This window comes from Paenibacillus sp. FSL R7-0210 (genome assembly GCF_038009085.1).
GTDB lineage: Bacteria > Bacillota > Bacilli > Paenibacillales > Paenibacillaceae > Paenibacillus_AQ > Paenibacillus_AQ silagei.
Genome location: NZ_JBBPAR010000001.1, coordinates 7,609,932 through 7,660,666 on the forward strand (window position 1 = coordinate 7,609,932; position 50,735 = coordinate 7,660,666).

Consider the following 50,735-nt stretch of genomic DNA (forward strand, 5'->3'; position numbering starts at 1 on the left):
CATAATCTTAATCCGTAAGGCGCTCTCCAGCAGCTTATCCTGTTCCGGCGTAACGTTTAAAATCCGGTTGCTTGACTGCAGATCCGGTTGACCTGAAACGGCTGCTGTGATGGAGTCTTGCGTGTTGCCGGTTGGCTTGGTCATTAATAAACCTCCTATGTAGGGTCCGTTTTAACATGTATACAGTCTGTATCCAATTCCAATCTGCTAAATAGTTCAATCTGGAATACAGATCGATTAACTGAATTATAGTTGATCATTATAGTATGGTCAAGACTTAACTCCGCACAGTGGCGCCGGAGAGACGAATGGTTTAACCCTCAGTTGACAGAATTCTCCCATCTTCTTTAAGTGGGGGATGAATGGAAACGGTCTAATCTACATGGATTCTAACCGCCTAAGATGCTATAATTAAAGTATTCAGTCGTATCTTGGAAAGGTCAGTGAAGTTAATGAAATTAGACTCGAATAACCATTCAGTGTTCTCCCTTCACTTTCACCTTATTCTAGTCATCAAGTATCGTAGGAAAGTCATTACAGATCCCATATCCGAACGTCTGAAAGAGATATTTGCATCCATTCAGCCTACTTACAATGTGACTTTGCAGGAATGGAATCATGACAGGGATCACGTTCATATCCTAATGAAAGCTCATCCTAATACCGACATTTCTAAATTTCTCAACGCTTATAAAAGTGCATCATCTAGGCTGATCAAGAAGGAGTTTCCTACCCTCCGAACATCACTTTGGAAAGAGGCCTTTTGGTCACGCTCTTATTGCTTGCTTACCACGGGTGAAGCGCCAATAGACGTCATTCAAAAATACATCGAAACCCAAGGGGGGAAAGGGTGATCGCCATTGCTGAAAGCCTACAAATACCGTATCTATCCAAGCCATGGGCAACAACACTACTTCGCTAAAGTGTTCGGATGCGTTCGCTTCATCTACAACAGAATGCTTGCAGATAAAATTGAACATTACAAGCAAACGGAAACGATGCTGAGGAATACACCCGCACAATACAAAAAGGAATTCGACTGGCTGAAAGAAGTCGATAGCCTTGCCTTAGCGAATGCACAACTGAATTTAGACAAGGCTTATAAGAATTTTTTTCGGGATAAGAAAACGGGATTTCCTAAATTCAAGAGCAAGAAGACGAATAATCATAGCTTCACAACGAATAACCAAAATGGAACAGTGGCTATAAAGGATGGATATCTCAAGATTCCAAAGCTAAAAACTAGCATCAAAATCAAGCTGCACCGCCCATTCGTGGGGCTGATCAAATCATGCACGATTTCAAAAACACCAACGGGAAAGTATTATGCTTCCGTATTGGTTGAAACGGATATCGTCCAGTTGCCCAAAATGCATACGAAGATTGGCGTTGATCTTGGGCTGAAAGACTTTGCTATGACTTCAAATGGCGAAATCATATCCAATCCTAAATACTTGCGTACGTCTGAAAAGCGATTAGCGAAGCTGCAAAAGGATGTATCGCGGAAGAAGAAGGGAAGCCATAACCGTCATAAGGCTAGGCTGAAAGCTGCCAAGCTACATGAAAAAATAGCGAATCAGCGTAAAGACTTCTTGCATAAAACGTCTGCCAAAATGATAAACGAAAACCAAGTTATCGTGATGGAAGACTTACGTGTAAAGAATATGATGCAGAATCACAAACTTGCAAAAGCGATTAGCGAGGTATCTTGGAGTATGTTCCGTTCGATGCTTGAATATAAGGCACAATGGTATGGCAGAGAACTTATTATTGCCCCTAAGCACTATGCAAGCAGTCAGCTTTGCTCCTGTTGCGGTTATAAGAACGCAGAGGTGAAGAATCTCGCCTTGCGAGAGTGGACTTGTCCAGAATGTAACGTGCATCATGATCGCGATGTAAACGCTGCTCAAAACCTACTGAAACTAGCCATGTGATATGGCAATGATTGGGCTAGGGACTAGCCTTTGAGCTTGGGTAAACTTGGAGCAGTAGCTTCATTGACCAAGAAGCCGCCACCTCTTAGGTGGATGGTAGTTCACGATGAGTCCAACAGCAAGCAGAGGATACAGAAGAGAAGCAACTGCGTAACGAAAGGAGCTCGGTATGTTCCGGAGGGATTATATTGTACGGATGATTGAGGATATGACAGCTATGGTCGCCAAAGTAATGACCCTGAAGCAGGATAAAAAAACAACGGAAGCCCTGTGGGAAGTGGATGAGCTGCTGATGCGGCATTTTCGCCTGAATTCGCGTCTGCTTAATTCGTTGTCCGTAGAGGATATTATTGATATGTTTCGTCTTGGAGGGGTGCTTGAGGCCGACAAGCTGCAAGGAGTAGCCCGGCTGCTGAAGGAGGAAGGCGGGATTTACGCGGCCAAAGGAGACCGGGATGCGGCCCTGTTCAGGGCGATGCGTTCCCTGCATTTATTCATCTATGCCGATCTTCATGGCGCGGACCGGGAACTGCTGAACATGACGGAAGAGATAAATGAGCTGCTGGAAGAAGTGGAGCCGTACCGCCTTCCCGCCAAGACTGAACGCCTCTTGATGGCGTACCACGAATCTCAGGGGCACTACGCCAAGGCGGAGAACAGTCTCTACCGGCTCTGGGAGCAGGGGGAGAATGTAGCCGAGGAAGGCAGGGAGTTGTACGGACGGCTGCTGCTCTTGAGTCCGGAGCAGTTAGCCCAGGGCAGTCTTCCTCTGGAGGAAGTGCAGCAGGGCAGGGAAGAATGGAGCAAGCTCACGGTTAATGCTATAATATAACGATATTCAGGAGACAACGTGCTCTATTTTATATACCCGAAAGTGAGATGTACCCATTTGGAAGCGTTGAAGGAATTGATCGAGCAAGTGATAACCGGCCGCACTCTGATTACGGCTACACTAAGCCAGCTGCGCAGCAAGGGCGATGCCGCCTACAATAAAGTACAGGTTAAGCCTGTTGAGCTAAAAGGGAAGCTGCATTATCAGTTTGCCTATTATATCGGCCCTAAGGTGGAGCACCGTAACATTCCGGCAGAGGATGCCGCTGAAGAGATGCTCTCTTTGCTGAGGGACACCTTCCGCCAAGGTCTGCTGTGTACGGCCGGTGCCGACTATCAGGTGCTGATCAGCAAGAAATACAAGGTATCGATTCTGACCAAATCAGCCAGCAAGCAGGAAGCGCCGGATCTGGCCCATAACCGCCGGAAGCAGTATGTGCTGGATGAGGGGGAGCCGGTGCCGTTCCTGGTCGAGCTTGGCATTATGAACAGCGAAGGCAAGGTGCTGGCCAAGAAATATGATAAGTTCCGCCAGATCAACCGGTTCCTGGAGATGGTTCAGGATGTGCTGGGCGATCTGCCGGCAGGCCGGCCGCTGACGATTGTGGATTTTGGCTGCGGCAAGTCTTATTTGACCTTCGCGCTGTATCATTACCTCGCCGTCCGCGAGCAGCGGGAGCTGAATATTGTCGGTCTTGACCTTAAGGCGGATGTCATTGCGCATTGCGGTGCGCTGGCTGCCAGGCTGGGTTATGACCGGCTGAAGTTCCTGGTGGGCGATATCGCGGACTATAATGAGCTGGATCAGGTGGACATGGTGGTCACGCTGCATGCTTGTGACACCGCCACCGATGCTGCACTGGAGAAGGCTGTACGCTGGGGCGCATCGGTGATCCTCTCGGTGCCCTGCTGCCAGCATGAGCTGTTCGCGCAGGTCGAGAGCGAGGTGCTGAATCCGCTGCTGTCACACGGCATCCTGAAGGAGCGGTTCTCGGCGCTCGCCACCGATGCAATCCGGGCGAAGCTGCTGGACCTGATGGGCTACCGCAGCCAACTGCTGGAATTCATCGATATGGAGCACACCCCGAAGAACATCCTGATCCGCGCCGTCCGCAGCGACAGCGGTGACCGGGCTGCCAAATGGCGTGAATACACCGCATTCCGCGATTTCCTCGGTGCCAAGCCTTACCTGGAACGCGTCTGCTCCGACCTGCTGCCCACCGGCAGTACGGAAGTTTAATTCATGTGTTGAATAGTTTAGGGTATGACAGACCGGCCGCTTCCTGATGGGGGCGGCTGTTTTTTTGCGGGTTCGGGGCTGTATGTGAAAAACCGAACACAATTTGTGCTGACGCGAAGGTGAGTAGGCAGGATGATGGCTATAGAGAGCTTTTGAGAGACAATAGTGTTCCTGAATTGGCGGAGGGCCACTTTGGGTGGAATGAGGTGCACAAGTGCTCTTCAATTGAGCGTGTAAGCTGCGTTTGAGTGTGATCAGGTGCATAAGTGCTCTTTATTTGAGCGTGTGAGCAGCGTTTAGTGAAATCAGGTGCATAAGTGCCAATGTCATTAAGTTAAGATATAGAGCCAAAACAAGAAAAAGGCAGGTTATCGAAAAGATAGCCTGCTCTTTTTTTGCACAAAAAAAATCTTGACAATCCGTAGAAAACGTGTGGCGAAGCCCCTTGAAAAAACGAGGAGGTTACGCCAATGAATGCTTATGCAAATTCGCTGAAAGACAGACTGACTTCTCTTATCCGAGAGATGGCGGCTGCCCCCGCGCCTTACGTCAGAAACCCGGGAAAGGATTTTACCCGAACGAAAAAACTACCCTTTGAAACGGTTATGCAAACCCTGATCTTTATGGGCGGCAATAGCCTCTATAAGGAACTGTTGGAATCGCAGGGCTATGACGTTAACACCGCAACTTCTTCTGCTTTTGTTCAGCAAAGAAATAAAATTTTGCCGTCTGCGGTCGAATCTTTGTTTCACACCTTTACCGCGTCCCATACGGAATTCAAGGATTATCGAGGCTATCGATTATTGGCCATTGACGGTTCCGATCTGCATATTGCAACAGATCCTGCGGACCCGTTGACCTATTCTCAAAGTCAGCCCCACTCGAAAGGCTTTAACCTTCTGCACTTGAACGCTGCTTATGACCTCTGTAACCGGCTTTATGTGGATGCCATTGTTCAACCTCGAAAGTTCCGCAACGAAGGAAGGGCACTGGCCACAATGGTGGATCGCTCCCCCATTCAGGGTAACGTCCTTGTGACGGGGGATCGAGGATTTGAAAGCTATAATACGTTCGCACATCTGGAACGGAAAGGATGGAATTACGTCATACGCGTCAAGGATTTGCATTCGAATGGTATTCTTTCGGGTTTGCACTTGACCTTGGACGGAGCGTTTGATCAGGAGATTCACCTGACGCTGACTAAAAAACAAACAAAAGAGTTCAGGAATCGCCCCGAAATCTATAAAGTTCTTCCGGCTACCTCTAGCTTTGATTTTCTGGACATGCAAGAGAACTTGTTTTACCCCATTTCCTTTCGGGTGGTTCGTTTCCTCCTGCCCAGTGGCGATTATGAAACCGTCATTACCAATCTGTCTACTGCTGAATTCTCACCGGATGAACTCCGGGATCTGTATCATCTGCGATGGGGCATTGAGACCTCTTTCCGGGCTTTGAAATACACCATTGGTTTGACCCATTTTCACGCAAAAAAGCAAGAGTCCATTACCCAAGAGATATTCGCAAGAATGATCCTCTACAACTTCGCTGAAATGATTACCTCGCACGTAGTCATTTCCCAAAAGGATAAACGGCACCTCTACCAAGTCAACTTCACGGTAGCCGTTCACGTCTGTAGACATTTCCTGCGCTCCAAGGGCGATGGACCCCCGCCTGATGTGGAAGCTTTGATTCGCAAAAATATTTTGCCGATTCGTCTCACCCGTCCTGGGCAAAGGAATACACGCAGAATACGTAGCAAATCCGCCATTAGCTTCGTCTACAGAGTAGCATAATTCGGTTCGCATGAACATTTTTTTAAGTGGATCTTCCATCCGCTTTGTTTGCTATGCGCTTTTTTCCTTCCTTACACCAAAAACAAACGGCATAGGACGTTTCCCCATACCGTTTTGGATTCTCTTTATTAATTCCAAACTTATCTTTGAACTTATCTTAATGACATTGGCATAAGTGCTCCTCATTTGAGCGTGTGAGATGCGTTTGGTGAGATCAGGTGCATAAGTGCTCTTCATTTGCGTGTTCGAGCTTACTTAGAGGGGAGCGGTGGCCTCTTCTGTTTTCCGGTAAATATGGGCAGACTGTTAAGCATCATGAGCAATAGGAGATTTAGGATGCTGGTGAACAGGTATGGACGGCAAAGTGATTGGTTGGTTACTTTGGTTTGCGGACTGGCGTTAATAGCAGCGGGGTTGGCGGCCTGTGTGCTGAGAGGGTTCTTTTTCACCGGGGAGATGTATGGGTTCCTGACGGTGTGGTTTGGCATGTGCGGAGTGTTGCTGGGATCGGCACTTATCTATATGGCTACTGGTAGAGGGGCCAGGCTTAAGCTGCGTTGGGAAGATCGGAAGTGGTCTGGCAGTTCCTTGATTAGGGCGGAAGTAGAGGAGCAGTCTGAACACAGAGAGAATACACGGGAGTTGGCGGGCAGTAGGAGGAGAGGGAACGAGAGCGGGAGCAGGCTGGTTGTATGGGGGTTGCTTAGCAGTTGTGTGCTCCTCTGTTTCTTGTATGCTATCCATGCACTGGGCAGTCCCGTATCCGCGCAAGGAACGCTGAATGAAATGCTGCGCTCAGGCTTCTACACTAGCTTTGTGACATTCGCTTTGCTGGCGGCGCGAACCCGCCGGGGAGTAACTCTTCTTGCAGCAGTGTGGCATCTGCTTGGAATCACTATTAGTTTGTCGGCCCTTTTGGCGGTCTGCGGAGGTCTGCCGATTCCTTATGCGGTGGCGTATACCCAATCGCCGGGAGTCAGTGCCACTGGTGCCAGGCTGGCCGGGCTGCTTCAGTATCCGAATGCCTTTGGTGCGGTGATGGCGGTGTATCTGCTGGAACGGCTGTTTGCTGCCGCTTATAGCTTCGGGTCTGGAGATTCTGGGAAAGCAGCGGATGGGGAGAAGAACGGTGCGTTTGGAGGCGCGGCTGTAGCCGGAGTAGATAAGGGAGATGCAGGTAGTAGTGCGGTGCGTTCGGCTATCAGGGGAGCGTGTGAGGTAGGTACAGAAGGCGCGGGTGCGGGAAATAATGCGGTGCGTATGGGTGACAGTGGAGCGTGTGAGGTAGGTACAGGAGATGCAGGCATCAATTGGGAGCGGACCGGAACCTGGTCCGCTTTGCACTGGCTAAGAGCGGCGCGCCTGCTGCCGCTCTTCCCGTACGCCGCCGCGCTGCTGCTCAGCGAGTCGCGCGGCGCATGGCTGGCTGCGGCTGCCGCCGGTGTCGCAGCCCTTCTCCTGAAGCGGCAACTGTTCGTGCCGCTTCTAATCACCGGCGCCGCCCCCGTTGCCGCGGCGGCGCTGCTCTACCGCCAGCTGGCCCGCTCCGGGCTGGCGGCAGAGCCCCTGCCCGGCCTGCTGCTGCTGGCCGGGCTTTGGGCCGGCGCGTGGCTAGCCGGCCTATGGCTGCACCGCCGCAGCTGCCGTGCGGCGGGCGGGCACCGCGCCGCCCTGCTGGCGCTGGCGGCGGCGGGCTGGACGGCGGCGGCCAGCGCCGTCCTGCTGCTGGTACGCGCGCGGATCACCGGGCCGTCACCGACGGCCGCCGCGCGCGGACTGTTCTACCGCGACGCCTGGCGGCTCGCGATAGAGGCGCCCTGGCTGGGGCGCGGGGGCGAGACCTGGCGGCATACGTACCTGGCCGCCCAGTCCCGCCCTTACGTGGGCAGCCAGGTGCACAGCGGTTACCTCGACATCCTGCTGAACCTCGGGATGGCGGGTCTGGCTGCGGTCATCCTGCTGCTTCTGGCCGCAGGATGGCTGGTATTCAAGGCGTCACCAAGGCTGCTTCCGCCTCTGCTGGTGATTATTCTGCATAGCGCAGCCGATTTCGACTGGAGCTATGGACTGGTCTGGTTGCTGCTGCTCCTGCTGCCCGCCTGGGCAATTGCCGAAGCAAACAGCCGGACCGCTAGGACGGCTGTCCCTACAGTTCTGCATGACTCCCGTTGGCGGCGCAGCAAGCCGGCTGACCAGCGAAAGAACCGGCTTCGCCGATTATGGAGATACGCAGGCATAACCGTTCTCTGCGGGCTGACCCTTCTATGCAGCAGTCTTTCCTTCCAGGCCATGAAGGGGGCCGCCCTATTCAAGCAGGCGGTCAGGGAGAGTGATCCTGCCGTAAGAATTACGCTGCTGCAGCAATCACTGAGCTGGAACCCGAGAGAGCCGCAGACTGCGGTTGCATTATCGCGGCTGGTTCCACAGAAGCAGGGGGTTGATCTGCTCCTGCGAAGCCTGTCATTCTCTCCGGGGGACGTTGCCCTGCACGGGGAGCTTGCGGCAAGTTCTCTGCGGGGCAGTGATCCTGGAGAAGCGCTATACTGGGTCCGCCGCAGTCAACAGAAGGATCACTTTAATGCTGCCAGAAGGCTTGCTGCTTTAAAAGGAATGCTTGAGATGGGGGAACGCAGCTTGGCAGAGGGAGACAGACGTATAGCGGCGGACAGCGCGGCGGCGGGACTAGAGCTGCTGCGGCAGTACAGCCTGCTGACCGCCAAGGAGCAGGACAGAGGACCGCAGCACAATGACCGCAACTTCATCCTGCTTCCGCAGAGCGAAGGGATCTACTTTCAGTTAACACATTTACAGTCCCAGGCGCTGCTTAGCTCCAACGACAGATAAGACGCACCTCAGAGTGGAATTCGGGGCTTGGTAGCCGCTGGGGTGAACATATCAGCATAATGACCGCAGCTTTACCCTAAGACTGTCCATCACTGGAATCTCTTTTATTAGCCTGCCTCCCGACTAATCTCAGGCTTTAACACTCCGTGAGATCAGCCATGAGTACACAATAGGGAGAATAATCATGATTACCAGAGCAGTGATGATCATGCTGATCGACAGCGTAACGGGCATGAAGGCCGCAAGCGCAATTAGCAGACCGCCGCTCACCCACATCCTCCCGGAGAAGCGGTGGGTTCTCCGCCATACGGCAGGGTCATGCAGCGTCCAGGGCGTGCGGATTCCCGTGAAATAATTATCCCTGATCTGCGGCAGAAAATTCCCGATTACAGCCAGCAGCAGTCCCACACTTACAGTAGCCCACTTCGCGGCGGCGAAATGCTCATCCAGCCCGTAGCTCACCGACAGCACAAGGGCGGCATCACATATGACGGCAATGGTGAGACGGCCCATTTTGTAAGCCCCCTGGAACTTAATATAATTCTCTCCCTTGGGATCAATATTACGTATAAACTGTATCGCCAAAGGAAAAATCAATCCCATAAAAGAGAACAAAGCAATAACCGAACCCTTGCTCCAGTAAGTGTTGACCTTGCCGGTAAGACTGAATTGGGCGGGAAGCAGATCCGGCAGCCTGCCGTAATTCACCAGCGCATAGCCCAGTGAGAGGAACCCGAGAATGACAATAAGCGTATCCTGCCACTTCCATGTGAAATTCTTCATCAATGTTCATCCTCCGTATGTTTAATAGCGTGCGGGTTACTTTTTCCTTTTGGGTCCTGAACCCTTTGAGCCAACATCCGCATGTTCTTCGGGTTGGCTGTCCGTACTGCCCTTGCCTGTACCCGTCAATTCGAGAAACCAGCCAAGCACCTCTTCAAGTACCGTGGAGTCCAGCGAATAGACGATAAATTGCCCGTTACGTTCGTCCTGCACCAGCCCCGCGTGCTTCAGCGCATTGAGGTGGTGAGAGATGCTGGGCTTCGTCATATTAAAAAAATCGGCGATTTCCCCGGCCGTCCGGTCCTTTTCACGCAGCAGCCGGAGAATTTGCCTTCGGGTCGGGTCTGCGAGCGCTTTGAACGATTCGTTCCGTTTCCAGCCTTTGTCAATTGCAGATTTCACTCTTGAATCATAGGAATCCTTCCGCTTCATTTCCCTCAACTAGAAGTCGTAAGCCTGCATATGCTAGAATAGGCTAGGAGAAGCTGGATACATAGAGCGGTTAAGCAGATGGGTTCTGCCAGCAGAATACCAGGCTATTACGCCATACGGGAGGAGACCTGCAGTGCACTTTATATCTGATGTCATTTCACATTTGTTTGAATGGATTCAGTCTCTGGGCTACTTTGGAATTATGATCGGGCTCATGATTGAAGTCATTCCAAGTGAGATTGTCCTGGCTTTTGGCGGCTATTTGGTCTCACAAGGCGATATTAACTTTTTTGGCGCCGTGCTGTTCGGTACCGTCGGGGGAGTGATCGCCCAGATCTTTGTTTATTGGATTGGCCGTTATGGCGGCAGGCCTGTGCTGGAGAAGTACGGCAAGTACATTTTCATCTCCAAAAAGCATATTGACCACTCTGAAGAATGGTTTCAAAAGTATGGAACCGGTGTGATTTTCACCGCCCGCTTTATCCCGGTTGTCCGCCATGCCATATCGGTCCCGGCCGGTATTTCCCGCATGCCGCTGGGCAAATTCACTTTGCTGACAACCCTTGCAGTCATTCCATGGAGCGCGTTGTTTGTCTATCTGGGGTATACGCTTGGAGACAAGTGGGAGACCATTGATGAGGTCGCAGCCAAGTACACTCATGAGATTCTTCTTGGCGCTATTGCGGTAATTATTCTGTATTTCCTGTTCAAGTGGTACAAATCCAAAAAGAAGGGTAGTGCAGTATGAAGCAGAATGTTGCATCCAAATTTGGCCAAGGCCTGACTCCGCGCCAGTTCGTGGAAGCCATGACGAAGAACCAGCAGGCTTTTGAATCCTGGTACGAGAAGTTCACCTGGGAAGACGAGAGTGACCGCGAATATTTTGAGAGCCTGAATCACCGTGATGATCTGCGTGTGCTGATTCTGGCTGCGGACTGGTGCGGAGATGTGGTCCGCAATGTCCCGGTGGTCTTCCGAATTCTGGAGACTGCGGGTATCAAGACGGAAGTGCTGATTCTCGAAGAGAACCAGGACCTGATGGACAACTTCCTGACCATGGGCGGCCGTTCCGTTCCCATCGTGATTTTTGCGGACACCGGAGGTTATGTACTGGGGCAGTGGGGACCGCGTCCGGAGCATGTCCAGACCCTGATGAGAGAATTCAAACGGGAGAACCCGGACCGCGAAGCAGCGGACTATGACAGCAAAATTACCGAAGTGCGCAAAGCAATGGGGCAAGCCTACGGAGAAGGAACGGAATCACACGCAGTTATCGCCAAAGAGCTGCGCAGTCTGATCTCCGGATTCTAATGCCGATGCTTAATATTCGTTCTTATAATCTGGGGGCACTCCAGACCAATGCCTACCTTCTGACGGGGGCAGACCCTAAGCGCGGTGTCATCATTGATCCGGGTGCTAATCCTGCGGGTCTGCTCCGCGGCGCTGAGGGAATGGAGATTGAAGCGATTCTGCTGACGCATGCCCATTTCGACCATATTGCCGGGCTGGACGAGGTCCGCAAAGCGAAGAAGTGCCCGGTCTATATCCATCCGCTGGAGAGTGAGTGGCTGGGCAGCCCGAAGCTGAACGGCTCCTTGATGTGGCCTGATACCACACCTCCCGTCAGCACAGATCCGGCAGAATACGATCTGGCGGGAGGCCAGATTCTGAAGCTGCTAGGCCTTTCTTTCCGGGTGCTGCATACGCCGGGACATTCACCGGGAAGCGTCAGCTTCCTGTGCGGGAATGATTTGTTCGCCGGTGATGTCTTGTTCAAAATGGGAGTGGGACGTACCGATCTTCCGGGCGGCAGAGAACGGGATCTGATTGACTCGATCCGCGGCAAGCTCTACCGGCTGGATGAGGAAGTGAGAGTGTTTCCCGGACATGGTCCGCGAACCTCAATCGGCTATGAAAAGCTTCACAACCCTTATGTCCCGATGTAAGAGGACGCCAAAGCCGTTTCCGTTTGCCGTGTAACGACATCTTTTGGCCGGATTTGACACAAACCGGGAAATTAGAGGTAGACAAGCCGGGGCCAGATTGTTACAATATGGTTAATTAAATGTAACATTTACCTCGCGAAGCACGCAGACTGTGGAATAATCCCGGTTTGCGTTCTTTTTTTTGCCTATAGAGATGAATTTTATTGGGGGAAGCAGAATGAAGGATAATATGCATTGCCAGTTGGATTACGGGGAATTAGAAGCGAAAGATTCATTGATAGCGGAGCGGAATGAAGTGAATGATCTGGCCGGGAAGAGTGATACTAAGTATACGCTGTTCTGGAGCTTTCCCGGAGGCAAGGGGGCTATTCAGCCATGGAGACGCAGACTGTGGGAGCTGCAGAATAATTCTGACTCGGAATGAACGATAACTATTACATAGACGTATTACAGGTGTGACAGAAGAGATAAGGGGAGGGGCTATGGGCGACAGGACGCTGGAGATCATCAGTCAGGCACAGCAGGGTGACGCTGCTGCACTGGCCGTGCTGCTGCGGGAGCATTATCCCTTCCTGTACAAGTATCTGATCAAAGCGACACTTGACCCTTTGCTTGCGGAAGAGATTGCTCAGGACACAATGGTCAGATGCATGGAGAAGATCGGGACTTATAATGGGACCTCGGCATTCTCTTCTTGGCTGATTACCATTGGCAGCCGGTTGTACATTGACCGTAAGCGGCGCTGGAGCCGGGAGGCACAGTGGCGGGAAGGGCAGATGCAAGAGCAGGGGAACCGCAGTTTACGCTGGAGCTTTGAGAGCCGGAATATGGAGTGGAGTGAAGTGCTCGACGCCTTGTCGCGTCTATCCTCTGCGCACAGAATGGCTGTGCTGCTGAAGCATTATTACGGATACAGCTACGATGAGATCGGGGAGATGCTGGAGATCCCTTCCGGAACGGTCAAATCACGGGTAGCTGCCGGACTGGTTCAACTGCGAAAGGAGCTGAATGAGGATGAGGTTTAAGAGTGACGAGGAGCTGCTGGGTAAGCTGTCCGCAGAGCTGGATCACCTGGATATGCTGTATGCCGATGTTACTCCACCCTCCTTGCCGGAGCTGGAGCATCTAATTGCCGGGGAAGCTGTCCGACGGAGGAAGCGGCGCCGTAAGGAACTGCTGCTATTCATTCTAGTGGCTCTTGTGCTGGTTACCATAGTGATTTCTATTCTAAGTACGGCGCCGGTGCTGTATTGGAGTCTGCAGGCAGTGTTCATCCTGAGCGCACTTGGCAGCTTGGGAGCAGTGCGGATCAGACACGGGCGGGAGGAATCATAAGCGTGAAGGAACTGCAGGAGATACCTATTTGGCTTTGGATGCTTATTGCAGCCGTACTGCTGCTGCAGGGAACCTGGCTGTTCCGCGATGCCAGGGACAGAGGTCAGGGGAGGAAGGCCTGGTTCTGGGGGATCTGGGGGCTTACCTGGGTGCCGACACCGGCAGTGTGTTACCTGCTGTTTGTAGTTCTTCCAGATAGGCGCAAACGGAAGGCCGGAAGGAACCGCTGAGACAATAGTCCATTGTTTGGGAGATAAGGGGGATACCTTTATGAAGGATTTGAATTGGGGATTGATTGGGCCGCTGCTTGCACTGCAGGTAGTGCTGGCAATAATCGGTCTGATTTCATTGAGCAAGACAGAGCAAGTACGCGGACCGAAATGGATGTGGGTTCTGTTCTTGATTTTTGGCAACCTGCTGGGCAGCGTGGCTTACTTCACTCTGGGAAGGAAAGAATTCTGATGCCGCTGCTTGAGGTCAAGGATCTTCACAAGAGCTTTAAGGGGCATCCCTCGGTGAACGGCATCAGCTTTGGAATTGAAGCAGGACGCTGTGTCGCGCTGCTCGGACCCAATGGAGCCGGGAAGACTACAACGCTGCGTATGCTTGCCGGTCTTCTGACGCAGTCTGCCGGATCGATCACTTTTGGCGGGAGCTCTCCGGGGACGGATTACCGTCAGTATTTGGGTTATCTCCCCCAAGCCCCGGCTTTTTACAACTGGATGAGCGGTCACGAATACATCTTATTTGCCGCCAGGATGAGCGGCATGAATGCACGGGAGGCTGCGGCGGCATCGGGCGCTGTGCTGGAGCGTGTGGGACTAGGCTCTGCGGCACGGCGACGGATTGGCGGTTATTCCGGGGGAATGAAGCAGCGCCTCGGGCTGGGCCAGGCCCTGGTACACCGACCGCGCCTGCTTTTGCTGGATGAGCCTGTCTCCGCGCTTGATCCTATCGGACGCCGGGAAGTCATGGAGCTGCTCAGGGACATCCGGGAGGAGACAACTGTTATTTTCTCCACGCATGTGCTGCATGATGCGGAAGAGATATGCGATGATGTCGTATTGATGAACAAGGGGACTATAGCCGTTCAAGGAACCTTGTCCAGTCTCCGCGCAGAGTACAGTCTGCCGGTAATCCGGCTCACTACAGGGAAAGAAGATTCGGCTATCCGCTGGCTTGAAGCGCTTAGACACAAGGATTTTATTGAAGAAGCGCTAATTTCGGATGGCAAGGCCGTGTTCAACGTCACAGATGTAGCACTCGCCCGCCGGACGCTCTTGCAGGAAGCTGTGGAGCTGAATATTTCGCTGCTGCAATTTGAAGCAGGCTCATCGACACTGGAGGACCTGTTCATGAAGGTGGTGGGAACATGAGGAGACTTTGGGCTCTATATTTGAAGGAGATGCTGGAGAGTGTGCGCAGCTATAAGCTGATTTGGATTCCGGTGGTGTTTATTGTTCTGGGAATTATGCAGCCGCTGGTCAGCTTTTATATGGCGGATATCCTGGCGTTCTCTTCCAATGTCCCGGCTGGATTGATGGAGAATATGGAGAGACCGGCCGCGTCTTCTGTAATGGCTCAGGCCCTGGGCCAGTATGGAACAATTGGGATGCTGATTCTGGTGCTGGGAACGATGAACAGCCTGGCAGGTGAGCGCAGCAGCGGTACCTCTGAACTGTTAATGGCGAAGCCGGTCTCCTCTATATCCGTTGTTGCAGCCAAATGGACCGCGAACTTCACAGTGCTGGTTATTGCCATTGGGCTGGGGGCAGCGGGAGCGGCTTATTATACAGTACAGCTTATGGGGGCTTTATCCTGGCGGGATGTGATTGCAGCGTCCGGACTGTATGCGCTGTGGCTGCTCTGTGCGGTGTCGCTTACGCTGCTCTTCAGTGCATGGCTGCGCGGGCCTGCTGCTGCCGGTCTATCTCTCCTGCTGGCAGCGGTCATGAGCCTCGTCCATGGCCTGTTGCCGGTTAAGCTGAACTGGATGCCTGCTTCTCTGCCGGGAATGTCTGCCGGTGTGCTTGCAGATGGAGGCACCGGAGTGAGCTTGGCACCGATTGTCTCCGCAGTGCTCCTGATTATTATTTGTATTGCCGGTGCCTCACTGATGGCTGGAAGAAATAAATTGCCAGTTTAGCAAGCTTTGCAATAAGTAAGCGATCTTTCATGAATTTTCAGAGTGTTTTCTGCGGAAATTCATCCTACCATCATCCTGCTGCTGGACAGCTCTATCTTTTTTTAGTAGACTGTTGAAACAAGCAGATCCATGATAGATTTTGGTCAGGAGGTAGGATGATGCTGCGTTTAGGAGAGAAGATTGTCATTGTCGCAGACGCTTTTGAGCAGAGTCTTCCTATCGGAGACTATGGCTACCTGATTGCTTACGACCGCAATCCTGATAATGCGTTTGATTATGTCATTCGTGTTCCCGAAGCTAACCGGAATTTCTATGTTACGGCAGAGGATATTGAGGCCGAGGAGCAATTGCTGGTAGCAGAAGCCGAGCGAGCCACGCACGAAGCGCTGATAGATTATGCATTGTCAACGTACAATGAGAAGCTGTTCCATCACCTGATGAACGGCGAAGAAGTTGAAGTGGAAGAGATAGAGACAACATCCCAAGAAAGTTTGTCCCAGGCGGATTTCATCAAGCAGGTGAATCTTCGCGCTTGGATTTAAGTAAGGGCCGGCGAATGCCGGCTTTTTTTTGTCTTGTGATAAGATAGGCACGCCGCCTATAATCCACACCCTTGAAACAAAATGACTATTAATTCAAACGATTATTACTATTTTGGTCCAGGGACCGGATGATAAGATCAGCACAGAGCAGGGCAGAATTGCTAGAAGCCGGGGGTGATAACAGAGGCTAGTGACGGTAGCTGCCACCTCTGATGTATACGCTTCCAATTCGGGTGCGATCAGAAACGGCCCGGAGTGCGTCCTTGTAAAGTGTTTTCTTTGCGGTAGACTCTGGGCAATGTGCCGGTGACCCTTTTGAAGGCTTTGGTAAAGTAATTATAATCGGGAATGCCGACTTGCTCCGCAATTTCGTAAATCGGACTGTCGGTGTCACCCAGCAGCCTTTTGGCCATTTGGATACGGAGGCTACGGATATATTCTGCAATGCCCATGCCAAAGTTCTGCTCCGAGAGCTTATAGAGATGGGATTTGCTGATGCTGAATGCTTTGCACAGAACGGGAACGGAGAGCGGTTCCTGGATATGCTCTGTAATATAACCGTCGATCTTTTGTGCCAGCGTATCCTCCTTCATAACCAGCATTCGGGATAGATACAGGTAGCTGGCGCTCATCTCCATGGTTTTGGCGTAAGCATCAATGACTTCCTTGGAGATGTGTTTTTTGCGCTGGAAGGCGCTGTACAGTTTATTCATATCCACATTATAGGGACTCATATTCTCACAGACCTTTTCCCATAACTCATCACGGGACCCGGTCTGCAGCAATTGGCCGAACATAATATATCCGATGACCTGATTGTCCGTTTGAATAGGAACCACCGTTTCGGTAAGTCCGGCATGACATTGATAGGTGTAGAGGGTTTTCTCCTTTTTCACTTGGGTGCAGGCTGCCTGGTCACAGAGGATGCACTGGGCCTCCGCGCGCGGATCACTGCGAATGATATGGCAATATGTCGAATGGCGGGTGGGATAGGCAGCCAGCTCAGTAAAGGAATTGTCGAAAATCACGGTGCGGATACCGGTCAATGTATAGAAATTGCGCAGCAATTCCTTGACTTCGGGCAGGTTGAACAACAAGCTCATGGTTCGGCCTCCTCTTCTTCCGGGCTAATCTGCGTTGCTGGCAACATTGTACTGTATTTGATATGGGACACACAAACCAAGAGACGGAGGTGCTTATTAATGCCGTTAGTCGATATGCCGTTAGAACAATTATTGACTTATGAGGGACGTAATCCCCGTCCGGCCAACTTCGAGGCTTATTGGGAACAAGCACTGCAAGAGATGAGAAATACGGATGCCCGTGTTGAACTGGTGAGAAGCGAATTTCAGGTTCCGTTCGCCGAATGCTTCCATTTGTATTTCACGGGGACAGGCGGGGCGCGTATCCATGCGAAGTTGGTCAAGCCGAAGCATGCTGCAGGTCCGCACCCGGCGGTAGTGCAGTTCCATGGGTACGCCCACCATTCGGATGACTGGGCCGACAAGCTAATCTATGCATCCTTGGGCTTTACTATAGCCACATTGGATTGCAGAGGCCAGGGAGGACTGTCCGAAGATGTTGGCGGGGTCAAAGGAACCACACATAAAGGGCACTTAATTCGCGGACTGGATGATGCGCCCGAACGGCTGCTGTTCCGGCAGATCTATCTTGATACGGCACAGCTCGCTGGAATTGTAATGGACATGCCGGAAGTGGATGCGGCCCGCGTCGGTGCAATCGGCGGATCGCAGGGAGGGGGGCTGGCGCTGGCCTGTGCGGCGCTTGAGCCGCGGATCAACCGGGCTGCACCCAGTGTTCCGTTCCTGTGTGATTATAAACGGGTATGGGAAATGGACCTGGCCCGAGATGCTTACGAGGAACTGCGGACGTTTTTCCGTCACCGCGATCCCCAGCACCTGCGGGAGGATGAGATTTTTGAACGGCTCGGCTATATTGATGTTCAACACCTGGCGGACCGGATCAGCGGCAAGGTGATGATGGGTGTGGGATTGCTGGATACGGTGTGTCCGCCTTCAACGCAATTCGCCGCCTACAACCGAATCCGCTGCGAGAAGAAACTGGAGATCTATCCCGATTTCATCCATGAACGACTGCCGGGCTTCGAGGACAAAACCATACAATTTCTGCTTGAAATGTGAGAGGCTAACCGCCTCTCTTTATTATTGTTTAAGGGCCTGCTGCAGAGGTATGATGGGACTACAGGGGAGGCTTGTGGAAGGAGAGAGATGCTGTTGATCAGGTTTATGAGAACGCTTTCAATTTATCCCAAACTTGTTATGGCTTTCTTGCTTGTCATTATTCCGCTCTACCTGTGGGGTCTGGTCATGAATCAATCCGGACAGGAGGTTGTCCAGAAGCAAATCTCGGAATCCATGGCCAGCCGTGTCCACTTCTATCTGACTTCGCTGGAGACAGAGCTGACCCGGCTTACGCGGCTGAAGCTGGAGTATGTCAATGACGATGATTTGCTCTTGCTGGCGACGGTTCCGAACCAGTTGAACGACTATGAACGCACCCGCGCCTTATTATCCGCCAAGAGTAAATTGTATTTGCTCAAAAGCTCCAGCCCGTTCGTGGAGAACGTTAAGCTGTATATTCCTTCCCTGGACCGAAGCATCAATGCCAACAATTTCGACAGTGAGATGCCGCTTGAAGAACTGGAGGGCATTCTGAACCCGGCTCACATGAAATCGCCGATCTTCGGCATGGGCGAGAAGCTGCTGATGAGCGGCGTGTACCCCGATGCGGTGTACGCCGGCCGGCCGCCTGTGCTGGCCATCGAAATTATGCTGTCACGCCCGGAGATTCTCCGCTCGCTCTCCAGCATGGCGGAGGGCGAGGGCGACGGAGCTGTATGGATGGACACCGGCGGCCAGTGGCAGATTGCCTCCGGCGTGGAGGACTCGCTGCTGGCTGCGTTCGGGGAAACACTGCGGGGAGAACTGCTCGACGACAGCGGCGAGTCCGGCCAATACCGGCTGGAGTCAGCAGGCATTGACTATTTTGGAGCCAGTGAATATTCATCACTGCTGGGGACGACTTTGGCCGTGTTTGTTCCTGCGGAGACGGTGCTCGAGCCGCTGAACAAGCATCGCAACTGGATTTGGGGAGAGTCGCTGGTCGCTTTGCTGCTCGCCGTAGTTTTCTCTTACTGGATATACAGGTTTATTCATAAGCCGATGAGGCGGCTGATTACTTCCTTCCGGAGAGTGGAGATGGGTGATCTGAGTGTCAGGCTCTATCACGGCAATCAGGATGAATTCAATTATGTATATAACCACTTCAACCATATGCTGGAGCGGATTCAGGAGTTGATTCATGAGGTGTATGAGCAGAGAATCAGATCCCAGCAATCCGAGCTTAAGCAATTGCAATCGCAGATTAACCCCCATTTTTTCTACAACACCTTCTTCATTCTGCAGGGTCTTGTCCGAATGAGGGAACATGAAGTAGCCGAGCGGATGCTTCACCATCTCAGCGGATATTTTCAGTTTATTACACGTAGTGGAGCAGAGCAGGTCAGTCTGCTTGCAGAGATGAAGCACGCATGGTCTTATGTCGAGATTCAGAATATACGTTTCGCCGGTACGGTCACAGCCGAACTGGAGTCCATACCGCAGGGGTGGGAGGCTTCCATGGTGCCTCGGCTCATTGTCCAGCCATTAATTGAGAATGCTTATGCCCACGGGCTGGAGAACAAGCTGGCAGAAGGGATGCTGCGGGTAACCTTCCGGGAGGAAGGGGCGGACCGGCTGGTCATCGGGGTAGAAGACAACGGCGAATCGCTGGATGATGAACAGCTGCATGCGCTGCGCAGAACGCTGGCTCTTGCTGAAGAAGCTATGGAGACGACAGGAATCCTCAATGTGCACCGCCGGCTTCAGTTGAACTATGGTCCGGCGTTCGGAATTGAGGTGTCACGCAGCGGGCTGGGCGGATTGAAGGTGCTGCTGATGATAAGACGGGAAGAAGGGAGACAGCCATGATCAGACTGCTGATTGTCGATAATGAACGGTGGATTGTACGGAACCTGCTTGATCTGTTCGGGCATTGGGACAAGCTCGAGCTGGAGGTATACGGTGCGTATTCCGCTACGGAGGCACTGGAGCAACTGGGGAAGATGAAGTTCGATATTGTATTGTCCGATATCCGTATGCCGGGAATGGACGGGCTTGAGCTGCAGCAGGAAATCAGACGTCACTGGCCGTGGTGCAAAATTATTTTTTTGAGCGGATATAACGAATTTGATTATATACAGCAAGTCATGCGTGGCGGCGGGGTGGACTATCTGTTAAAGACAGAAGGCGAGGACGCGATTCTTCGCGCTGTGGAGCAGGCTGCTGCACAGCTGGATGCGGCGGTGGAAGCAGAAGAGCTGATCGAGCGCGCACACCGGCAGCTACAGCTTGTCCGCCCGATGCTGCTGGGCGATTATTTGTTGGAGCTGATGCAGGGGGATAGCCCGGGCGTAAGCCAGCTTGCACATAAATTCCAGGAGCTGGAATGCCCGCTGAATGCTGCCCGGGGCGTACTGCTCACCATCGGGCGTGTGGACGATTGGCGGGACGAGCTTAGTGTAGCAGACAGGGAGCTGATGCTGTACGCTATCCGGAATATTGCCGAAGAATATTGGCTCCCCTCCGTGCGCTGCCTCAGTCTGCGTTATGAGAAGAGCAAGCTGCTATGGCTGCTGCAGCCTATGGCAGACGCTCCGGAGGACAGGGAGCGGGCGCTCCGGTTCATCCATGGGACGCTTGAGACGATCGCCATGAGCTGCAAGCGGCTGCTGAAGCTGCGGCTGTCGTTCTCGGCCGGTGCAGCATTTCGCCCCTGGGAGGAGGCGCCCCGGCAGTTCAGCACCCTGAAGGCGCTGCTGGGACGGGGACTTGGCATGGGCAAGGAGCTTGTCCTGATCGAACGGGGCAAGGAGGCCGGAGAGGAGGCGCAGCAGGCAGAGCTGCACAATCATGAAATTAGCAGCCAATTGGGGAAGCTGGGAGCCATGGCGGCTTATTTGGACAACGGACAGCAGGAGCATTTTTTTCTCGAATTCGGCAAGCTGGCAGCGTTGGCCTCCCCTGCGCGTGGCACTGACAACCGGCTGAAGCTGGAGATCTACTATTCGCTCATGTGTTTGTTGCTGTCTTATATGAACCGCTGGGAACTGCATGAGGTCATCGGAGAGTCCATTGATTTGGACAAGCTTACAAGCTATGAGGCCCACCCTTCTTGGGAGAGCGCGGAAGATTATTTGTCGGCGCTGGCCATGCAGCTGTTTGAACAAAAGCAAGATGACCAGGTCTACCGCGAGCATGATTTGATTACCCGCGTCCGGTTGTACGTGGAGCACCATTTGGCCGGCGATCTCTCACTGACCCGGATCGGTGATGTCGTCGGCTACAATCCGTATTACTTGACCCGGTTGTATAAGCGTTTAACGGGCCAGTCGTTGCCGGATTACGTGGCTTCCTCCCGGTTAACTGAAGCCCAGAAGCTGCTGGAGGGCGGCAGTCTGATTGTGCAGGACATTTCGAAAGCGGTCGGCTTTATGACGGAGCAATCCTTCTACCGCTTTTTCAAGAAGGAGACCGGCATTACTCCCCAGGAATACAGAGAGCGGCATACCTTATCCAAATCGGATAATCAAAAGTGAAAATCGGCGAGTAGAGGGGCCAGGGGAAGCGAGCCTATAATAATGCTAAATAAGGCGAACTTTCACGAAGCTCCTCCAAGATTGAAGGGGGATAAGAAGTGAAGGGAAAGAGAGTGGCAGTCTTGACGTCTTACGGAATCGTTCTGTCGCTGCTGCTGAGCGCGAGCAGTCCCGGAACAGGCAGAATTTTGAACTCTGCGGAACATGAAGTCTACCCGTTTGGAAAATACGATCCGCCGATTCAGCTTCATATCGCGCGTCCGGTCGATCAGACCTGGACGTATCCCGGCGGTGACAGCATTGAAGATAATATCTGGTACCGGGAGTACCGCAGCCTGCTGGGCATCGAAATTGAACACGATTGGACCGCCTTGCCGGGCGAGTACAACCGCAAGCTGAATGTCCTGATTGCATTGGGCAGTCTGCCGGAGATGTTCTCCGTTTCCGCAGGCCAGCTCAAACAGCTGGCGGATGCGGATCAACTGGAAGATCTGACGGCGGTATACGAGCGCTTCGCTTCCGGCCGCACCAAAAAACTGCAGCTGGGAGACGGCGGTGCGGCCTTGGCTTCCGCTACGTTCAACGGCAAACTGCTGGCGATTCCCATCGTCAATGCTCCGATCTACGAAGCCAATCTGCTGTGGGTGCGAACGGACTGGCTGGACAAATTGGGTCTGCCTGAGCCCAAAACGCTGGAGGAGGTGTTTGCGATTGCCGATGCATTTACGGGGCAAGATCCCGACGGCAACAACCGGCAGGATACCTTTGGCCTGGCCATCAATAATTACCTGTATGGCGGCATTGCCTCGGTTACCGGATTCTTCAATGCGTATCACGCTTATCCGCAGACCTGGATCAAGGACGGGAACGGTCAAGTCATGTACGGTTCCATTCAGCCGGAGATGAAGCGTGCGCTGGGCAAGCTTCAGGAGATGTACAGGAGCGGGCAGCTGGACCGGGAATTCGGTGTCAAGGACAGCGACCAGGTGGTGGAGGATATCTCCGCGAACAAGCTCGGAATGACGTTCGGCGCCAACTGGAATCCCTATGTATTCCTGGATGCTGTACGGCAAAACCCCGGAATGGAGTGGAAGCCGTATCCGGTGCCTTCGGTGGATGGCGTGCCGGCCAAGGCCAGCGTAGGCTTCTCGGCCAGCGGATATGTCGTAGTACGCAAAGGCTATCAGCACCCGGAGGCAGTGGTGAAAATGCTGAACCTGCATGAAGAGGTGGTTCATGGCGCAAGACGCGGCGAAGGCGAATTCATTACCGTGGAAGAAGCCGGCGGACGGATCAACACCTCCAGGCTGTCCATCGTCCAGTCCGGCGTATCGAACAAAGATGTGGCTGAGTCCTTGTCGTTACTGCGCGGGGCCATTAAGAACAGAGATGAGAGCCTGTTGAAGGATGCGCTCACCGAGACCGACAAATACGGGCCGACCGTGGATTACTTGGAGACCGGTAATATGGAGAATTGGGCCGTTGCCCATCAATACTTCGGGTTCGAGACGACCATGGACCACTATAGCGGCGACCGGCTGCTGATGACTGCCTTCGGCGGACAGACCCCTACGATGACAGAGAAGTGGGCCATGCTGGACAGACTCGAGAAAGAAACCTTCACCAAAATTATTATGGGTGCGGTTTCCATTGATGAATTCGATAGATTCGTAACGGATTGGAACCGGCTTGGCGGTAAGGCGATCCTGGAAGAAATTAATGAACCGTATGGAGGAGAGTGAACGAGCAGCATGAGCAAATTATTCTACAAGCCTGAAGACGGCTGGCTGGCCGACGTTATCCCGTTCTATGAAGACGGCGAGTTCAAGCTGCTGTATCTGAAAGATTGGCGCGACAGGGAAGGACACGGTGAAGGTACGCCCTGGTTTCTGCTGGGGACCCGGGATTTCATTCACTACAAGGAATACGGAGAGGTTCTGCCGAGGGGCGGGGTATCCGAGCAGGACCTGTATATCTATACGGGATGCGTGCTGAAGAAAGACGGACTTTATCATATTTTCTATACCGGCAATAATTTTCATTATCCGGCGGAGGGCAAGGCGCAGCAGGCAGTGATGCATGCGGTCAGCAGCGATTTTGTACATTGGGAGAAACGGCCGGAGGATGCCTTCTACGCACCAACGGAGGGCTACGAGGAGCATGACTGGCGCGATCCGTTTGTGTTCTGGAACGAGGAGGCGGGGGAATATTGGATGCTGCTTGCCGCCCGGTTGAAGGAAGGTCCCGCGGGTCGCCGCGGCTGCGTAGCCCTATGCGCCTCCAAGGACTTGACCGGCTGGGAGGTACGCGATCCGTTCTGGGCTCCCTACTTGTATACGACTCACGAATGCCCGGATCTGTTCCGGATGGGGGACTGGTGGTACCTTCTGTACTCGACATTCTCGGACCGTACGGTCACGCATTACCGGATGAGCCGCTCACTGCAGGGGCCTTGGCTGGCGCCCGAGAACGATGCACTTGATACGCGGGCATTCTATGCCGCCAAGACCTGGACTGACGGTGAGCGGCGTTATGCATTCGGATGGAACCCGACACGGGAAGGCGAGCATGACGGGGGTACCTGGCAATGGGGCGGGCATCTGGTTGTGCATGAGATAGTCCAGGGCGCGGACGGTGCACTGCTTGTAAAAGTGCCGGATACCCTGAATGCTGCGTTCAATAAAGAAAGCGCTTTATCCTTCACCGAAGTGCTCGGACGCTGGAAGTTCAGCGGCAGCACGGCTGCGGTTACGGCAACCGATTCCTTCGCCGGTGCCTATGCGGGGTTATTACCGGACGGCGCCTGCAAGCTGGAGGCGACGATAACGTTCGCTGCCGGCACCCGGGGCTGCGGCATTATTCTGCGGACCGATCAGGAGTTCGGGCAGGGGTATATGATCCGGCTGGAGCCCGGGCGTAACCGAATTGTCGTAGACCAGTGGCCGAGAAAGGGAGATGTCCCTTACGCTATCGGCATGGAGCGCCCGCTGCCATTGCTGCCTGGAACCCCGTGCTCGTTAAGCGTCTATCTGGAAGATCAGGTTTGCGTAGTCTATGTGAATGGGGAGATTGCGTTAAGCACGCGGCTGTATGATTTTAAGCAGGGAGGGAAGGGATTGTTCGTTAGTGAGGGGAGTGCGGAATTCAGGTTCAGCCAGTTTGAAATGCAGATTCATTCCAATCCGGATCAAGAGAGGGGATAGGTAATGATCAATATTGTCAGAAGAACAGTGATGGTGTGTGTGGCGTGTATGCTGTTGTATAGCCTTCTGCCGGGCTTCAGTGCTGCAGATCCAGTCAATGGGAAGGTAACGATTGATTCCGGCACAGCCGCCATCAACTTCACTTACGGCACGGTACAGCTGGCCCGCGGCGGCAACGACGGTAAGCTGACCGGCATCCGCCATCTGGCGCAGAACAATCTGTGGAATGATGCGGCATCCTCTACGGTTTCAGCGAAGCGGGGGCATGTCACCTTCGAACACAAATGGGGTTCAGGCTCTTCACTGGCTGAACTGGAGACGACGGTTGCCCGTAAATATGATGGTACATTGACCGTCAGCCAGTATGCAGAGACAGCGCAGCCCGGCATATCCGGTGTGCAGTGGGGATTCATTGTCCCGGATACGTATGATCTGATTATTCCCGCACTGGGCGGCATCCGGCTCACTGCCGAATCACCGGACGCCGCCTATGGCTTCTCCCAGTTCTCCTATCCCGATGTGTGGGAGGCGCAGATGCTGCTTGTGCAAGGGGCGAATGGCGGACTGCTGGTTCATGCGGATGACAACGCCGGGTTCTTCAAAACCTTGCATGTGAAGCATGAGAATGGCAGCTTCTATGTAGGAATAGAGACGCAAGCGCCGGCGCCATTCCAGCAGACGACCAAGGCGGTATCCACCGATTGGCGGCTCAAAGCCTACGCCGGTGACTGGGCAAAAGGATCGGCAATGTACCGGGAGTGGGCAGATGGCGCCTTCGGGTTAGCTGAATCTTCCGCGAAGGCACCGGATTGGGCCAAGGATATCGGATTCACGGTACTGACGGATCTGGAAGACCAGCCGATGCTTGAGGAGCTTGCACAGCGGGTAGATGCGGAGCGGACGCTGCTGGTTGTTCCCGGCTGGAGAGCGGACCCCTATGATGTGAATTTTCCAAATTATGAGCCTAAGCCGGATATCGCAGCCAGGATCGACGCTGCTCAGGCGCTGGGATTCCGAGTGATGCTGTATGTCAATATATTTGGAACATCATTTAACAACGAGAATTACACACAGATGCAGCCCTATCAGGTGAAAGATCCGTTCACGCTGGAGCGGAAGCGCTGGGAGTATACAGCAGGATCGGAACAGATTTCATTTGCCGTTATTAATCCGGCGGCGGAGGCATGGCGGGAACTCTTCGTTAACAAGATGACTGCCCTGGTGAATGAGGTCGGACCGGACGCGCTGCATCTGGACCAGTCGCTGCTCATGTATAACGATGCCAACGGCCTGATTGACGGCAACAACATGATGCAAGGCAATATCGCCCTGCACCGCGAGCTTAGAGAAGCGCTGCCGGATATCGCCTTGGGCGGGGAGAGCCTGAACGAAATCACGACACGGTATGAGTCCTTTGCGCAGCGCCATGCCTATGGCATCTTCTCCGCGAGCGGAACGTGGGATGACAGCAAAATCAATCAGGTGGTTCCGGCCAGCTCAGCGATTTTTGCCCCGTATACGACTATTTACGGTCATCCAGATCATGCGAACCCGATCACGGAGGATTATTTCATGGCCTGGCATAAGGTCGTTCAGAACCGGCTCGGGGCCATTCCGATGCTGACAAGACCTAATCTGGGCCAGATCGCCAATCCTACCCCGCTGATGGAACAATTGCTGGATGAAGCGGGCTGGTACCAGAGCGCACAGCCTACAGCTGATTTCAGCAATATGTCAGATCCCACTCTGTTTGCTTTCAGGACAGCAAACGGCGGCAGTGCCAAATATGTGCGCGATTCCTATGGTGAGAAGCTGACCGCCTACGACGGGAACCCTTCCGGCGGGGGCACCGACATCATGCGTTATTTGTACGGGGCAGAGACCTATCCGTTGCCGGGAAGCATTCCGGGGTGGCTGCTCTATGACGAACAGAAGCTGTTCGGGCTGGACCCGGACAAAACGTATCTGTATTTGAACCAGGTCCGCGACCCCGAGGGATTCCATGTCTATGAGTGGCCGGAGGATGTGGCGTTAAAACGGCTGTCCAGCCGGTCCACCCACACCACCATCGTTATGGACGACAAGCTTCAGTCCGGGGATATAGATCTGCTGAATTACGAAGGATCGGTCAGAGCAGGAGAGGTCCTGGGAGACGGCACCGTCCATACAACCGCAGCCCCGTTCCCTACCACGGGCGGATTCTCCTACTCCTTCCCCGGAGGAGGAACTGTGCAGCACTGGGGCGACCGGATCCTGGCCCATCCGCCTTACGCAGGACAGTGGCAGGGCGGGCATACCTGGCTGGAATTTGATATCAGTCTTCCCGCAGCAGCGGCAGCGAGCTTTCAAACGGGTGTACAGCTGGGCTCCGAGCAGAACGTTGCGAGCAGTGACGGTGTCACCTTCAAGGTATCCGCTTGGGATAAGGCAGAAGCGCCTGAAGACCGTACGGTGCTGAGTGAAGAGCAGTTCAGCAGAAGTGCCTCACCCACAGCCATGGAGCTGGATTTGTCGGAATTAGCAGGCAAAGAAGTGACCCTCCGGCTGGAGACGCATCCCGGTGTGACGGTGGACAATGATTCTGCCGTATGGGTGGCACCTACGGTAGCCGTCGCAACTTACGGCGGCAATCGCAGCGTAAACTTCAAGGTGAACAGCCCGCTGCCCTTAACTGTGGTGCAATCCAGCTATGGAGCAGCCTCGTCTGTAAGTCTAGGTAACAATCACTACGAAATTACAGCACCTGCCTCGGGTACGGTGTATCTGATTCACAACGTGTCTGCTCCTGTGCAGCTGCCGTTATCGTTACCCGGAGCTCCATATCATTCGAGCCTGGTGTTCGAGGACGGAAGCGAAGGGCAAGCCCAGTCTCCGTTCGGCGGATTCCCGGGAAGCGGCTCTGTACTCGGCGTTGAGAAGCAGGGGCTGGATGCCCACCCGCCGCAGCACGGGCAGACGCATATTGAATATGCCTTGAATTTGCCCGCAGACACGCAGGCTGTACTGCAGGGATTCGCCGGCATTAAGGACGGATCGGATGACTCCCAGGGCGCCGGCTTCCGCATAGCGGTGAACGGAACGGTAAAGTGGTCGCAGGATATCATGCCGGGCGGGGCCTGGACGCCGTTCAGTATCCCGCTGGCCGAATATGCCGGAACTTCGGTCATCATCACCCTGATCACTGATTCTTTGGGCGACTACGGATATGACAGGGCCTTCTGGGGCCAGCCGGCTCTGATTGTGCAATAAAGAGATCATGCAGAAACCGAATATGAGGGGGAAGCAAAATCATGAGAAAAATTGCCGCTTTATCTATTAGTACCGTTCTTTTGGCCCTGACAGCCTGCAGCTCACCATCCAATACCAATACCAAAGACACTGCCAGCTCCAGTGCCGATCCCAAGCAACCCATTGACCTGCGGGTAGGCCGTTATTCCCTGCCCACCTGGGGGTATCCCGCAGGGGATGATTTTGCGAACAACATCTGGTACCGGCATTATGCTGACAAGTTCAATCTGAACGTCATACACGAATGGACAGCTCTGCAGAATGAATACAATGAGAAGCTGAACATCGTCATTGCCTCGGGATCGATTCCGGATATCGTCATCGAAGCCTCCACCAACCAGCTGGAGACCATGGTGAAGGCCGGTATGACAGCGGATCTGACCGATGTTTTCGAAGAGCATGCGTCTGATTTGACGAAGGAGATTCTCACCGGTGACGGCGGCCTTGCGATGGATTCGGCAACCTTTGACGGCAAGCTCATGGCTTTGCCCTACACGACCTCGGTCATCTATGAACCCAGTCTGCTATGGGTGAGGCAGGACTGGCTGGATAAGCTGAACTTACCAGTGCCGAAGACCATTGACGATGTGATTGCGGTGGCCAAGGCCTTCAAGGAACAGGACCCGGACGGCAACGGCATCGACGACACCGGCGGGCTGGCGTTCAGCAACTGGCTATTCGACGGGATTACCTCCACCACCGGATTCTTCAACGGATATCATGCCTATCCGCAGAGCTGGCTCAAAGGAGATGACGGCAAAATCACCTACGGTAGCGTGCAGCCTGAAATGAAGAATGCCCTGGCTAAGCTCAGAGAAATGTATCAGGCCGGCCTGATTGATCCTGAGTTTGGCATGAAGGATACGACCAAGGTAACGGAGGAGGTAAGCGGCGGCAAATACGGCATCAGCTATGGACGCTGCTGGAACGTATACATGTACGGTACGGGCCTGGAGGGCCAGCCGGATATGGTCTGGACTCCACTGGCGGCCCCAAGCGCCGACGGCGAGGATGTATTTGCCAATGTAGGCACAACCGTGGTGAGTTACTACGCGGTGAACAAAGACTATAAGCATCCCGAAATTCTTGTCCAATTATTGAATGATTACAACGAGATGGCTTACGGTCCGAACCGGAACGATCCCGAGGTCAAGAAATTCTTTGCTTTCGAAAAAGGGCAGACCATTGTGGAACAGGGGCACTTGTCCCTGGCCCGGACCCTTACGACCGATGATGCCACCGTGAAATCTTTGGAATACCTGATCGAAGCCATCGAGAAGCGCGATCCCAGCAAGCTGGATCAGGCTCTGACCGAGACGGGGAAATACGAACCGAGCGTAGCTTATCTGGACGGCAAGGGGACCGGCTATATGGAATATCACCAGGTCAAAGCCTTCAAAACGATTGTGGAGGGCTATGGCACGGATCATCTGATTCCCCAGGCTTATGGAGGCACCACGGAAACGATGCTGAACAAAATGGGCATTCTGGGCGATTATGAACGTGAAATTTTCACGAAGATCATCATGGGTGCGGAGCCTATTGACGCCTTCGATACCTTCGTATCCGAGTGGCACAAGCTGGGCGGCCAGCAGATTCTGGACGAGATCAACGCCAGCTTGTGATGAAAGGGGTAGCCTATTGTGAGAGCTTTGCACCTGAAGAGCCGCTTCAGACATGAATTACCGTACCATTTGTTTTTGATACCGGGAATTATACTGGCTGTTCTATTCTGCTATATCCCGATGATGGGGATTGTCATGGCCTTCCAGAACTTTAGCGTGTTCAAGGGCTGGCTTGCCGGTCCGTGGGTCGGGATGGACAATTTCCAATATATTATTTCCATGCCCCGCTTCGGGCAGGTCATGTATAACACGATCTATATCTCGATTTTGAAAATTGTATTTTCATTGATTGTGCCTATCGTTGTTGCGCTGCTGCTGAACGAAATGCGCGGCCAGAGGCTGAAGCGGGTGCTGCAAACTGCGATGTACCTGCCTTATTTCCTGTCCTGGGTGGTGCTCGGCGGCATCATTCTGGATGTCCTCAGTCTGGAGGGGGTGATTAACAGCCTCATCCAGGCCTTTGGCGGAGAGCCGGTGGGCTTCCTGTCCAGCAACCGGCTGTTCCCCGGCGTACTGGTCACTACTGAAGTGTGGAAGAACTTTGGCTTCAATACGATTATCTATATGGCTGCGCTAACCTCCATCAATCCGGATTTGTATGAAGCAGCCATGATTGACGGAGCCAGCCGCTGGCGGCAGATCTGGCATGTTACGCTGCCCGGCATTCGTCCCACAATCATTCTTCTGGCTACTCTCAGTCTGGGCAATGTGCTGAACGCCGGGTTCGAACAGGTATTCATGCTGCTCAATCCGCTGGTGGTCGATTCCGGCGATATCCTGGATACGCTGGTCTACCGGCTGGCGTTCAATCAGGCGCAGTACAGCGTAGCGACAGCCGTAGGACTGTTTAAATCGCTGGTATCCGGAGTACTTATTTCAGTTTCCTATTATATGGCTTATAAGTTTGCCGATTACCGCATTTTTTGAAAGGGGGAGCAAGGGTGAAATACCGTTTGAACGGCAGCACCGTGTTCGCAGTATTCAACAAAGTGTTTCTCATTCTCTTGGGAATCCTCTGCATTGCGCCGATTGTCAATACGTTAGCCATTTCCTTCAGCTCCGCCTCGGCGGTGGCGATGGGGAAGGTGCGGTTTTTTCCGTCGGACTTTTCACTGGACGCTTATAAATTTATCGCTACCCGTCCGGAATTCCTAAGATCCTTGGGCGTGGCTGTGATCCGGGTGCTTGTGGGCAGCGCCCTGCAAATGCTGGTTACCTTTATTTCGGCTTATCCCCTTTCCAGGGAGAACAGGGATTTCAGCATGCGGACGTTTTATGTTTGGTTTTTCATGTTCACCATCCTCTTCAGCGGAGGCATTGTTCCCCTGTACATGCAAGTGAAATCCCTACACATGCTGGATAGCATGATGGTACTGGTCCTGCCGACAGCCCTGGCGGTCTTCAACATCGTTCTGATGATCAATTTCTTCAGAGGACTGCCCCGGGAACTGGATGAGTCCTTCCGCATAGATGGAGCCGGACACTGGACCATCCTGTGGCGGTTATATTTCCCGCTGTCGTTGCCTGCCTTTGCAACCATCCTGCTGCTGGCTATGGTAGGGCATTGGAATAGCTGGTTTGACGGAATGATCTTCATGAACCAGACCGAGAACTATCCGCTCGCCACCTATTTACGCTCCATTATTGTCAGCTTCGATTTCAGCAATGTGAGGTCTGAGGATGCCGCACTCCTGGCCAGCATCTCACCGCGCACGACCAAGAGCGCGCAGATCATTCTGGCCACGTTGCCCATCTTGTGCGTCTACCCTTTTTTACAGCGTTATTTCGTGTCTGGTCTCGTCCTGGGAAGCGTGAAGGGATAGTTCCAAAAACTATTTACAGTAGAGTAGGAGAAATGGATTATGCAGAAAATTGCCAGTGGAATCTTTAAGCTGACCTTCGGAACACCCGAAGAATTTACACCGGTATCGGTATTGAAGCCCGTCACATGTCTCGAAGCGCTGAATGCGCTTGAAGATCATCCGCTTCCCTTTCTAAGGGAGGACATTCATTTTCAACCGCGCCAAGGCTCCGTATTGCTGGAGATTCCCTTGGAGCCGGAAGAGGAAGTATACGGTTTGGGCTTACAGCTTAAATCGTTCAGACAGAGCGGCAGTAAGAAGAAGCTGCGCACGAATTCCGACCCGTCCGCGGATCTGGGCGACTCTCATGCGCCGGTTCCCTTTTATGTGAGCACCGCCGGTTATGCCATTCTGGTGGATACGGCACGGTACGCGACTTTTTTCAGCGGAGGGTGCAAGAGAGTTGGCAGCAAGCAGGATCTGGAAGGCTTCGAATCGGCAGGCACCGAGAAGGGGCACTGGGAAGTGAAAAAGGGAAGCGGCAATATGCTGGTAGATATCCCTGCGGCGCAAGGAGTAGATATTTATGTGTTTTGCGGCGGGGATATGAAGGACGCGGTCAGCCGTTATAATCTGTTCAGCGGCGGCGGGGCGTTACCTCCGATGTGGGGGTTGGGTGTCATGTACCGCGCCGACTGGCATGCGGATCAGGAAGATGTCCTGCAGCTCGCCCGGCAAATCAGGGCAGATGAAATGCCTTGTGACATGTTCGGTCTGGAGCCGGGCTGGCAGACGAACGCCTACTCTTGCACTTATGTGTGGGACAAAAGCAGATTCCCGGATGAAAAAGGGCTTATCCGGGATCTGAATGAAATGGGCTACCGGCTCAATCTCTGGGAACATGCTTATGTGCATCCGGAGAGTCCTGTCTTCCCGGAGCTGAAGCCCCATTCGGCAGACAGCTATGTGTGGGACGGCCTGGTGCCGGATTTCACGCAAGCTGAGGCCCGGGAAGCCTTCACGGACATCCACCAGCCCTTCATTGAGGCGGGGTTGTCAGGCTTCAAGCTGGATGAATGTGATAACGGCGATTATATCGGTAACTGGGGTTTTCCCGATTTCGCCCGTTTTCCGGGAGGGGCGGACGGGGAGCAGATGCACAGCTTGTTCGGCCAGCTCTATCAGCAAACGATGCTCGCCCCGTTCAAGGCAGCGGATCGCCGGACCTATGGACAGGTGCGCGCTTCCCACGCGCTTGCGGCGCCCTATCCCTATGTACTGTACAGCGACCTGTACGACCATGAAGACTTTGTACGGGGAATGGCCACCGCATCCTTCTCAGGTCTCCTCTGGTCGCCGGAGGTTCGTCAGACCGCTACGAGGGAGGAGCTGCTGCGCCGGATCGGTGCTGTGATTTTCTCACCAATGGCTGTACTTAACTGTTATATGATCCCATCGCCGCCCTGGAAACAATTCGATCATGACCGTAACCATGCCGGTGAGTGGCTTGAGGACTGGCCGCAGCTCGCGCAGCAATGCAGAAAGCTGATGCAATTCAGGATGAGCCTGATTCCCTACCTGTATGCTGCATTTGGCAAATACCGTCAACAAGGGGTACCGCCCATCCGTCCCTTGGTGATGGATTATCCGGAGGACCGCGAGGTGCTGGATTGCTTCGACCAGTTTATGGTGGGAGACGATCTGATGGCTGCTCCCGTTGTCTACGGCAATGGTGACACGCGTAAGATCTACTTACCCGGAGGCCGCTGGTATGAATGGCTGACAGGCGAGTGGTTGGATGGCGGACAATGGATCACGCGTCAGGTTCCAGAGGATGAAGTGTCTGTGTATATCAAACAGGGCGCGCTAATTCCTTGGGCAGAGCCCGTTCTATGTGTCCGGGACGACACCGTTTTTAATATAGAGCCTGTTCTGTACGGTGCGGAAGCAGGGGAATGCTCGCTTTTATGTGATGATGCAGTAAGCTATTCCAAGATTTCTGAGAGCCTGCCTTTTGCCACAATTAAGGTGACCCAAGAAGGCGGTCTGAGCATAGAGGAACAAGACATAATCTCTGAGCGCTATAGTATAGCCGGTGTGAAATACGTCCCGGATGGGGAGAGGGGCTGAATCGGGGACATGGCCGTCGATCTCATAGGCTTAGATATCGGGTCAACAGGCACGAAATGCCTGATTATGGCTCCAACGGGTGAGGTGCTGGCCCAGGCATACAGGGAATATCCCATGGAATCGCCGGAAAGCGGCTGTTATGAGCTGAGTCCGCAGCGGGTGTGGGAAGCGGTGGTAGCTGTGATCAGTTCCGCAATGATTAAGTATGACAGACCGCCTGCCATGCTTGCCGGACTGTCCGTTTCTTCCTTTGGGGAGGCTGCCGTTCTGCTCGACAGCGGGGGCTGCGTGCTTGGAAACAGCCTGCTGTATATCGACAAGCGGGGAAGCGGGCAACTGGAGGTTTTGGTGGAGCATATCGGAGAAGAGAAGATCATTGGCAAGACGGGCCTTCACCCCCATCCGATGTACACCCTCTCCAAATTGATGTGGTACCGGGAAGAGCAGCCGGACATTTATGAGCGTCTTCATACCTTTCTGCCGTTTGGATCATTTATTCTCTACAAGCTGGGTGCAAGACCCGTGATCGACTACTCGCTGGCGTCCAGAACGATGGCCTTTGATGTTCACCGGCTTAAGTGGGATGAGGAGATTATCCGGGCGTCAGGCTTAAGGAGCGGGATATTTCCCCAGGCGCTGGAGCTTGGATCACAGCTCGGCCGGATTTCACCCGCAGCGGCTGAGGCGCTGGGGCTGCCTGCCCACCTTCAGCTGGTGCTCGGCGGACATGACCAGGTATGCGCCGCCATCGGCGCGGGAGTCACGGAAGAAGGCTCGGCTGTAGACGGTATTGGCACTGTAGAGTGCATCACGCCGGTCTTCCATACCATGCAGGTCGATGATAAGGCGCTTGCGCTCAGCAAGCTGGCGCTGGTTCCTTATATCCAGGGGAGTTATACCACCTATGCGTTTAATTTCACCGGCGGCTCCCTGCTGAAGTGGTACAGGGACCAGTTCGGTTATGAAGAGAAATGTGCGGCAGATGAGTCCGGGCGGAGTGTCTATGAGATTATGGGCGAGAGCGCCGGAGAAGGTCCCACGGACATCTTGGTACTGCCGCATTTTGCCGGCTCAGGCACTCCATACATGAACCCGGCTGCGGTTGGGGTCATCGCGGGCTTGAATTTTAATACCACAAAGGGTGAGCTGTACAGAGCTTTAATGGAAGGCGTCACCTTTGAGATGAGGCTCAATCTGGATTGCCTGGAGCAAGCAGGTATGAGTATCAGGGAACTAAAAGCCTGTGGCGGCGGTGCCAAGTCCGCCCTGTGGCTGCAGATCAAGGCGGACATCATGAACAGGGCCGTCATCGCCCTTGATATCGAAGAGGCAGGTATTCTCGGAGCGGTTATTCTGGCCGGGGTGGCGCTGGGAGTGTTCCCTTCCTATGCAGAAGCTGCCCGCCGTTTGGTGAAGGCGGGCACTACCTTCTATCCCCGCCCGGAGAACCGTAAGCACTATGACGAGAATTACGCCAAATATAAACGGTTGTATCAAGCGGTTAATAGCGCCATGTCAAACCTATAGGAGATGCTGAAGAATGCCATTAGTGACCCTGAAAGAGTTAATGAAGGATGCCGAAGCCAAACGTTATGCCGTCGGCGCGTACAATGTTATTAATTTGGAGATGATCCGGGGAATCATTGCCGGGGCCGAGGAGGCACGCTCACCGGTCATTCTGTCCTTTGCGGAAGTGCATATTCCGCTTGTTCCGCTGGAGGTGATCGCTCCCATTATACTGGCGGCTGCGAGGCAAGCGCGGGTTCCCGTTGCCGTACACCTGGACCACGGCCAGGATCACGAAATTCTGATCCGGGCGATGCAGCTCGGCTTCTCGTCGGTGATGTTCGACGGCGCGCATCTGCCGCTGGAGGAGAATATCCGCCAGACCAATGAAATCAGCAGAATCGCCAAGGCGCTCGGAGTTTCCGTAGAAGCCGAGCTTGGCAAGATTCTGCGTCCGGAGGGCGGAGGAGCGGAGGAAGAAATAGAAGAATATGATCCGGACGATGTCTACACCAATCCCCAAGAAGCCCAAACTTTTATTGCACATACCGATGTTGATGCGCTCGCCGTTGCTTACGGGACTGCGCACGGTGTTTATCTGACAGAACCGGTTCTGGATTTTGAGCGTCTGAAGCTCATCAAGGAGCTTACCGGCCTGCCGCTGGTGATGCATGGAGGGTCTGGACTGGATGAAGCCGCCTATATCACCTCCATACAGTGCGGCATCCGCAAGCTTAACTATTATTCCAATATGGCGCATGAAGTGGCCAATACCCTCCAGGCGAAATTGGCGGCCAACAGCGCGCAGCAGCGCAAAAGCTATTATCATGATCTATCCAGATGGGCTATGGAAGCAGTGCAGCAGGATATTGTTCGTACGATGAGAATTTTCGGGAGTGCCGGACAAGCCTGAGGCTTTCCTGCCCGTTACAGGAGGAATGGCGGTATGGCAAGACTTTATGGCAGAGAATGGACCCGGCGTGAGCTGGAGGCCAGAGTTGGCCGGATAGAGCAGCTTGCGGGAGTGCAGCCCTTTGTAATGAGAGAGGGGCCGGAGGCCGGTCAGGAAGTGTTCCGTGTGCGGACCGGCTCCGGCCTCTCCTATTGGGTGCATCCCGGCAAGGGAATGGATATCTCTTTGGCTGAATTTTGCGGCATTCCGGTTAGCTGGTCTGCCGCCAACGGAGATCCCCATCCCGCTTATTTCCGGGAAGAGGGGAATCACTGGCTGCAGACAGCTTCCGGCGGGTTGCTGATGACTTGCGGATTGTCGCAGGCAGGTGCGGCCGGCCGGGACGATTACGGAGCTTATGGATTGCATGGACAGATTCATCATACGCCTGCACGCCAGGCTTCCTATCAGGCGGAATGGCAAGGTAATGAATATGAGATACGCCTGCGGGGAGTCGTAGAGGAGACGTCCATCTTTGGACATAAGCTGCGTTTGACCCGCACGATTACAAGCAGGCTTGGCGAGAACAGTTTGCAGCTTAACGATTGCGTGGAGAATGTAGGCTTTACACCGGCCCCGCATCTGATGCTGTATCATTTCAACTTTGGCTTTCCTCTGCTTGCGGAGGATACCAGGATCATCTTGCCGGAGAGCAGCTGTGCTCCGCGTGATGATGATATGGAGATATCACGGATACATGAATGGCAGGCGCCGGATCAGCGTTTTAAAGAACAAGTGTACTACCATGAGCCATTGGAACAGCAAACGTACATCTGCGCACAAATCTGCAGCCCTTCTTTTCCTGTACCCGGCTTATCCTCTTCTGCGGGCGGCCTGACGGCAGAGCTGAGGTGGGATCAGCGGACGCTGCCCAGACTGGTGCAGTGGAGAATGCCCGGAGCAGGCGAACATGTGCTGGGACTCGAGCCGTCCAATTGCTGGACCCGGGGGAGAGCGGAAGAGCGCGGAGCGCATGCTTTGAAGCTGCTGGAGCCTGGAGCAGCCGTTCATTATGAGATTGAATTGAAATTCAAAACGAACTGAACAAACGGAGGAATTTGATATGCTGCAGGCTAAGCCTTATGTATTCTGGTTTGTAACAGGGAGCCAAGGTTTGTACGGAGAGGAAGTACTTGAGCAAGTGGAGGAGAACTCCAGGAAAATGGTGGAGGAGCTAAACCGCGAAGGGGGTCTTCCGTATCCGATCCAATTCCGCGAAACGGTCACGGCTCCGGAAGCGATTCTGCGAGTTTGTCTTGAAGCCAATTCCAGCGGGACCTGCGCGGGGGTGATCACATGGATGCACACCTTCTCACCGGCCAAAATGTGGATCTCGGGGCTGACCCAGCTGCGCAAGCCGCTGCTGCATCTGCATACCCAGTTCAATGTCGAGATTCCCTGGGACAGTATTGATATGGAATTTATGAACCTCAATCAGGCGGCGCACGGCGACCGTGAGTTCGGGTTCATCGGCGCCCGCCTGCGCATGGCCCGAAAGATTATTGCGGGCCACTGGAAGGATGAAGAGGTGCGTGCAAGAATCAGAGGGTGGATGAAGACGGCGGCGGGCTATACCGGGAGCCAGACGATGAGGATCGCCAGATTCGGCGACAATATGCGTGATGTTGCGGTGACGGAAGGCGATAAGGTGGAGGCGCAAATCAAGCTGGGGTGGACGGTCAACGGCTATCCGGCCGGCGATCTGGCTGAACGGGTTCGGAGTGTAAGTGATGCCAAACTGCGTGCACTGATGGATGAATACGCCGAATTGTACGATTTTACGGATCAGGGTCGCGCCGATGGCGCTGAACGGGAAGCCATCCGTGAACAGGCGCGGATGGAGATTGCGCTGAGCGAATTTTTGGAGGAGGGCGGATATACAGCGTTCGTGACCAGCTTCCAGGACCTGCATGGACTGAAGCAATTGCCGGGGCTGGCGGCTCAGCGGCTGATGGCGGCAGGCTACGGCTTCGGCGGTGAAGGCGACTGGAAGACGGCGGCGCTGGTACGGATGATGAAGATTATGGCTGGTAATCAAGGGACCTCTTTCATGGAGGATTATACGTATCATCTGCAAAAGGGCAATGAAATGGTGCTGGGTTCCCATATGCTGGAGATCTGCCCGTCCCTGGCTGCGGACAGACCAAGGATTGAAGTGCATCCCTTGTTTGTCGGCGGCAAGGAAGCTCCGGCGCGTCTAATATTTAACGGAGCCAGCGGCAAAGGAATCAATGCCACACTGGTGGATATGGGCGACCGGTTCCGCCTGATCGTCAATGAAGTGAATGCCGTACAGAATGAACATAGAATGCCTCATCTGCCGGTAGCGCGCCTCCTCTGGCAGCCGGAGCCGTCCTTGACCCGTGCATCGGAAGCCTGGATTCTGGCCGGGGGTGCACATCACTTCGCCTTTTCCTTCCATACAACAAGTGAACAGCTCCGGGATTGGGCGCGCATGGCAGGAGTCGAGTGCCTTGTCATCGACACCTCCAGCACCCTGATTTCACTTGAGAATGAGCTGCGCTGGAATGATCTGTATTACCGGATGAATCATTAGCCGGATTAAGCTTAAGCACTCAAGACCCGCTTGCTGCCACAATCAGCAGGTGCGGGTCTTTTGCTGTATATATCCCCCTCAATCGACAAGCGCATTGAATTGTAAGGCCGTCTACCCTATAATTAAAAACGTTATCCGGGCGCTTTAGCCCTTTAAACAGGAGGGATATCCATTATGAGCATCACCGTCAAAGATGTGCAGCATGTGGCCAAGCTGGCCCGACTGCAATTAAGCCCGGAAGAAGAGGCTACCTTCACCGAACAAATGAATGCTATTTTACAATATGCCGAGAAATTGAATGAGCTGGATACTGAGAATGTAGAGCCGACCACCCATGTGCTGCAAGTCAGCAATGTGATGCGTGACGATGTGGTGAAGGAGAGCCTGACCCAAGAGGAAGCGCTGCTTAACGCACCGGAACATGAAGAGGGACACTTCAAGGTTCCCGCTGTTCTGGAATAACCATACCCTGAGAGGAGGAAGCAAGTTGAGCCTGTTTCAATATCGACTACCTGAAGTACATAACATGCTGCACAGTAAAGAGGTCTCGGTCCGTGAACTGACTGAAGAATCCCTGTCCGTCATTGCGGAACGTGACAGCAAGGTTCATGCTTTTTTGACACTGAATGAAGAGGGGGCCCGCGATCAGGCACGTGCGCTTGATGACAAGCTGGCAACCGGAGCTGCGCGTGGTCTGTTATTCGGATTGCCCGCCGGAATCAAGGATAATATTGTGACCCAAGGTCTGCGCACCACCTGTGCCAGCCAGTTCCTTAATAACTTCCAGCCGATTTATGATGCTACCGTAGTTTCCAAGCTGCGTCAGGCTGATGCCGTAACTATAGGTAAGCTGAACATGGACGAGTTCGCCATGGGCGGGTCCAATGAGAATTCCAGCTTCGGCGCTGTGCGCAATCCATGGGATTTGGAGCGTGTTCCAGGCGGTTCGAGCGGCGGTTCGGCAGCAGCGGTTGCGGCCGGAGAGGTATTCTTTACACTTGGTTCCGACACCGGCGGTTCGATCCGCCAGCCGGCTTCCTACTGCGGAGTAGTCGGCCTTAAGCCTACCTATGGCCTGGTCTCCCGTTACGGGCTGGTGGCTTTTGCCTCCTCCCTGGATCAGATTGGTCCAATTACCCGCAGCGTTGAGGATTCTGCATATGTACTGCAGGCGATTGCCGGTTATGATGCCCAGGATTCCACCTCGGCCAAGGTCAGCATACCTGATTATCTGAGTTCGCTGACTGGTGACATCTCAGGTCTGCGGATTGCCGTACCGAAGGAATACCTGGGTGAAGGTGTGGACGCCCAGGTCCGCGAATCGGTGCTCGCAGCACTCAAAGTGCTGGAGGGCCTAGGCGCAGTGTGGGAAGAGGTTTCCCTTCCGCATACCGAATATGCCGTAGCCGCTTATTATCTCCTTTCCTCATCCGAGGCTTCCTCCAACCTGGCCCGTTTTGACGGTGTCCGTTACGGAGTGCGTGTGGATGATGGGGGTGGATTGCTGGATCTGTACCATAACTCCCGCAGCCAGGGCTTCGGCCCTGAAGTCAAACGCCGGATCATGCTCGGCACCTATGCGCTAAGCTCCGGATATTACGATGCTTATTATTTGAAGGCGCAGAAGGTGCGCACCTTGATTAAGCAGGATTTTGATGAAGTGTTCAAGAAATATGATGTCGTGATCGGCCCGACTGCGCCAACCACAGCCTTCAAGCTGGGCTCGCAGACCGAAGATCCGCTGACCATGTATCTGAATGATATCCTTACCATTCCTGTCAGCCTGGCCGGTATTCCTGCTATCAGCATCCCTTGCGGGTTCGCTGAAGGTCTGCCTGTCGGCTTGCAGATTATCGGCAAGGAGTTTGATGAGAGTACGGTACTGCGCGTTGCGCATGCCTTTGAACAACATACAGAGCATCACAAGGCCCGCCCGCAAATGTAGCTTTTATATTAAGATGCACTTAAGATTTGAACTTGAAGCTACATCGTCACTGCGGTGAACATTTGGACTTCCGGCCGCTGTTGTCCCCAGATTTCTTGATTAATACCGCTGTTCGCGGTTGAAATCCGGTGACAAAGGCGGTCGCTACCGCTCCTACAGTTCCAAATTTCCCCTCCGTTTCTTTTGCTTTTTGTTTATTTCTTTAGTGCTTCTTATATAGTTTGAGTATATGCCCACAAAACTTTTAAGGGATGAGATTATCTATGTCTAAATATGAAACGGTCATCGGGCTTGAAGTTCATGTGGAGCTTCATACCAAGTCCAAAATCTTCTGCGGCTGCTCCACAGAATTCGGCGCTCCGCCTAATACCCATACCTGTCCGGTCTGTCTCGGCCACCCCGGTGTACTGCCGGTGCTTAACCGCCAGGCGGTAGAGTATGCCATGAAAGCGGCAATGGCTCTGAACTGTACGATCGGCGATGTCAGCAAGTTTGACCGCAAAAACTATTTTTACCCCGATTCCCCGAAGGCCTACCAGATTTCGCAATTTGATCAGCCTATCGGCCTGAACGGCTGGATTGATATTGAAGTGAATGGAGAGACCAAACGGATCGGGATCACCCGTCTTCATCTGGAGGAAGATGCGGGCAAGCTGACTCACGTGGATGGAGGATTTGCTTCACTGGTTGACTTCAACCGGGTAGGCACTCCGCTTATTGAGATTGTCTCGGAGCCTGATCTGCGTTCACCGGAGGAAGCGCGTGCTTACCTGGAGAAGATCCGCGCCATTATGCAGTATTGCGATGTATCGGATGTGAAGATGGAAGAAGGCTCGATGCGCTGTGATGCCAATATCAGCCTACGGCCGGTGGGGCAGGAGGAATTTGGCATCCGGGCCGAGCTGAAGAATATGAACTCCTTCCGCGGGGTTCTGCGCGGGCTGGAGTATGAGCAGTTCCGTCAGGGGGAGATTCTGGATGACGGGGGAATCGTTGTACAGGAGACCCGCCGCTGGGATGAAGCGGGAGGCAAGACCTTGTCCATGCGCGGCAAGGAGGAAGCCCATGATTACCGTTATTTCCCGGACCCGGATCTGATTGTGCTGCATATTGGCGAGGACTGGAAGGAAGCGATCCGCTCCACGATCCCTGAGCTGCCGGATGCCCGGCAGGCCCGGTACAGTGAGGAGTTTGGTCTGACTGCCTATGATGCCGGAGTGCTCACTTCCTCCAAGCCGCTTGCGGACTTCTTCGAGGGCAGTCTTGCCTTCACGCAGGATGCCAAGGCTGTCGCCAACTGGATGATGGGCGATCTGCTGGGGTATTTGAACAGCAATAATCTGGAGTTATCCCAGGTGAAGATTACGCCGCAGGGGCTGGGCGAGATGATCGGCCTGATCGCAGGCGGAACCATCAGCAGCAAAATTGCCAAGACCGTGTTCAAAGAAATGCTGGAGAGCGGCAAGCTGCCGGCAGTTATCGTTGAAGAAAAGGGTCTGGTGCAGATCAGTGATGAAGGTGCGATCAAGAAAATCGTACAGGAAGTGGTCGCTGCTAATCCGCAATCTGTCGAAGACTACAAGGCCGGCAAGAAACAAGCGATCGGCTTCCTTGTAGGACAGGTCATGAAGGCGAGCAAAGGGAAGGCTAACCCGGGTCTTGTGAACACACTGCTAGCAGAAGTGCTGAACAGCTAGATTGGGTAATAGATTATAGAATCTTGGGCACAGGGCTTGTCGGCAACGGCAGGCCCCTGTGCAGTATATAAGGGGAATGTACGGATGGATACAATAGTGAAGCTGAATCTGCAGGATGAGATCACGCTGGATGAGCTATGGAGCCTTCAGCATAAGGCATACCGCCTGGAGGCGGAGATCATCGGGTTTCGTGACATACCGCCGCTGCTGGAGACGAGGGACATGCTCAGCCGGGTTACAGAGGAGTTCTACGGCTGCTTCGATGAGACGGAGGAGCTGCTCGGCGCTGTTGCAGTCACCCAGGAGTCTCCCGGCAAGCTAACCGTTACCCGGATGATGGTCAGCCCGGACCATTTCCGCCAAGGCGTGGCCGGAAGACTGTTAGAATTTATCTTTGTCCGTTACGCGGAGATGGAGCAGTTTATCGTATCTACGGGGAAGCTGAACCTTCCGGCAGTGACGCTCTATACCAAGCACGGGTTCATTCCTGTCGGGTCCGAAGAGGTGGTTCCTGGAGTAGAGCTGCTGGAATTCCACCGGACAAGCAGGCTGAAATGACAAGTACATCCCAATTTAGAAAGGAGGAGTACCGAGAATGAGTTCCGGCCATCAGAATCATGAGGAGCTTTCCGTGCGGGAAGAAGAGAATGAGGCAGGCTTGCCGCTGTCTGAAGCTGACGTAGAATTGAACCATCCCTACATCCCTCCCCGTCCCAAACGCCGTCCGCGTAAACGTAAATTTATAGCCGGCCTGCTTGCTGCAGTGCTTCCCGGCACGGGACATCTCTATCTCGGGCTGCTCCGCAAAGGGGTTTCTGTCATTTTCCTTATTGTGCTGGATATTGTGGCATTGCTGTATTTCTCATCTATCGGGATGCAAATCAATGTACCGCTGCTGATTTTACTGGGGCTGCTGATTCCGGTGTTATACTTCTATAATGTGTTTGACGCGCTTCAGAACGCAGACCTGATTCTGCGGTTTCCTGTTGAGCATGATCTTGAAGAGCTGGAGACCATCCAGTCCGGTACAACAACCTCAAGACGCCGGGTAAGGATCAGCGAGCCGGGGATTTCCTTTGGCCTCCTGCTGCTTATCGGCGGGGCGATGCTCTTTCTTTTCCAGCAAAAGCCGCCCTGGCTTCGGGGATTCATTGAGACCTCTGCCGGTGCTGCCGTTGCAGTGGTGCTGATAGGCCTCGGCCTTCTTATGGGGATCAGAGAGATGGCCAGGGACTCCATAGCGCGTCAGGACAAGGAGCGGAAGAAGCGGCGGATCGGCAGATATACAGCCTCAGTAACGCTGGCTGCTGTCGGAATCCTGCTTCTCCTGGACTGGCGTGATGGAACAGATTATATGATGCTGCTGCTCAAATGGTGGCCTATCATTCCGGTATTATGGGGAGTAGAGTATCTGCTGATCTATATACTTTTCCGCCGTCTGAAGCAGAGCGGTACTGCCGGAAGAGCGCGGATGGATCTGCGGGGATTGTTCTCTGCGGTAATACTGGCTGCCTGTGTGTTTATTGTAACCGAGCAGGAGCACTATCTGCATCTGTGGAACAAGGTGAGTCTTAACCTGACCGTGGCGGCAGTCGATTACGGGGAAGCGGAAGGAAGCTCATATCAGAAGGCTCCGCTGATGGTTCCGGTGGAACTGAACACCTCCAAGGTCAATATTGACGCTATTAATGGAGACATTCTCATTCACCGGGCTGCTGTGGAGGATATTGAGATTACGGCAACCGTCTGGGTAGACCAGCTGGACGGGGTGCAGGCGGAAGCCATAGCGGACCAGTCCTTTGTCGAGGTGACGGAAGGTACGACAATCAAGATCACACCCCAGAGTAAGGCGTACGGTGAATCCGGCAAACGCCAGCCGCGGATCAACCTGGATATCTCCCTGCCGGAAGACCGGCGGTTCGACCTGAACGTCCGTACGATGAATGGCGGAATTACCCTGCAGAATGTGGAAGCCATTGCCGACATCTCGCTGGAGACCGGGAACGGGGAGCTGATTCTGCACCGCATTTACGGCAATGTAAAAGGTAAAACCTTAAACGGTGCGGTGCGCACCAGAGATGTCCTGGGCAATGTGGAGCTGGGGACAAGCGGAGGCGATATGGGGGCTTGGGACGTTAGAGGTGCCCTGAAGCTGTCAACGGCGGTCGGCAACATCACGGCATATGACAGCGGGGATGTGCTGGATCTGTCCACGAAGAATGGCAATGTGGAGGTATCCGGAGCAAGATCCAAGCTGCATGCCGAATCCCTGAACGGCCGGATCAGCATCCGCTCCGGGGATTTCGGGGGAGACTGGGATGTGTACAGTGCAGTGGGGGATATTGAACTGTTCCTGCCGCTAACAGGTAATTATACGGTGGAGGGCTCCAGCGGATATGGAGATATCGTAACAGACCTGCCAGGGCTCGTGATTGACAAAAAAGTGCTTTCCGGCCAGATTGGAACCGGTGAATTCAAGCTGCGTGTAGACGGAAACAGCAATTTAAATGTGAGCAAATATTGAAATAAGGAATTTTTATTATATAATAATGAATATAATGTAATGACTTCATTGACAACGTTGAAAGCAGAGTCATACAATTACATTAGAATTATTATTAAGTTGTATAATTAAAGGCGGTGGCATGGATGGGTAGTGGCGTACAGCATGCATTGGAGCAACTCAAGACAACCGGTGTCCGTATTACGCCTCAGCGTCATGCGATTCTAACGTATCTGATGGAAGCGATGAATCATCCTACAGCAGACGATATTTACCGGGCACTTGAGCCTCAGTTTCCGAGCATGAGTGTGGCAACTGTGTATAACAATCTTAAGATGTTCATGGAAGCAGGTATGGTCCGTGAGCTGACCTACGGTGATAATTCCAGCCGTTTCGACGCCAATGTATCTGATCACTATCATGTTATCTGCCAGGAATGCGGCAAGATTGAGGATTTCAGCTATTCCACTCTTCATGAGGTAGAGCAGCAGGCCGAACGGGCCACAGGCTTCAAGATTCATGGATTGCGTATGGAGCTGTACGGTGTGTGCAAAGGCTGCGGCGAGAAGCAGCACTGAATGGAATGATACCTATAAGCGTGTAGAGTCCGAATGCGGATTCTGCACGCTTTTTTATATGAAGAGAGAATCAAGCTGTTACAAAAATACAAACCTTCCAAGAGATTCGCGCAACCAAGCTCGCCTGCATGGCGTATACTTAACAGAAGTGTTGCCTGCTTTTAAAATTCAACGAATGGTTTGGAGGACCTATTTTGGACAGAAGACAGAGACAAAGACGCGTCACAAAGCGTGGAAGTCTTACTCGCCGCTTATTGGGACTTGTCATCATAGCCGCCGCAGCCTTTTGGGTTGTTTATTATGTACTGCCGAACCGCCAGCATCTGGACCCGGACTGGAAGGGGCTGGACAAGCCGATTTTTGTGAAGGGACAGCTTACAGGCTATTCAGCATCGGGTACGGGGGACGGACTGCTGTTACCGCTGCCTTTTTTGCAGGAATATGTAGATCCTTCTATCCGCTATGAAAAAGAGAGCAAATCAGTCATCCTCTCAACGGACAGCAGTCTGTTGTACATGCAGGAGGAATCCAAGGCCGCAGCTCTGAACAATGAACCTCTGCAGCTTCGGCTTGCTCCCGAGGTTAAAGATAAAGTGACCTATCTTCCGGTAGACACACTGGAGAATCTGTACGGCTTCGAGATCGAAGAGGATACGAATACCGGTGCAGTGCTGCTAATGACTGCAGGTGAATCGGTGCCGCTTGGCAAGGTGAAGGGCAAAGAAGGCGGGAAAACGAAAGCCCTGCGCAGTGAGCCCTCGGTGCATGCACCGATTTTGGCGGATATGAATCCTGGGGATGTTGTACGGATCTGGAACACGGACACCAAGGACTGGGTATACGCTCAGCTTGATAATGGTTATTCGGGCTACGCCAAGGCGGATGATATTACCGTAGACGGTACCCGAACTGTAGAGAAAAAGCCCGCAATACCTACGCGCGCGGAGCGCAGCTGGAAGGATAAGCCGGTAAACATGTTCTGGGAAGCCGTGTATGAACGCAAGCCTAATCCCGCCAAATTCGCAGCCTTGCCTGGAATTAATGTGGTTAGCCCCACCTGGTTCAGCATTATTGATGTGAAGGGGAATGTGCGTAGCCAGGCGGACCGCTCTTATGTAGATTGGGCGCATAATCAGGGGATGGAGGTATGGGGGCTGCTGAGCAACAGCTTTGAACCCGATTTGACCACTGAAGCCTTATCCACGTATGACAATCGGATGAATGCCATTGTGCAGATGCTTAAGTATGCAGACCTGTACAATTTAGACGGGATTAATATCGACTTCGAGAATGTGTACACCAAGGATGGACCGAACGTAACGCAGTTCATGCGGGAACTGAAGCCGATGGCCCAGAGCCGTAATCTGATTGTTTCTATTGATGTTACGCCGAAGTCCAAGAGCGAGATGTGGTCCCTGTTTCTCGACCGTCCGGCGCTTGCCGCCGTGTCCGACTTCCTGATTGTAATGGCCTACGACGAGCACTGGGCAGCCAGTCCGGTTGCAGGATCAGTAGCCTCTTTACCGTGGGTTAAGACCTCTATGAACCGGATTATCGAGGAGGATAAGGTGCCAGCAGAGAAGTTAATTCTGGGAGTGCCACTCTATACGCGGATCTGGACGGAAGCCACCGAGAAGGGCAAGACCAAAGTAAGCTCCAAGGCCGTCAGTATGAATGCGGTCAAGGAGATCATCGCTGAGAAGAAGCTGACACCGGTATTCGATAAGGAAGCCGGACAGAACTACGTGGAGTATAAGGAAGAGGATGTTCTCCGCAAAATCTGGATCGAGGACACCACCTCGCTCACAGCCCGGGTAGAGCTGGCCCAGTCCTTGAAGCTGGGCGGTGTGGCAGCCTGGAACCGTAGCTTTGCCAGTCCGGAGGCATGGGAAGCATTGAAGGGAATTATTAAATAAGATGATTTCATTAAAAAAAGGTGTTGTCCTACAGTGGACAACACCTTTTTTGGCAGACAATACTATTCTTACATTACCTTGTCTCTAAATAAATGCATAATGTCAGTAAGCACTGCTTGGAGAGGATTAGTGTTTCAGTTGCTGGGTTTCAAGCTCTTCGGCAGTAATGGTAGCTTGTGCAGGGTCCATGGTGAGGATGGTGTGGCAGAACATGCAGCGGTCGGTTTTGCCCAGCATTTTGGTCAGCTTATGGCACTCCGGACATTCCACCTGAACCGCACTGGTTGAGAGCATGCCCGCCCAAAAATAAATAGCCAGACTGGCCATCATGGAGACGAGTCCAATGACAAGACCGACAGCAGCAACGACTTTGCCGGCAGAGCCCCAGAATACAATACCTGCGGTTCCCATGATCATGAGACCCATGCCAAGCATGGTCAGAAGCAGTCCCCAGGTGCGAAAAGCATTGATTTTGGCCGATTTAAATTTCATGAGTACGATCTCCTAACTGAAATATAGTTCGGTTGTTCAGGAGGAACTGGCATGAATATGTAGAATAAGCTTTATGTATAGAGATTATAACTGACGGACGCAAAATCGCCAAATTTGATGGAGGGAAGCATGGAACTGTCCAATTTGACCCTATTAAGCGGGGAGACTTTTGAAGAGAATGTTCTTGGAGCCGTTGCTTGGCGGCAAAGAGGAGACGCCACGTTTCAAAGTGCGCTGCTGCACGATTTTGATATGGTGGTCCTTCTGCTGCATGAGGAACAGGAGACGGAACGCATCATAACCCATAGCATTGCTGGTGATAAGCGGACACAATCGGTGCATGTAGGTCTATCTGCATTGGAACGTGCTGTTATGGCCGGAGATAACAACGAGCTTCTTAGCAGCCTGATATCCGGAGAGGTACTCTGGGACCCGAAGGGGATCTTGGCGGAGATGCGTAAGCAGCTCACCCAGTTTGAGGGCCCGCTCAAAGAACGGGTGCTGTTCATGGAATTCTCCCGTTTTTTACATATGTATATTAAGTCCAAGCGTTATATTGAAGCAGGCTGCACCATGGATGCCTATAATTGCGTACTCATTGCCTTGTATCATTGGGCGCGCATTGAAGTGAGTGAAGCGGGGTATTTCCCGGAACCGGCAGTATGGGGACAGGTGAAAAGCTTGAACTCCCCGGTCCATAAGCTATATGAAGAGTTGACTATCAGCACAGAGACACTGGACCAGAGAATTGAACTGATTCTGCTCGCCTGTGAATTTGCCCTTATGTCAAAAATGGAGGATTGCTGTATCATGCTGCTTCATATCCTGGGCAGCCGTAAGGAGGCGTGGAGCATTAAGGAGCTTCTGCAGCATTCGGGGCTCAGCCCGCTCCAGGCAGAGTTGCCGCTTGTGCTTCGCAAGCTGGTATCCCGTTCATTAATTCGGGAGATCGCCTCGTGGGCAGTGGATGCCGGGGATGGTCATGCCATTCGTTATACCCTTTAAGTTAACAAATCGCCTACTGGCGGTAACAGCTCTATATAGATAGCATTAGCGGGAGAATGGAGAGGGTGAGTGTACTCTCTTTTTTTATTTGTCCAGGTTTGCAGAAGAGCTGAAAGGAAACTGAATATTAAGGGTTGACTAGGGTGCAGTTCTTATGATAAATTATAACTCGTCCCTCTGACATAACGATGCGCAGCAATGCAGTCGTAAATCAGCCGAAAAAAGAAATTAAAAAAAAGGTTGACTAAAACGAGGGCGCTGTGATATATTATAAAGGTCGCTGCTGAGACAAAAAACGGCGACGAAAGATGAGCTTGATCTTTGAAAACTGAACAACGAGTGAGTATCGGAGATCACTTCAGTGAGATCCAAAAATGAGAATGTAAATTCTCGTCAGATGTTTCAAAATGAGCAATCGCTCTTTCTGAATACCAATTTGGAGAGTTTGATCCTGGCTCAGGACGAACGCTGGCGGCATGCCTAATACATGCAAGTCGAGCGGAGTTTGAGAGGAAGCTTGCTTCCTTTCAGACTTAGCGGCGGACGGGTGAGTAACACGTAGGCAACCTGCCCTCAAGCCTGGGATAACTACCGGAAACGGTAGCTAATACCGGATAATTTCTTTTTTCTCCTGAGAGAAGAATGAAAGGCGGAGCAATCTGCTGCTTGGGGATGGGCCTGCGGCGCATTAGCTAGTTGGTGGGGTAACGGCCCACCAAGGCGACGATGCGTAGCCGACCTGAGAGGGTGAACGGCCACACTGGGACTGAGACACGGCCCAGACTCCTACGGGAGGCAGCAGTAGGGAATCTTCCGCAATGGGCGCAAGCCTGACGGAGCAATGCCGCGTGAGTGATGAAGGTTTTCGGATCGTAAAGCTCTGTTGCCAGGGAAGAACGTCCGGTAGAGTAACTGCTACCGGAGTGACGGTACCTGAGAAGAAAGCCCCGGCTAACTACGTGCCAGCAGCCGCGGTAATACGTAGGGGGCAAGCGTTGTCCGGAATTATTGGGCGTAAAGCGCGCGCAGGCGGTTATTTAAGTCTGGTGTTTAAACCTTGGGCTCAACCTGAGGTCGCACTGGAAACTGGGTGACTTGAGTACAGAAGAGGAAAGTGGAATTCCACGTGTAGCGGTGAAATGCGTAGATATGTGGAGGAACACCAGTGGCGAAGGCGACTTTCTGGGCTGTAACTGACGCTGAGGCGCGAAAGCGTGGGGAGCAAACAGGATTAGATACCCTGGTAGTCCACGCCGTAAACGATGAGTGCTAGGTGTTAGGGGTTTCGATACCCTTGGTGCCGAAGTTAACACAGTAAGCACTCCGCCTGGGGAGTACGGTCGCAAGACTGAAACTCAAAGGAATTGACGGGGACCCGCACAAGCAGTGGAGTATGTGGTTTAATTCGAAGCAACGCGAAGAACCTTACCAGGTCTTGACATCCAACTAACGAAGCAGAGATGCATCAGGTGCCCTTCGGGGAAAGTTGAGACAGGTGGTGCATGGTTGTCGTCAGCTCGTGTCGTGAGATGTTGGGTTAAGTCCCGCAACGAGCGCAACCCTTGACTTTAGTTGCCAGCAGGTGAAGCTGGGCACTCTAGAGTGACTGCCGGTGACAAACCGGAGGAAGGTGGGGATGACGTCAAATCATCATGCCCCTTATGACCTGGGCTACACACGTACTACAATGGCCGGTACAACGGGAAGCGAAGCCGCGAGGTGGAGCCAATCCCAGCAAAGCCGGTCTCAGTTCGGATTGCAGGCTGCAACTCGCCTGCATGAAGTCGGAATTGCTAGTAATCGCGGATCAGCATGCCGCGGTGAATACGTTCCCGGGTCTTGTACACACCGCCCGTCACACCACGAGAGTTTACAACACCCGAAGTCGGTGGGGTAACCCGCAAGGGAGCCAGCCGCCGAAGGTGGGGTAGATGATTGGGGTGAAGTCGTAACAAGGTAGCCGTATCGGAAGGTGCGGCTGGATCACCTCCTTTCTATGGAGAATCGTCTTCTGCAATGAAGACATTCAAATC

Annotated in this window: 44 protein-coding genes and 1 rRNA gene (1 of these 45 only partly in view); 40 read left to right on the forward strand and 5 right to left on the reverse strand. The window is 53.2% G+C overall.

Annotation, left to right across the window (positions count from 1 at the left end):
* On the reverse strand, positions 1-144 hold the 5' end (the start) of the coding sequence (locus MKY64_RS32610; RefSeq protein WP_209876830.1) for an ArsR/SmtB family transcription factor. Its footprint begins 414 nt before the window's first position; 144 of the gene's 558 nt are visible here — the first part of the coding sequence; its start codon is at positions 142-144; the stop codon falls past the left edge of the window.
* A 308-nt stretch (positions 145-452) separates the two neighbouring features.
* Here MKY64_RS32610 and tnpA point away from each other — a divergent pair, with 308 nt between their 5' ends.
* From tnpA to MKY64_RS32640, 6 genes are all read left to right on the forward strand, one after another.
* A complete protein-coding gene (gene tnpA, locus MKY64_RS32615) occupies positions 453-854 on the forward strand; it encodes an IS200/IS605 family transposase (RefSeq protein WP_339251289.1) in 402 nt (133 codons plus the stop codon).
* A 6-nt stretch (positions 855-860) separates the two neighbouring features.
* A complete protein-coding gene (tnpB, locus tag MKY64_RS32620; protein WP_340957959.1) occupies positions 861-1,934 on the forward strand; it encodes an IS200/IS605 family element RNA-guided endonuclease TnpB in 1,074 nt (357 codons plus the stop codon).
* Between the two features lie 169 nt (positions 1,935-2,103).
* The gene (locus tag MKY64_RS32625; protein ID WP_340957960.1) at positions 2,104-2,766 is read left to right on the forward strand and encodes a DUF6483 family protein; all 663 of its coding nucleotides are present in this window, start codon (positions 2,104-2,106) and stop codon (positions 2,764-2,766) included.
* Between the two features lie 57 nt (positions 2,767-2,823).
* The gene (locus MKY64_RS32630) at positions 2,824-4,005 is read left to right on the forward strand and encodes a class I SAM-dependent methyltransferase (RefSeq protein ID WP_340957961.1); all 1,182 of its coding nucleotides are present in this window, start codon (positions 2,824-2,826) and stop codon (positions 4,003-4,005) included.
* Between the two features lie 470 nt (positions 4,006-4,475).
* Positions 4,476-5,798, forward strand: a complete 1,323-nt coding sequence (locus MKY64_RS32635; RefSeq protein ID WP_339249709.1) for an IS4 family transposase — start codon at positions 4,476-4,478, stop codon at positions 5,796-5,798.
* A 336-nt stretch (positions 5,799-6,134) separates the two neighbouring features.
* Positions 6,135-8,642 (forward strand): O-antigen ligase family protein, encoded by a 2,508-nt coding sequence (locus tag MKY64_RS32640; RefSeq protein WP_340957962.1) that lies wholly within the window; start codon positions 6,135-6,137, stop codon positions 8,640-8,642.
* Between the two features lie 129 nt (positions 8,643-8,771).
* Here MKY64_RS32640 and MKY64_RS32645 read toward each other — a convergent pair whose 3' ends face one another.
* Together MKY64_RS32645 and MKY64_RS32650 are read right to left on the reverse strand one after the other, a co-directional pair.
* Positions 8,772-9,425 (reverse strand): SdpI family protein, encoded by a 654-nt coding sequence (locus MKY64_RS32645; protein ID WP_340957964.1) that lies wholly within the window; start codon positions 9,423-9,425, stop codon positions 8,772-8,774.
* A 36-nt stretch (positions 9,426-9,461) separates the two neighbouring features.
* Positions 9,462-9,815 carry an autorepressor SdpR family transcription factor gene (locus tag MKY64_RS32650; protein WP_340958229.1) on the reverse strand — a complete coding sequence of 118 codons (354 nt, stop codon included), beginning with the start codon at positions 9,813-9,815 and terminating at the stop codon, positions 9,462-9,464.
* Between the two features lie 175 nt (positions 9,816-9,990).
* On the opposite strand from MKY64_RS32650, the gene MKY64_RS32655 reads away from it, so the two are divergent.
* The 11 genes from MKY64_RS32655 to MKY64_RS32705 all read left to right on the forward strand — a co-directional run bounded on the left by MKY64_RS32655 (position 9,991) and on the right by MKY64_RS32705 (position 15,826).
* Entirely contained in the window at positions 9,991-10,605 is a 615-nt protein-coding gene (locus MKY64_RS32655) for a DedA family protein (protein ID WP_036726220.1), read from the forward strand.
* Positions 10,602-11,168: a thioredoxin family protein gene (locus tag MKY64_RS32660; protein ID WP_036726219.1), complete on the forward strand. Its 567-nt coding sequence runs from the start codon at positions 10,602-10,604 to the stop codon at positions 11,166-11,168. Before MKY64_RS32655 ends, MKY64_RS32660 begins: the two co-directional genes overlap by 4 nt.
* 5 nt (positions 11,169-11,173) lie before the next feature.
* A complete protein-coding gene (locus MKY64_RS32665) occupies positions 11,174-11,803 on the forward strand; it encodes an MBL fold metallo-hydrolase (RefSeq protein WP_340957965.1) in 630 nt (209 codons plus the stop codon).
* 217 nt (positions 11,804-12,020) lie between these two features.
* The gene (locus MKY64_RS32670; RefSeq protein ID WP_036726218.1) at positions 12,021-12,227 is read left to right on the forward strand and encodes a hypothetical protein; all 207 of its coding nucleotides are present in this window, start codon (positions 12,021-12,023) and stop codon (positions 12,225-12,227) included.
* A 58-nt stretch (positions 12,228-12,285) separates the two neighbouring features.
* Entirely contained in the window at positions 12,286-12,828 is a 543-nt protein-coding gene (gene sigY / locus MKY64_RS32675; protein WP_036726217.1) for an RNA polymerase sigma factor SigY, read from the forward strand.
* Entirely contained in the window at positions 12,818-13,138 is a 321-nt protein-coding gene (locus tag MKY64_RS32680; RefSeq protein WP_036726216.1) for a YxlC family protein, read from the forward strand. Before sigY ends, MKY64_RS32680 begins: the two co-directional genes overlap by 11 nt.
* A 2-nt stretch (positions 13,139-13,140) precedes the next feature.
* Positions 13,141-13,368 (forward strand): hypothetical protein, encoded by a 228-nt coding sequence (locus MKY64_RS32685; RefSeq protein ID WP_036726215.1) that lies wholly within the window; start codon positions 13,141-13,143, stop codon positions 13,366-13,368.
* Between the two features lie 40 nt (positions 13,369-13,408).
* Complete coding sequence (locus MKY64_RS32690) at positions 13,409-13,600, forward strand: PLD nuclease N-terminal domain-containing protein (protein ID WP_036726214.1); 192 nt, start codon at positions 13,409-13,411, stop codon at positions 13,598-13,600.
* The gene (locus MKY64_RS32695) at positions 13,600-14,514 is read left to right on the forward strand and encodes an ABC transporter ATP-binding protein (protein WP_340957967.1); all 915 of its coding nucleotides are present in this window, start codon (positions 13,600-13,602) and stop codon (positions 14,512-14,514) included. The genes MKY64_RS32690 and MKY64_RS32695 overlap by 1 nt, the downstream gene beginning before the upstream one ends.
* Complete coding sequence (locus MKY64_RS32700) at positions 14,511-15,284, forward strand: ABC transporter permease subunit (protein ID WP_209879996.1); 774 nt, start codon at positions 14,511-14,513, stop codon at positions 15,282-15,284. The genes MKY64_RS32695 and MKY64_RS32700 overlap by 4 nt, the downstream gene beginning before the upstream one ends.
* A 158-nt stretch (positions 15,285-15,442) precedes the next feature.
* Positions 15,443-15,826 carry a hypothetical protein gene (locus tag MKY64_RS32705; RefSeq protein WP_036726210.1) on the forward strand — a complete coding sequence of 128 codons (384 nt, stop codon included), beginning with the start codon at positions 15,443-15,445 and terminating at the stop codon, positions 15,824-15,826.
* Positions 15,827-16,065: 239 nt separating this feature from the next.
* Here MKY64_RS32705 and MKY64_RS32710 read toward each other — a convergent pair whose 3' ends face one another.
* Positions 16,066-16,929, reverse strand: coding sequence for a PocR ligand-binding domain-containing protein (locus MKY64_RS32710; protein WP_340957969.1), 864 nt, complete (start codon positions 16,927-16,929; stop codon positions 16,066-16,068).
* Between the two features lie 99 nt (positions 16,930-17,028).
* Between MKY64_RS32710 and MKY64_RS32715 the strand changes: the two genes are divergently transcribed.
* The 21 genes from MKY64_RS32715 (at position 17,029) to MKY64_RS32815 (ending at position 47,205) form a co-directional block, all read left to right on the forward strand.
* Entirely contained in the window at positions 17,029-17,988 is a 960-nt protein-coding gene (locus tag MKY64_RS32715) for an acetylxylan esterase (protein ID WP_340957970.1), read from the forward strand.
* A 186-nt stretch (positions 17,989-18,174) separates the two neighbouring features.
* Entirely contained in the window at positions 18,175-19,836 is a 1,662-nt protein-coding gene (locus MKY64_RS32720; RefSeq protein ID WP_340957971.1) for a sensor histidine kinase, read from the forward strand.
* Positions 19,833-21,503, forward strand: a complete 1,671-nt coding sequence (locus tag MKY64_RS32725; RefSeq protein WP_339311589.1) for a response regulator — start codon at positions 19,833-19,835, stop codon at positions 21,501-21,503. Before MKY64_RS32720 ends, MKY64_RS32725 begins: the two co-directional genes overlap by 4 nt.
* A gap of 98 nt (positions 21,504-21,601) precedes the next feature.
* Positions 21,602-23,245 (forward strand): extracellular solute-binding protein, encoded by a 1,644-nt coding sequence (locus tag MKY64_RS32730; protein ID WP_340957972.1) that lies wholly within the window; start codon positions 21,602-21,604, stop codon positions 23,243-23,245.
* A 9-nt stretch (positions 23,246-23,254) separates the two neighbouring features.
* A complete protein-coding gene (locus MKY64_RS32735; protein WP_340957973.1) occupies positions 23,255-24,706 on the forward strand; it encodes a family 43 glycosylhydrolase in 1,452 nt (483 codons plus the stop codon).
* A gap of 3 nt (positions 24,707-24,709) precedes the next feature.
* Complete coding sequence (locus MKY64_RS32740; protein WP_340957974.1) at positions 24,710-27,955, forward strand: DUF6259 domain-containing protein; 3,246 nt, start codon at positions 24,710-24,712, stop codon at positions 27,953-27,955.
* Between the two features lie 41 nt (positions 27,956-27,996).
* Complete coding sequence (locus MKY64_RS32745) at positions 27,997-29,619, forward strand: extracellular solute-binding protein (RefSeq protein WP_340957975.1); 1,623 nt, start codon at positions 27,997-27,999, stop codon at positions 29,617-29,619.
* 18 nt (positions 29,620-29,637) lie between these two features.
* Positions 29,638-30,546 (forward strand): ABC transporter permease, encoded by a 909-nt coding sequence (locus tag MKY64_RS32750; protein WP_445671716.1) that lies wholly within the window; start codon positions 29,638-29,640, stop codon positions 30,544-30,546.
* Between the two features lie 14 nt (positions 30,547-30,560).
* Positions 30,561-31,442, forward strand: coding sequence for a carbohydrate ABC transporter permease (locus MKY64_RS32755; protein ID WP_340957976.1), 882 nt, complete (start codon positions 30,561-30,563; stop codon positions 31,440-31,442).
* A gap of 39 nt (positions 31,443-31,481) precedes the next feature.
* The gene (locus MKY64_RS32760; RefSeq protein ID WP_340957977.1) at positions 31,482-33,551 is read left to right on the forward strand and encodes a TIM-barrel domain-containing protein; all 2,070 of its coding nucleotides are present in this window, start codon (positions 31,482-31,484) and stop codon (positions 33,549-33,551) included.
* Positions 33,552-33,560: 9 nt separating this feature from the next.
* Positions 33,561-35,078 carry an FGGY-family carbohydrate kinase gene (locus tag MKY64_RS32765; protein WP_340957979.1) on the forward strand — a complete coding sequence of 506 codons (1,518 nt, stop codon included), beginning with the start codon at positions 33,561-33,563 and terminating at the stop codon, positions 35,076-35,078.
* Between the two features lie 13 nt (positions 35,079-35,091).
* Positions 35,092-35,970, forward strand: a complete 879-nt coding sequence (locus tag MKY64_RS32770; protein ID WP_340957980.1) for a class II fructose-bisphosphate aldolase — start codon at positions 35,092-35,094, stop codon at positions 35,968-35,970.
* Positions 35,971-36,003: 33 nt separating this feature from the next.
* On the forward strand, positions 36,004-37,053 hold the full coding sequence (locus MKY64_RS32775) for a DUF4432 family protein (RefSeq protein ID WP_340957982.1): 1,050 nt from the start codon (positions 36,004-36,006) through the stop codon (positions 37,051-37,053).
* A 19-nt stretch (positions 37,054-37,072) separates the two neighbouring features.
* Positions 37,073-38,566, forward strand: coding sequence for an L-arabinose isomerase (gene araA / locus MKY64_RS32780; protein ID WP_340957984.1), 1,494 nt, complete (start codon positions 37,073-37,075; stop codon positions 38,564-38,566).
* Between the two features lie 174 nt (positions 38,567-38,740).
* A complete protein-coding gene (gene gatC, locus MKY64_RS32785; RefSeq protein ID WP_076080520.1) occupies positions 38,741-39,028 on the forward strand; it encodes an Asp-tRNA(Asn)/Glu-tRNA(Gln) amidotransferase subunit GatC in 288 nt (95 codons plus the stop codon).
* Between the two features lie 25 nt (positions 39,029-39,053).
* Positions 39,054-40,511, forward strand: coding sequence for an Asp-tRNA(Asn)/Glu-tRNA(Gln) amidotransferase subunit GatA (gatA, locus tag MKY64_RS32790; protein ID WP_340957985.1), 1,458 nt, complete (start codon positions 39,054-39,056; stop codon positions 40,509-40,511).
* Between the two features lie 251 nt (positions 40,512-40,762).
* Positions 40,763-42,208: an Asp-tRNA(Asn)/Glu-tRNA(Gln) amidotransferase subunit GatB gene (gatB, locus tag MKY64_RS32795; RefSeq protein WP_340957986.1), complete on the forward strand. Its 1,446-nt coding sequence runs from the start codon at positions 40,763-40,765 to the stop codon at positions 42,206-42,208.
* 84 nt (positions 42,209-42,292) lie between these two features.
* A complete protein-coding gene (locus MKY64_RS32800) occupies positions 42,293-42,766 on the forward strand; it encodes a GNAT family N-acetyltransferase (protein WP_340957987.1) in 474 nt (157 codons plus the stop codon).
* Positions 42,767-42,803: 37 nt separating this feature from the next.
* A complete protein-coding gene (locus MKY64_RS32805; RefSeq protein WP_340957988.1) occupies positions 42,804-44,732 on the forward strand; it encodes a DUF4097 family beta strand repeat-containing protein in 1,929 nt (642 codons plus the stop codon).
* Positions 44,733-44,857: 125 nt separating this feature from the next.
* Positions 44,858-45,289 carry a peroxide-responsive transcriptional repressor PerR gene (gene perR, locus MKY64_RS32810; protein WP_209880018.1) on the forward strand — a complete coding sequence of 144 codons (432 nt, stop codon included), beginning with the start codon at positions 44,858-44,860 and terminating at the stop codon, positions 45,287-45,289.
* 194 nt (positions 45,290-45,483) lie between these two features.
* Complete coding sequence (locus MKY64_RS32815) at positions 45,484-47,205, forward strand: glycosyl hydrolase family 18 protein (RefSeq protein ID WP_340957989.1); 1,722 nt, start codon at positions 45,484-45,486, stop codon at positions 47,203-47,205.
* A gap of 126 nt (positions 47,206-47,331) precedes the next feature.
* On the opposite strand, the gene MKY64_RS32820 is transcribed toward MKY64_RS32815, so the two are convergent.
* Positions 47,332-47,697, reverse strand: a complete 366-nt coding sequence (locus tag MKY64_RS32820; protein WP_076080530.1) for a DUF2614 family zinc ribbon-containing protein — start codon at positions 47,695-47,697, stop codon at positions 47,332-47,334.
* A gap of 129 nt (positions 47,698-47,826) precedes the next feature.
* Between MKY64_RS32820 and MKY64_RS32825 the strand changes: the two genes are divergently transcribed.
* Both MKY64_RS32825 and MKY64_RS32830 read left to right on the forward strand, forming a co-directional pair.
* A complete protein-coding gene (locus tag MKY64_RS32825; RefSeq protein ID WP_209880024.1) occupies positions 47,827-48,702 on the forward strand; it encodes a nucleotidyltransferase-like protein in 876 nt (291 codons plus the stop codon).
* A 433-nt stretch (positions 48,703-49,135) separates the two neighbouring features.
* Positions 49,136-50,696: ribosomal RNA gene (locus MKY64_RS32830) — 16S ribosomal RNA — on the forward strand.
* Positions 50,697-50,735 lie beyond the last annotated feature (39 nt).

Coding starts and splice junctions, on each gene's coding strand:
- tnpA (WP_339251289.1), top strand. CDS start 453: ATGAAATTAGACTCGAATAACCATTCAGTGTTCTCCCTTCACTTTCAC.
- MKY64_RS32625 (WP_340957960.1), top strand. CDS start 2,104: ATGTTCCGGAGGGATTATATTGTACGGATGATTGAGGATATGACAGCT.
- MKY64_RS32635 (WP_339249709.1), top strand. CDS start 4,476: ATGAATGCTTATGCAAATTCGCTGAAAGACAGACTGACTTCTCTTATC.
- MKY64_RS32640 (WP_340957962.1), top strand. CDS start 6,135: ATGCTGGTGAACAGGTATGGACGGCAAAGTGATTGGTTGGTTACTTTG.
- MKY64_RS32645 (WP_340957964.1), bottom strand. CDS start 9,425: ATGAAGAATTTCACATGGAAGTGGCAGGATACGCTTATTGTCATTCTC.
- MKY64_RS32660 (WP_036726219.1), top strand. CDS start 10,602: ATGAAGCAGAATGTTGCATCCAAATTTGGCCAAGGCCTGACTCCGCGC.
- MKY64_RS32665 (WP_340957965.1), top strand. CDS start 11,174: ATGCTTAATATTCGTTCTTATAATCTGGGGGCACTCCAGACCAATGCC.
- MKY64_RS32670 (WP_036726218.1), top strand. CDS start 12,021: ATGAAGGATAATATGCATTGCCAGTTGGATTACGGGGAATTAGAAGCG.
- sigY (WP_036726217.1), top strand. CDS start 12,286: ATGGGCGACAGGACGCTGGAGATCATCAGTCAGGCACAGCAGGGTGAC.
- MKY64_RS32680 (WP_036726216.1), top strand. CDS start 12,818: ATGAGGTTTAAGAGTGACGAGGAGCTGCTGGGTAAGCTGTCCGCAGAG.
- MKY64_RS32690 (WP_036726214.1), top strand. CDS start 13,409: ATGAAGGATTTGAATTGGGGATTGATTGGGCCGCTGCTTGCACTGCAG.
- MKY64_RS32695 (WP_340957967.1), top strand. CDS start 13,600: ATGCCGCTGCTTGAGGTCAAGGATCTTCACAAGAGCTTTAAGGGGCAT.
- MKY64_RS32700 (WP_209879996.1), top strand. CDS start 14,511: ATGAGGAGACTTTGGGCTCTATATTTGAAGGAGATGCTGGAGAGTGTG.
- MKY64_RS32705 (WP_036726210.1), top strand. CDS start 15,443: ATGCTGCGTTTAGGAGAGAAGATTGTCATTGTCGCAGACGCTTTTGAG.
- MKY64_RS32710 (WP_340957969.1), bottom strand. CDS start 16,929: ATGAGCTTGTTGTTCAACCTGCCCGAAGTCAAGGAATTGCTGCGCAAT.
- MKY64_RS32715 (WP_340957970.1), top strand. CDS start 17,029: ATGCCGTTAGTCGATATGCCGTTAGAACAATTATTGACTTATGAGGGA.
- MKY64_RS32720 (WP_340957971.1), top strand. CDS start 18,175: ATGAATCAATCCGGACAGGAGGTTGTCCAGAAGCAAATCTCGGAATCC.
- MKY64_RS32725 (WP_339311589.1), top strand. CDS start 19,833: ATGATCAGACTGCTGATTGTCGATAATGAACGGTGGATTGTACGGAAC.
- MKY64_RS32735 (WP_340957973.1), top strand. CDS start 23,255: ATGAGCAAATTATTCTACAAGCCTGAAGACGGCTGGCTGGCCGACGTT.
- MKY64_RS32740 (WP_340957974.1), top strand. CDS start 24,710: ATGATCAATATTGTCAGAAGAACAGTGATGGTGTGTGTGGCGTGTATG.
- MKY64_RS32745 (WP_340957975.1), top strand. CDS start 27,997: ATGAGAAAAATTGCCGCTTTATCTATTAGTACCGTTCTTTTGGCCCTG.
- MKY64_RS32760 (WP_340957977.1), top strand. CDS start 31,482: ATGCAGAAAATTGCCAGTGGAATCTTTAAGCTGACCTTCGGAACACCC.
- MKY64_RS32765 (WP_340957979.1), top strand. CDS start 33,561: ATGGCCGTCGATCTCATAGGCTTAGATATCGGGTCAACAGGCACGAAA.
- MKY64_RS32770 (WP_340957980.1), top strand. CDS start 35,092: ATGCCATTAGTGACCCTGAAAGAGTTAATGAAGGATGCCGAAGCCAAA.
- MKY64_RS32775 (WP_340957982.1), top strand. CDS start 36,004: ATGGCAAGACTTTATGGCAGAGAATGGACCCGGCGTGAGCTGGAGGCC.
- araA (WP_340957984.1), top strand. CDS start 37,073: ATGCTGCAGGCTAAGCCTTATGTATTCTGGTTTGTAACAGGGAGCCAA.
- gatC (WP_076080520.1), top strand. CDS start 38,741: ATGAGCATCACCGTCAAAGATGTGCAGCATGTGGCCAAGCTGGCCCGA.
- gatB (WP_340957986.1), top strand. CDS start 40,763: ATGAGATTATCTATGTCTAAATATGAAACGGTCATCGGGCTTGAAGTT.
- MKY64_RS32800 (WP_340957987.1), top strand. CDS start 42,293: ATGGATACAATAGTGAAGCTGAATCTGCAGGATGAGATCACGCTGGAT.
- MKY64_RS32805 (WP_340957988.1), top strand. CDS start 42,804: ATGAGTTCCGGCCATCAGAATCATGAGGAGCTTTCCGTGCGGGAAGAA.
- perR (WP_209880018.1), top strand. CDS start 44,858: ATGGGTAGTGGCGTACAGCATGCATTGGAGCAACTCAAGACAACCGGT.
- MKY64_RS32820 (WP_076080530.1), bottom strand. CDS start 47,697: ATGAAATTTAAATCGGCCAAAATCAATGCTTTTCGCACCTGGGGACTG.
- MKY64_RS32825 (WP_209880024.1), top strand. CDS start 47,827: ATGGAACTGTCCAATTTGACCCTATTAAGCGGGGAGACTTTTGAAGAG.